At 68.5% G+C, this 56,479-nt stretch carries 40 protein-coding genes (1 of these 40 only partly in view); 22 read left to right on the top strand and 18 right to left on the bottom strand.

Annotated features, from left to right (window positions below; translation table 11 throughout):
* Window positions 1-127: 127 nt before the first annotated feature.
* The 10 genes from Q0907_RS14190 to Q0907_RS14145 all read right to left on the bottom strand — a co-directional run bounded on the left by Q0907_RS14190 (window position 128) and on the right by Q0907_RS14145 (window position 19,897).
* A complete protein-coding gene (locus Q0907_RS14190; protein ID WP_299345942.1) occupies window positions 128-1,537 on the bottom strand; it encodes a sugar porter family MFS transporter in 1,410 nt (469 codons plus the stop codon).
* A gap of 46 nt (window positions 1,538-1,583) precedes the next feature.
* Window positions 1,584-2,918 carry a xylose isomerase gene (gene xylA / locus Q0907_RS14185; RefSeq protein ID WP_299345939.1) on the bottom strand — a complete coding sequence of 445 codons (1,335 nt, stop codon included), beginning with the start codon at window positions 2,916-2,918 and terminating at the stop codon, window positions 1,584-1,586.
* A 45-nt stretch (window positions 2,919-2,963) separates the two neighbouring features.
* On the bottom strand, window positions 2,964-4,457 hold the full coding sequence (gene xylB, locus Q0907_RS14180) for a xylulokinase (protein WP_299345936.1): 1,494 nt from the start codon (window positions 4,455-4,457) through the stop codon (window positions 2,964-2,966).
* 13 nt (window positions 4,458-4,470) lie between these two features.
* Window positions 4,471-6,831, bottom strand: coding sequence for a glycoside hydrolase family 95 protein (locus Q0907_RS14175; RefSeq protein ID WP_299345933.1), 2,361 nt, complete (start codon window positions 6,829-6,831; stop codon window positions 4,471-4,473).
* 7 nt (window positions 6,832-6,838) lie between these two features.
* Entirely contained in the window at window positions 6,839-9,673 is a 2,835-nt protein-coding gene (locus Q0907_RS14170) for a TIM-barrel domain-containing protein (RefSeq protein ID WP_299345931.1), read from the bottom strand.
* A gap of 67 nt (window positions 9,674-9,740) precedes the next feature.
* Window positions 9,741-11,432 carry a DUF5597 domain-containing protein gene (locus tag Q0907_RS14165; RefSeq protein WP_299345928.1) on the bottom strand — a complete coding sequence of 564 codons (1,692 nt, stop codon included), beginning with the start codon at window positions 11,430-11,432 and terminating at the stop codon, window positions 9,741-9,743.
* Window positions 11,422-13,329, bottom strand: a complete 1,908-nt coding sequence (locus Q0907_RS14160; protein ID WP_299345925.1) for a sialate O-acetylesterase — start codon at window positions 13,327-13,329, stop codon at window positions 11,422-11,424. Before Q0907_RS14160 ends, Q0907_RS14165 begins: the two co-directional genes overlap by 11 nt.
* Window positions 13,326-15,524, bottom strand: a complete 2,199-nt coding sequence (locus Q0907_RS14155; RefSeq protein WP_299345922.1) for a cellulase — start codon at window positions 15,522-15,524, stop codon at window positions 13,326-13,328. Before Q0907_RS14155 ends, Q0907_RS14160 begins: the two co-directional genes overlap by 4 nt.
* A gap of 121 nt (window positions 15,525-15,645) precedes the next feature.
* Window positions 15,646-18,597 carry a TonB-dependent receptor gene (locus Q0907_RS14150; RefSeq protein WP_299345919.1) on the bottom strand — a complete coding sequence of 984 codons (2,952 nt, stop codon included), beginning with the start codon at window positions 18,595-18,597 and terminating at the stop codon, window positions 15,646-15,648.
* Between the two features lie 319 nt (window positions 18,598-18,916).
* Entirely contained in the window at window positions 18,917-19,897 is a 981-nt protein-coding gene (locus Q0907_RS14145; protein ID WP_296282225.1) for a LysR substrate-binding domain-containing protein, read from the bottom strand.
* A gap of 287 nt (window positions 19,898-20,184) precedes the next feature.
* On the opposite strand from Q0907_RS14145, the gene Q0907_RS14140 reads away from it, so the two are divergent.
* Genes Q0907_RS14140 through Q0907_RS14110 form a run of 7 tightly spaced genes read left to right on the top strand, consistent with a single transcriptional unit; the run spans window position 20,185 to window position 27,828 of the window.
* Window positions 20,185-20,925, top strand: coding sequence for an SDR family oxidoreductase (locus tag Q0907_RS14140; protein WP_299345916.1), 741 nt, complete (start codon window positions 20,185-20,187; stop codon window positions 20,923-20,925).
* A 5-nt stretch (window positions 20,926-20,930) separates the two neighbouring features.
* Complete coding sequence (locus tag Q0907_RS14135) at window positions 20,931-21,554, top strand: 2-dehydro-3-deoxy-6-phosphogalactonate aldolase (RefSeq protein WP_299345913.1); 624 nt, start codon at window positions 20,931-20,933, stop codon at window positions 21,552-21,554.
* On the top strand, window positions 21,551-22,702 hold the full coding sequence (dgoD, locus tag Q0907_RS14130; protein WP_299345910.1) for a galactonate dehydratase: 1,152 nt from the start codon (window positions 21,551-21,553) through the stop codon (window positions 22,700-22,702). Before Q0907_RS14135 ends, dgoD begins: the two co-directional genes overlap by 4 nt.
* Entirely contained in the window at window positions 22,680-23,606 is a 927-nt protein-coding gene (locus Q0907_RS14125; protein WP_299345907.1) for an SMP-30/gluconolactonase/LRE family protein, read from the top strand. The genes dgoD and Q0907_RS14125 overlap by 23 nt, the downstream gene beginning before the upstream one ends.
* A complete protein-coding gene (locus Q0907_RS14120; protein ID WP_299345904.1) occupies window positions 23,603-24,511 on the top strand; it encodes a 2-dehydro-3-deoxygalactonokinase in 909 nt (302 codons plus the stop codon). Before Q0907_RS14125 ends, Q0907_RS14120 begins: the two co-directional genes overlap by 4 nt.
* Before the next feature lie 11 nt (window positions 24,512-24,522).
* Window positions 24,523-26,196 (top strand): glycoside hydrolase family 43 protein, encoded by a 1,674-nt coding sequence (locus tag Q0907_RS14115; RefSeq protein ID WP_299345901.1) that lies wholly within the window; start codon window positions 24,523-24,525, stop codon window positions 26,194-26,196.
* Between the two features lie 21 nt (window positions 26,197-26,217).
* Window positions 26,218-27,828: a family 43 glycosylhydrolase gene (locus Q0907_RS14110; RefSeq protein WP_299345898.1), complete on the top strand. Its 1,611-nt coding sequence runs from the start codon at window positions 26,218-26,220 to the stop codon at window positions 27,826-27,828.
* A 3-nt stretch (window positions 27,829-27,831) separates the two neighbouring features.
* Here the strand turns inward: Q0907_RS14110 and Q0907_RS14105 are convergent, their stop codons facing one another.
* From Q0907_RS14105 to Q0907_RS14090, 4 genes are read right to left on the bottom strand one after another with little or no spacing between them, the layout of a single operon-like run.
* Window positions 27,832-29,898 (bottom strand): FAD-dependent oxidoreductase, encoded by a 2,067-nt coding sequence (locus tag Q0907_RS14105; RefSeq protein ID WP_299345896.1) that lies wholly within the window; start codon window positions 29,896-29,898, stop codon window positions 27,832-27,834.
* A complete protein-coding gene (locus Q0907_RS14100) occupies window positions 29,891-31,204 on the bottom strand; it encodes an amino acid permease (RefSeq protein ID WP_299345893.1) in 1,314 nt (437 codons plus the stop codon). The genes Q0907_RS14105 and Q0907_RS14100 overlap by 8 nt, the downstream gene beginning before the upstream one ends.
* Window positions 31,205-31,210: 6 nt before the next feature.
* Window positions 31,211-32,500 (bottom strand): amidohydrolase family protein, encoded by a 1,290-nt coding sequence (locus Q0907_RS14095; RefSeq protein ID WP_299345890.1) that lies wholly within the window; start codon window positions 32,498-32,500, stop codon window positions 31,211-31,213.
* On the bottom strand, window positions 32,493-33,548 hold the full coding sequence (locus Q0907_RS14090; RefSeq protein WP_299345887.1) for an SRPBCC family protein: 1,056 nt from the start codon (window positions 33,546-33,548) through the stop codon (window positions 32,493-32,495). The genes Q0907_RS14095 and Q0907_RS14090 overlap by 8 nt, the downstream gene beginning before the upstream one ends.
* Before the next feature lie 336 nt (window positions 33,549-33,884).
* Between Q0907_RS14090 and Q0907_RS14085 the strand changes: the two genes are divergently transcribed.
* Together Q0907_RS14085 and Q0907_RS14080 are read left to right on the top strand one after the other, a co-directional pair.
* Window positions 33,885-35,927 carry a tetratricopeptide repeat-containing sulfotransferase family protein gene (locus Q0907_RS14085; protein WP_299345886.1) on the top strand — a complete coding sequence of 681 codons (2,043 nt, stop codon included), beginning with the start codon at window positions 33,885-33,887 and terminating at the stop codon, window positions 35,925-35,927.
* A 28-nt stretch (window positions 35,928-35,955) separates the two neighbouring features.
* On the top strand, window positions 35,956-38,433 hold the full coding sequence (locus Q0907_RS14080) for a TonB-dependent receptor (RefSeq protein ID WP_299345882.1): 2,478 nt from the start codon (window positions 35,956-35,958) through the stop codon (window positions 38,431-38,433).
* A gap of 79 nt (window positions 38,434-38,512) precedes the next feature.
* On the opposite strand, the gene cydX is transcribed toward Q0907_RS14080, so the two are convergent.
* From cydX to Q0907_RS14065, 3 genes are read right to left on the bottom strand one after another with little or no spacing between them, the layout of a single operon-like run.
* Complete coding sequence (cydX, locus tag Q0907_RS14075; protein WP_299345879.1) at window positions 38,513-38,629, bottom strand: cytochrome bd-I oxidase subunit CydX; 117 nt, start codon at window positions 38,627-38,629, stop codon at window positions 38,513-38,515.
* A 12-nt stretch (window positions 38,630-38,641) separates the two neighbouring features.
* Window positions 38,642-39,787: a cytochrome d ubiquinol oxidase subunit II gene (gene cydB, locus Q0907_RS14070; RefSeq protein ID WP_299345876.1), complete on the bottom strand. Its 1,146-nt coding sequence runs from the start codon at window positions 39,785-39,787 to the stop codon at window positions 38,642-38,644.
* Window positions 39,788-39,800: 13 nt separating this feature from the next.
* A complete protein-coding gene (locus Q0907_RS14065; protein ID WP_299345873.1) occupies window positions 39,801-41,369 on the bottom strand; it encodes a cytochrome ubiquinol oxidase subunit I in 1,569 nt (522 codons plus the stop codon).
* Between the two features lie 213 nt (window positions 41,370-41,582).
* Here Q0907_RS14065 and ccoN point away from each other — a divergent pair, with 213 nt between their 5' ends.
* The 12 genes from ccoN (at window position 41,583) to cydC (ending at window position 53,889) form a co-directional block, all read left to right on the top strand.
* Window positions 41,583-43,022 carry a cytochrome-c oxidase, cbb3-type subunit I gene (ccoN, locus tag Q0907_RS14060; RefSeq protein ID WP_299345870.1) on the top strand — a complete coding sequence of 480 codons (1,440 nt, stop codon included), beginning with the start codon at window positions 41,583-41,585 and terminating at the stop codon, window positions 43,020-43,022.
* A 12-nt stretch (window positions 43,023-43,034) separates the two neighbouring features.
* Complete coding sequence (ccoO, locus tag Q0907_RS14055; protein WP_093489889.1) at window positions 43,035-43,655, top strand: cytochrome-c oxidase, cbb3-type subunit II; 621 nt, start codon at window positions 43,035-43,037, stop codon at window positions 43,653-43,655.
* A gap of 3 nt (window positions 43,656-43,658) precedes the next feature.
* Complete coding sequence (locus Q0907_RS14050) at window positions 43,659-43,799, top strand: cbb3-type cytochrome c oxidase subunit 3 (RefSeq protein ID WP_093489888.1); 141 nt, start codon at window positions 43,659-43,661, stop codon at window positions 43,797-43,799.
* A complete protein-coding gene (gene ccoP / locus Q0907_RS14045; RefSeq protein ID WP_299345864.1) occupies window positions 43,796-44,731 on the top strand; it encodes a cytochrome-c oxidase, cbb3-type subunit III in 936 nt (311 codons plus the stop codon). Before Q0907_RS14050 ends, ccoP begins: the two co-directional genes overlap by 4 nt.
* Window positions 44,728-45,024: a hypothetical protein gene (locus Q0907_RS14040; protein WP_056880835.1), complete on the top strand. Its 297-nt coding sequence runs from the start codon at window positions 44,728-44,730 to the stop codon at window positions 45,022-45,024. The genes ccoP and Q0907_RS14040 overlap by 4 nt, the downstream gene beginning before the upstream one ends.
* An 82-nt stretch (window positions 45,025-45,106) precedes the next feature.
* A complete protein-coding gene (locus tag Q0907_RS14035) occupies window positions 45,107-46,699 on the top strand; it encodes a 4Fe-4S dicluster domain-containing protein (protein ID WP_299345859.1) in 1,593 nt (530 codons plus the stop codon).
* Complete coding sequence (locus Q0907_RS14030; RefSeq protein WP_299345856.1) at window positions 46,696-47,211, top strand: FixH family protein; 516 nt, start codon at window positions 46,696-46,698, stop codon at window positions 47,209-47,211. Before Q0907_RS14035 ends, Q0907_RS14030 begins: the two co-directional genes overlap by 4 nt.
* A gap of 8 nt (window positions 47,212-47,219) precedes the next feature.
* Window positions 47,220-49,592 carry a heavy metal translocating P-type ATPase gene (locus Q0907_RS14025; RefSeq protein WP_299345854.1) on the top strand — a complete coding sequence of 791 codons (2,373 nt, stop codon included), beginning with the start codon at window positions 47,220-47,222 and terminating at the stop codon, window positions 49,590-49,592.
* Complete coding sequence (ccoS, locus tag Q0907_RS14020; protein ID WP_299345851.1) at window positions 49,589-49,783, top strand: cbb3-type cytochrome oxidase assembly protein CcoS; 195 nt, start codon at window positions 49,589-49,591, stop codon at window positions 49,781-49,783. The genes Q0907_RS14025 and ccoS overlap by 4 nt, the downstream gene beginning before the upstream one ends.
* The gene (locus tag Q0907_RS14015) at window positions 49,773-50,498 is read left to right on the top strand and encodes a sulfite exporter TauE/SafE family protein (RefSeq protein WP_299345849.1); all 726 of its coding nucleotides are present in this window, start codon (window positions 49,773-49,775) and stop codon (window positions 50,496-50,498) included. The genes ccoS and Q0907_RS14015 overlap by 11 nt, the downstream gene beginning before the upstream one ends.
* A gap of 8 nt (window positions 50,499-50,506) precedes the next feature.
* Entirely contained in the window at window positions 50,507-52,186 is a 1,680-nt protein-coding gene (cydD, locus tag Q0907_RS14010) for a thiol reductant ABC exporter subunit CydD (protein ID WP_299345817.1), read from the top strand.
* Window positions 52,183-53,889 carry a thiol reductant ABC exporter subunit CydC gene (gene cydC / locus Q0907_RS14005; protein ID WP_299345814.1) on the top strand — a complete coding sequence of 569 codons (1,707 nt, stop codon included), beginning with the start codon at window positions 52,183-52,185 and terminating at the stop codon, window positions 53,887-53,889. Before cydD ends, cydC begins: the two co-directional genes overlap by 4 nt.
* 78 nt (window positions 53,890-53,967) lie before the next feature.
* Here the strand turns inward: cydC and Q0907_RS14000 are convergent, their stop codons facing one another.
* Window positions 53,968-54,732, bottom strand: coding sequence for a helix-turn-helix domain-containing protein (locus Q0907_RS14000; protein ID WP_296282179.1), 765 nt, complete (start codon window positions 54,730-54,732; stop codon window positions 53,968-53,970).
* 400 nt (window positions 54,733-55,132) lie between these two features.
* Here Q0907_RS14000 and Q0907_RS13995 point away from each other — a divergent pair, with 400 nt between their 5' ends.
* A protein-coding gene (locus tag Q0907_RS13995; protein WP_296282178.1) for a DEAD/DEAH box helicase crosses the window boundary here: on the top strand, window positions 55,133-56,479 show its 5' portion. The gene runs 18 nt beyond the window's last position; the window shows 1,347 of its 1,365 coding nt (coding positions 1-1,347); the start codon lies at window positions 55,133-55,135; its stop codon lies beyond the right edge, outside the window.

Below are 56,479 nucleotides of genomic sequence, written 5' to 3'. Positions count from 1 at the left end.
GGAGTGGCATCGGCGGCGGTCGCGGGCGCGGCCGCCTTGTCGTCGCCCTTGCAGGCGACCAGCGCCAGCATCAGGGCAGCCACCAACGCGCCGGTGCGCGCGAGGGAAGTGCGGGGGGTCATCGTCTTCATCCTTCCATCTGCTCCAGTTCCTTGCCCTTGGTCTCGTGCACGTACTTCAGCACGAAGAAGACCGAGATGATCGCCGATACCAAGTAGATGCTGTAGGTCGCGGCCAGGCCGATGGCGGCCAGCAGGATCGGGAAGGTCACCGTGACGGCGAAATTCGAGGTCCACTGCGCCGCCCCGGCCACGGCCAAAGCCGATCCGCGGATCTGGTTGGGGAACATCTCGCCCAGCATCACCCACATCACCGGGCCCCAGGAGATGTTGAAGAACACCACGTAGGCATTGGCCGCCACCAGCGCCAGCGTGCCCATGCCTTCGGGCAGCTGCAGGTGGCCATCGACCAGCGAGCCGCTGGCGAACGCCCAGACCACCAGCGCCAGCGACACCGCCATGCCGGCCGAGCCGATCCACAGCAGCGGCTTGCGGCCGATGCGGTCGATCAGCAGCACGGTGACGATGCAGGCGCCGATGCTGAGCGCGCCGGACAACACATTGATGGCCAGCGCATCGTTCTCGGAGAAGCCCACGGCCTGCCACAGCACCGCGCCGTAATAGAAAACCACATTGATGCCGACCAGCTGCTGGAACGTCGCCAGGCCGATGCCGACCCAGACGATGGGGCGGATCTTGCCGGTCGTCTTGTTCTTCAGATCGGACAGCTGCGGGCGGTGATGGTCCTGCGACAACGAGGCATCGATTTCCGCGAGCTTGACCTGTGCCTCGACACCGCCAAACAGGCGCGTCAGCACGCGCAGCGCTTCGTCCTTGCGGCGCTTCACCACCAGGTAGCGCGGGCTTTCCGGAATGGTGAGCAGCAGCACCAGGAAGATCACCGACGGCACCGCCTGCATCCAGAACATCCAGCGCCACGCGGCATGGCCGCCCCACAGCGCTTCGGTCGAGGCACCCGCCTTGGCGGCGAGCAGGTAGTTGGACAGGAACGCCGCGGTCAGGCCGCTGATGATCGCGATCTGCTGCACCGTGGCGAGCCGGCCGCGATAGCGCGCCGGTGCGACCTCGGCGATGTAGGCCGGCGAGATCACGCTGGCGGCGCCCACGGCGAAACCGCCGATCACGCGCGCGATGACGAACACGACCGACGAGGTCGCCACACCTGCGCCGATCGCCGAAAGCAGGAACAGCACCGCCGAAATGATCAACACGTTGCGCCGGCCGAGGCTGGCCGCCAACCGCCCCGCGCTGAACGCGCCGACCGCGCAACCGAGCAGCATCGAGGCCACCTCGAAACCGAGGCCCGCCTTGGTGGAACCGAATGCCTGCTGCAGGCCGTCCACGGTGCCGTTGATGACGCCGCTGTCGAACCCGAACAGGAATCCGCCGATCGTCGCCACCACGCTGATCAGCACGATCAGCTTGGTGTTCTCGCCCCCGGTCATCGCCTGGTTCATTGCTGTCCTCTTCCTCGAATCGTGTTGTCGTTGCGACCTGCCGCGCTCAGCGCAGCAGGTACTGGTTGAGCAGGTTATCGTAACGCTCCTGCTTGCCGCTGGTCTGCTTCGGTTCGCCCTGCGTCGCGGCCAGCGCTGCCAGATCGGCCAGACCGAGCTGGCCGGTCTCGAAGTCCTTGCCCTTGCCGCTGTCGAAGCTGGCGTAGCGCTCCTTGCGCCACTGCTCCCACGGCGACTCGGTCAGCAGCGCGTGCGCCACTTCCAGGCCGCGCGCGAACGCATCCATGCCGCCGATGTGGGCGATGAACAGGTCTTCCAGATCGGTCGATTCGCGACGCACCTTGGCGTCGAAGTTCAAGCCGCCTTCCAGCCCACCCTGGCGCAGCACCACCAGCATCGCGCCGACGGTGTCGTACAGATCGGTGGGGAACTGGTCGGTGTCCCAGCCGTTCTGCGCATTGCCGCGGTTGGCATCGATGCTGCCCAGCAGCCCGTGGTCGGAGGCCACCTGCAGGTCGTGCTCGAAGGTGTGGCCCGACAGCGTGGCGTGATTGGCCTCGATGTTGAGCTTGAAGTCCTTCTCCAGCCCATGCTCCTTCAGGAAGCCGGCCACGGTGGCGCTGTCGAAGTCGTACTGGTGCTTCATCGGCTCCATCGGCTTGGGCTCGATCAGGAAGTTGCCCTTCAATCCGATGCTGCGGCCGTAGTCGCGCGCCACCGTCAGGAAGCGGGCGAAGTGCGCCACTTCGCGCTTCATGTCGGTGTTGACCAGCGAGGCGTAGCCCTCGCGGCCGCCCCAGAACACGTAGTGTTCGCCACCCAGTTCGACCGTGGCCTCCAGCGCCGCCTTCACCTGCACGGCGGCACGCGCCACGACGGCGAAGTCCGGATTGGTCGAGGCGCCATTCATGTAGCGCGGGTGCGAGAACAGGTTGGCCGTGCCCCACAGCAGCTTGATGCCGGTCGCGTCCTGGCGCGCTTTCGCCAGGCCCACCATGTGCTTGAGGTTCTTCTCGTACTGGCCGATGTCCTCGGCATCCGGGGCCAGGTCGATGTCGTGGAAGCACCAGTACGGCACGCCCAGCTTGGTGAAGAACTCGAACGCGGCATCGACCTTGGCTTCGGCCGTGGCCATCGGCGAGCCGGCTTCCCACGGGAAGTGGCGCGTGCCCGGGCCGAACGGATCATGGCCGGCGTTGCAGAACGTGTGCCAGTAGCAGACCGCGAAGCGCAGGTGCTCCTGCATGGTCTTGCCGCCGATCTTCTTCTGCGCGTCGTAGACCTTGAACGCCAGCGGGTTGTCCGAGCCGCGCCCTTCGAAGGGGATGCGGCCGATGCCGGGGAAGTATTCCTGGGCGCCGATGAAGGGCTGCGTGCTCATGAGGCGGTGTTCCTGTGGTTGTGCGAGGTGTCGCGTGGGGGGACGTCAGCCGCGTTGCAGCGGCGTGACGGCATCGAGATGTCGGAGGAAGCGGGTGTAGGCCGTCGCATACGCGTGCGCGCGGTCGGGATCGGGGCGCGTGGACAGCGCGGGATCGGTCGCCACGTGCGCGCGTGCGAGGTCCGCGATGGAGGCCGCATCGCCATCGGCACGGCCGACCGCCCACAGCGCCTGCAATGCCGCACCGAACGCGGCACCCTCCGATTGCACCGGCACATCGACCGGCAGGCCGAACACGTCGGCGACCAACTGGCGCCACGCCGCACTGTTGCTGCCGCCGCCGGTCAGCACGATGCGCTCGAAGGCCATGCCGGCGCGCACGAAGGCATCGAAGCCGTACTTCAGGCTGTAGGTCGCCCCTTCCATCGCCGCACGGTAGAGGTGCGCCGGGGTCATGTTGGTCGGGTCCATCCCGGCCAGCACGCCCTTGCCGAGCGGCAGGTCCGGGGTGCGCTCACCGTTGAGGAAGGGCAGCATCACCAGCCCGTCCGCGCCGGGCGGGGTGGCCTGCAGGTGGGCATCACCGTCGCGCGTGCTGAAGCCGAAGGCCTTGGCCACCTGTTCGGTCGCCACGGTGCAGTTCATCGTGCAGATCAGCGGCAGCCAGCCGCCGGTGGAGGAACAGAACGCGGCCCAGGCACCGTCGGGGTCGACGACCGGCACGTCCGAGTAGGCGAACAGCGTGCCCGAGGTGCCCAGGCTCATCGCCAGGCGGCCCTCCTCCACGCAACCGGTACCGATGGCCGCCATCATGTTGTCGCCGCCACCGACGGCGACCTTCGTCGTGGCCGGCACCCCCAGTCGCGCCGCCATGGCGGGATCGATGTCGAACAGCGCGTCGGGCGGCGCGATCGGCGGCAGGCACGCAGCCAGGTCGCGGTCCGCATCGGTCGCGTGCAGGAGTTCCTTCGACCACGTGCGCGTGCGCACATCGAGCCAACCCGTGCCGGAGGCATCGCCCCACTCGCAGAAGCGCTCGCCGGTGAGGACAAAATTGAGGTAGTCGTGCGGCAGCAGGATCGTCGCCAACCGGGCGTAGGCCTCGGGGCGATGCGTCTTCGTCCACGGCAGCTTCGAGGCGGTGTAGCCGGCGAGGATCGGATTGCCTGCCAGCGCGATGGTTTGGGCCGCACCGCCGACCGCCTCCATGATCTGCGCACACTCGGCCGTGGTGCTGGTGTCGCACCATAGCTTCGCCGGGGCGAGTACTTCACCTTGCGCATCCACCGGCACGAAGCCGTGCTGCTGGCCCGACACCGACAGCGCGGAGATGCGCGCACGCACAGCAGGATCGATGCCCTCGAAGCAGGCCTGCATCGCCGCGACCCAATCGGCGGGATGCTGCTCGCGGCTGCCGTCGTCCCTACTGATCAGGCCAAGCGGCGCGCTGGCGCTGGCCACGATCGCCCGAGCCGCGGCGTCGTACACCACCACCTTCACGCTCTGCGTGCCTGCATCGATGCCCGCAACCAGACTCATCGGATGCCCTTCTTCATGCTTCCACCAGCGCGCCGTCGCGCAGTCGTACCGTGGCAGAGGTGCCCGCGGCGAGTTCAAGATCGAGCGTGCGGCCTGCATGGACCAGCTGGTAGCGGCCGCCCTTGTCCGAATGCAGCGTGGCGCGTGCGAGTCGCCCTGCTTTCCATGAAAGATCCAGGCGCGCCGCATTGCGCACGCGCACGCCTTCGAGTTCGCCGTCGCGCCATGACGACGGCAGCGCGGGCAGCAGGAAGATCGATCCGCCCCAGCTCTGCACCAGCATCTCGACGATGCCGGCGGCGCCACCGAAGTTGCCGTCGATCTGGAACGGCGGGTGCGCGTCGAACAGGTTCGGGTAGCTGCGCTGCGGCGACAGCAGCATGCGCAGGATCTTCAGGCTGTGCTCGCCATCCCACAGGCGTGCCCAGAAGTTCAGCCGCCACGCGATGCCCCAGCCGGTGGCCTCGTCGCCGCGGATTTCCAGCGTGCGTTGCGCGGCGCGTGCCAGCTCGGGCGTGTCGCGCAGGTTGATCTGCGCGCTCGGGTGCAGGCCGTAGAGATGCGAGATGTGGCGGTGGTGGATCTCGGGCGCCTGCATGTCCCAGTCCTGTTGCCACTCCTGCAGCTGCCCAGCCTTGCCGATCCGGTTGGGCGGGAGCTGCGCGCTCAGCGCGGCCAGGCGTGCGGCGAAATCGGCGTCCACGCCGAGCACGCGCGCCGCTTCGATGCACTGGCCGAACAGGTCGCGCAGGATCTGCGCATCCATCGTCGGGCCGGCGCAGATCGCCGCGCCGAACGGATGTTCGTTCTCCGGCGACAGCGACGGCACGGTGACCTTGTGGCCGGTCTGCGGATCGTCCTGCAGCGTGTCGACGAAGAACTGCGCGGCGCCCTTGAACAGCGGCCAGACCTGCTTCAGGTAATCCGCATCGCGCCCGTAGTCCCAACGATCCCACAGCGCCTGCAGCAGCCATGCACCACCCGTCGGCCACAACGCCCAGCGCGCGCCATCCGGCGGCGTGGCGGCGCGCCACAGGTCGGTGTTGTTGTGGAGCATCCAGCCGCCGGCGCCGTACATGTCGCGGGCGACGCCGGCACCGGTCTGCGCCAGTTCCTCCAGCATGCGCTGCAGGGGTTCGACGCACTCGCCCAGGCCGTTCTGCTCGGCCGGCCAGTAGTTCATCTCGGTATTGATGTTGACCGTGTACTTGCTCTCCCACGGCGGATCCATCAGGTCGTTCCAGATTCCCTGCAGGTTGGCGGGCTGGCTGCCCGGCCGCGAACTGCAGATCAACAGATAGCGTCCGTATGCGTGGTACAGCGACACCAGTGCGGGATCATTGCCTTGCGCGAACGCGGCGATGCGCTCGTCGGTCGGCAGGTCCGCTGCGGCGGTGCGGCCCAGGTCCAGCCGCACGCGATGCAACAACCGGCGGTGCTCGGCGAGATGCTCGGCGAGCACGCGATCGAAAGCCTTTCCCTTCACCCGTGCCAGCTGCGTGGCGGTGATCGCGTCGGGATCGCCGCTGACATCGTCGTGCGCGACGTGGCTGGTGGCTGCGACGATGCGCAGCTCCAGCTCGCGCACGCCATCGAAGGCGATCTGATCCTGCTCCACCCGCAGCTGGCCCTCACGGTGCGCAACCTGCACGCGGAAGGCGAAGCGCAAGCGGCCTTCGATGCCGTGCTTTCCGACGTTGCGACCGCTGACGTGCCAGCCGCCGTCGACGATCCGCGTGGTCGTCGCATGCTCGTTGCCGGTGCGGATCCGGCCGATCATCGCGTCGCCGCCTTCGACGGTGTAGCGCACGACGAGACACTGGTCGACCGACGACACGAAGACCTCGCGCCTGTGCAGGCCCGCCCCCACGCGGAACAACGTGCGTGCGACGGCGGCATCGAGATCCAGCTCGCGCCGGTAGTCGGCCACGCCGTCCAGGCGGTCGAACTGCAGCCACAGGTTGCCCAGCGGCTGGTAGGCCATCTGTTTCACCGGCCGCGAGATCAGCGTGTCGTCGGCCAGCGCGGCGGCTTCCGCGTAACGACCCGCGAAGATCAGCGCGCGCACCTGCGGCAGTCCCTCGCGCGCTTTCGGATTCACTGCCGAATACGGCCCGCCCGCGTACAGCGTGTCCTCGTTGAGCTGCAGGCGCTCATGTGCCACCCCGCCGAAGACCATCGCACCGAGCCGGCCGTTGCCGACGGGCAGCGCCTCCACCCAGACCCGCGCCGGCTGGCGATACCAGAGCGTCATGCCGGCGCCCGACAGCGCGTCGCCGGCCCCGGCAGGTTCGGCACCGTGGGTGCTCGGGATCGCGACGGTGGCCAGTCCGGCCGCCGTCGCTTTCAGCAGGTCGCGTCGGTTGAACTCCATCGACCCGTCAGCGCTTCTTCACCACCAGCGCCTTGCCGTCGTAGCTGACGGTGACGTCGCCCCGCGGTTCCAGGGTGCCGGCATCGGCGCGCGGACCGTCGATGAAGCGCACGCGCACCTCGCGCGACGCGACCATGCCGGGATAGCGGCCTTCGCGCGCACCGATGCGCAACTCGCCGCTCTTCTCGTTCCACGCCAGCGGAATGCGGCTGGATTCGCCGCGTTCGTAGCCGTAGCTGCGGCCGTTGTCCTCGTACAGCGAGAACGTACCGTCGGCGCCGGTATAGACCTCGATCGTCAGCGGCGCATCGGGCTTCTCGTCCACGTACTGCTGCACTACCGTGCGCGGCACGATGGCGCCGGCACGGACGAACAGCGGCATGCGCTGCAGCGGTGCGGCCGCCTCGATCGTCTGGCCGCCGTCGTAGCGCTTGCCGGTCTCGAAGTCGATCCAGCTCGTGCCCGCGGGCAGGTAGACCGGGCGCGTGGTCGCCTTGAACGTCGTTACCGGCGCGACCAGGAACGCGGGGCCGAACAGGTACTGGTCGGCGATGTCGCGCACCTTGGGATCGGACGGGAAATCCATCGCCAGCGTGCGCAGCAGGGTGCCGTCCTGGTGCCAGGTGTCGCCGGCCAGCGTGTAGATGTACGGCAACAGCGTGTAACGCAGCTTCAGGTAGTGGACGAAGCTGTCGTAGTGCGGCGTGCCTTCCGGCGCGATTTCCCAGATCTCGCGGTACGGTAACTGGCCGTGCAGGCGGAAGATCGGTACGAACGCGCCGTGCTGGAACCAGCGCAGGCTCAGTTCGCGCCATTCGGCCAGGTGCGCAGGATCCTTCGTCTCGTAGCGCTTCTCCGGCGAGAAGCCGCCGATGTCGAAACTGACGTTGGGCGCGCCCGCCATCGAGGCATTGACCAGGCCGGAGATCTGCTCGCGCAGGTCGTCCCAGCGCGGCACGATGTCGCCGCTCCAGAACGCCGCACCGGCGCGCTGCTGGCCCGCGAAGAACGCACGCGACAGGATGAAGACGCGCTTGTCGGGATCCTGTTCCCGCGAACCGCGGTAGACGCCTTCGGAGTGCACCAGCGGATACGAGTTGAAGAACTCCGTCGACGGGCCCAGCGCGGTCGGCGTGGTGCGCGCCTTGCGCTCGCCGATGTCGATGTTGCTGTGCAGGTCGGGCTCGCTCGCGTCCAGCCACCAGGCGTCAAAGCCTTTCGCGTTGAGCTTGCCGTTGATCTGGCGCCAGAAGATATCCTGCGCTTCCTTCGAATACGGGTCGTAGAAGGAGTTGAGATAACCCTTGCCGATCCAGTCCAGCTCGCCCACCTCGACATTGCGGTGGTACATGTGGCCGGCGGCGTCCAGCTCCTTGTAGTTGGCCGTAGTCGGATAGAACTTCGGCCACACCGAAATCATGATCTGCGCGTGCTGGTCGTGGACGTGGTCGACCATGCCGTCCGGATCCGGGAAGTTCTTCGCATCGAAATCGTGCGAACCCCAGGCGTCTTCCGGCCAGTACGACCAGTCGAGCACGATGGCGTCGATCGGCAGCTTGCGCTTGCGGTACTCGTCCAGCGCGCCGGTCAGTTCGGCCTGGGTCTTGTAGCGCTCGCGGCTCTGCCAGAAGCCGTACGACCACTTCGGCAGCAGCACGGCCTTGCCGGTCAGCGTGCGGTAGCCGGCCAGCACCTGGTCGGCATCGTCGCCAGCGACCACGTAGTAGTCGATGGCCTGCGCGGCCTCGGACCAGATCGACAGGTCCTTCGCCTCATCGGCCGGCAGCGGATCTCGATGCAGCAACGCGATGTACGCCGGCTCGATGCGGTCCCACACCAGCTTCACCTTGTGCCGCTGGCCGGCCTTCATGTCCATGGCGAACTCGTGGTGCCAAGGGTTCCAGTTCTGGCGCCAGCGGTCGAGCACGAGCTTGCCGTCGACGTAGAGCTTGGCGTACTCGCTGTTGTACAGCGAGAACGTATGCCGGCCATCGCTGCGCGCGGCGATCTCGCCTTCCCACACCACGTCGCTGCGACCGCCCTCGGCCAGGTTCTTGCCCGCGGCCGGGAAGTTCGCCAGGTCCTTGATGTACTGGTAATTCACTTCGCTCTCGCGACGCTCGACCACCTGCTTGCCGTTGACGGTGTAGCGCGCCGTCAGCGCGCCCGGCTTGCCCTGGGCGTCGAACAGGTCCAGCGATGCGCCCAGCGGCTGCAGGCCGCGCGGATCGCCGTAGCGGGTGATCGCGTTGCTGTCCCAGAGGATGCCGTAGTGGCGCGTGGAGACGAGATAGGGAATCGCCTTGTCAATGTTGTGCTGGAGCAGTTCGACATCGCGGCCCTTGAGGTTCATCCAGCCCTGCTGGTGCAGGCCGGTGCCGTAGAAGGCCTCATCGTCGGGGGATTCGAAGCGCTGGCGGATGGCGTAGTAATCCTTGCCCTCGACCTTGGCCGGCGTGAACGTGCGCGTACGCTCGGCCAACAGCGGCTTGCCATCGGCGTCGAAGAAGCTGACCTGGCCCGTGCGCGCATCGACCTTCGCCGAGATGCCCTGGGTGCTGACCGTCACCTGCCCGCCGGATTCGCCCACGTTCACCGCCGGCGGTGCGCCTGTCTTCGCGCGCATCAGGCTGGGCGTGCGCGCGAAATCCCCATCGGGGTCGGCCATCACGCGCAGGATGCCCGGCGCGACGGCTTCGACCTTCACGTCGGCGGCGGTCGCATCGGCCGGCCGCACGATCACGCCATGGTCGATTTTCTCGACCGCGTCCTGCCCTGCGGCGTTGGCGCCCGCTGCGGCCAGGGCCAGCAGCGGCACCGTCAACGTCTTCAAGTAACCCATCGCTTGCTCCTCGTTCGGGCGCGTGGGCACCCGGGTTCTGGGACCGGCGGGCCGGTCCACGGATCGATCAGTAGGTCGCCAGCTTCACGCGCAGCAACTGCGGGACGCTGGAGAAATTCAGGCCGTAATCGGTCTGGTCGCCATTCCAGCGGCGACGGAAGACCCACTTGCCGTCGACGTAGGTGCCTTCGTCGACGTACTCGTAGATCTGCCGCGCGGCGACGGCCGGGTCTGCCGCATCGATGTTGATGCGCGCATGCGCGCCGGTGACGAGGAACTCGTCCGGCCCAAGCTGCACTATCAGCGCGCGGCCGATCGGTTCGGGATTGCCCGGCGGCTCGCCCTGGAACCAGAACTGCGGCACGCCGTAGGTCACCGTCATGTTCCAGCGGTCATCGATCTTCACCGTCTGCACGGCCTGGCCGGGCTGCTCGGCGGTGGCGCGCACCTTGCCGTCGAAGCTGGCCTGTGCGATCACGCGCGCCGCCGGCTTCACCATCGCGTAGTTCATCGCGAAGGTGGCCAGCGTCTTCTCGTCCATGTGCTTGGCGCCGAGCGGCCAGTTCGAGTAGCGCGAGTAGTCGATGCCGAACGGCGACCAGCCGATGGCCTGTTCGCCCAGGGCGGAGAAGAAGTAGCGTGCGTATTCCTCGCGGTTGCCGGTTTCGGCGACGAACAGCGGATTGTCGGGGCGCGAGTAGCGGTCCAGCACCGTGGTGTAGTGCGTGTATTCGGGCATGTAGATGTCCGGCGCAAGCAGGTCGATATGCGGCGCGGCGGCCTTGTACACGTCCAGCACGTTGTCGGTGGGCCCGCCGCTGGCGTACTGCCCGGGCTGGCCCGGATTGAACGGCCCGCGCAGCGCGGCGTTGATGTACATCGGCAGCGGATAGACCGCCTTGCCGGCCTCGGCGACCTGGTCGATGTAGTGCGCGATGTGCCAGGCGTGGAAGTACTCGTCCGCGTCGGCGCCGAACACTTCGCGCCATGTGCCGGGCGTCTTGCCGAGCTTCTTCAGCAACGCGTCGGGCACCGGGCCTTCGAACACCTTCTGCGCCAGCGGCGAGAAATCGCGCACGCTGCCGTAGGTGCCGGGTTCGTTCTGCGGCTGCACCATGATGACGGTGCGCTGCGGGTCGGCGGCCTTCAGGTGCGTCATCAGGGCGACGAAGGCCTTGCGGTCGGCGTCCAGCGTGGCCTGCGCATGCGGCGACAGGGAATTGAGCGTGCGACCATCGGCGGTGATGACGCGCGGGAAGCGCGTGTTGTCGAGCTTGACCCAGGCCGGTGCGTAGTTCGGGCCGTTGTTCTTCCAGGTCGCGAACCACAGCAGCACCAGCCGCACGTTCTTCTCGCGCGCCTGCTTGAGCAGCACGTCGACGAAGGAGAAGTCGAAGGTACCCTCCTTCGCTTCGACCTGTTCCCAGGCCACCGGCACCATCACCGTGTTCGGCTTGACCACGTCGATGGCGGGCCAGACGTCGTCCAGCGCCTGCGGCCAGTTGCTGGAGTTGTTGACCTGCGCGCCGAGGATCAGGAACGGCGCGCCGTCGACCATCAGTGCGTGGCGTCCGTCCCTGCTGACGATCTGCGGGATCGGCGTGGCACCGGACGCATCGGCCGCGCCGTCGCCCTTCGCCGTGGCTGGCGCATCGCCTTTCCCGGCGGGCTGGCAGGCGGCCAGACCAAGCAGCGCGACGAGCGACAGCAGCAACAGGCGGCGGGGCATCATCGAAGGCATTCGGGAGTCACCATGCATCGGTACGGAAAGGCGAAGCAGGCAAGCCCGCCGCGTTGATCAGGTCGGCGTCGGCCGGGTTGTCGGACCAGCCGTAGCGCACGGCTACCGGCGCCTTCACTAAGTCGCTGCGCACGACGACACGACCGTCGATGAGCGAGGCCTCGGCGGGATGGAAGACGCTATCGGCACCGGCCAGTGCGAAGCCGTGCACGCGCGTGCCGCCTCCGCGCACGGCAAGGGCGCTGCCGCCATCGTCGAAGGCAAGGGTCGCGACGCCGTCCGAGAACTGCGCCTGCGTATGGACCGGCCCGTGGTAGACCAGTGATTCGCCATACGCGACGTGCCGCGCCGCCAACGCAAGCCGCTTGCCGACATCCTGCTTGTTGAGCGGATGGATGTCGGTCGGATTGCCGATGTCGATGGTCACCACCTGCGCGGTGGCCAGCAACGCCAGCGTGGCCGACTGCGATTCGCGCAGCATCGCCCACGGGCTCTGGTCGCCCTGGTCGACGCCGGAAGAGAAGTTCGCCAGCTGCACCCACAGGAACGGCATGTCGGGGGCCTGCCACTGGCGGCGCCACTGCTGGATCAGGGCCGGGAACTGCGTGCGGTACTTGAGCGCCTCCGGCACCGTGTTCGCATTGGATTCGCCCTGGTACCAGATCACGCCGCGGATGGCATACGGCTGCAGCGGATGGATCATCCGGTTGTAGAGCAGCGTGGGGTGCTGGTTCTTGTCGTCGACCAGCGCCACGGTCACGCGCGACGGGCGGAACGACCAGTCCGCCAACGGACGCGCACTGCCGCTTGCTGGCTGCACGAAGACCTCCGCCGGCTCGCCGTGGATGCCACCGCCGCCGCCGAAGTCCGACACGCGTACCGCCACCTGGTTCACGCCCGCGCGCAGCGCCGTGGCAGGCACGCGGTAGCGGCGCGGCTGGTTGTACTGCATGCGCGTTTCGCCGACCTGCACGCCGTTGACCCAGGTGATGTCGGAATCGTCGATGCGCCCTACGCCCAGCGTCACGCCGGCGGCGGCTTCCTCCGCGCTCAGCGTGAAGGTGGTGCGGTACCACGCCACGCCATCCAGCCCATTCCAGCCCGTTTTCTCCCACAGCGAAGGCACCGTGATCGGCACCCAATCGCGGGTATCAAGGTCGCGCTTCTCCCAACCGGTGTCGTCCGCCGGCCAGGAGGCCCAGCGTGCCAGGTGGGCGTGCGTCTGCTGCAGCGCGCGCGTGTCGGCGTCGCGCAGTCGTTCTGCCTGCGCCCGCAACGCAGAGGCATCGACACCCTGCGAGGGTGCATCCATCCAGGCCTCGATCCGGCTGCCACCCCAGGTACTGTCGATGATGCCGATCGGCACGCCGGTGACCTTGCGCAATTCGCGGGCGAAGAAATGGGCGACGGCGGAGAACTTCGGCGCGGCCTGCGGCGAGGACGCCACCCATTCGCCGCCTTCGAGCTGTGCCTGCGGTTCGCCGGACCACGACTTCGGAATCTTGAAATGGCGGATCTGCGGATCGGTCGCGCGTGCGGCTTCGGCCTCGGGGTTCGCCGACTGCGCGATGGGCCACTCCATGTTCGACTGCCCGCTGGCCAGCCACACGTCACCGACCAGCACGTCGCGCAGCACGCGCGGTTGCTTGCCATCGTCGATGCGCATCACGTGCGGACCGCCCGCCGTCTGCGCGGGCAGCGCCAGCGACCAGCGTCCATCGGCTGCAGCCTGCGCCGTGGCCTCGCGGCCGGCGAAGGTCACGTGCACGCGCGCGCCTGGCGCGGCCTCGCCCCAGACGCGCACCGGCTGGTCGCGCTGCACGACCATGCCGTCGGCGAAGATGCGCGGCATCTCGACCGCCTGCGCCGCAGGGATGGCCAACAGGCCCAACAAAAGCGGGACAGCTCGAATCATTCCGGATCTCCGTACCAGATGCCGCGCCCTTCGGTGCCGAAGTAGACGCGGCCATGCAGGCGGGGATCGCCTGTCACATGGCGGATGATGCCGCCGAATCGCAGTGCGTCACCATCGATGCGACGCCAGCGGCGTCCGCCATCGTCCGAACGGAACAGGCCACGCTGCCCACGCACTTCGCCGAACACGAACAGGACGGGCGCGTCGCCCTCCTTCGCCGGCTTGCCCAGCCCCACGGACATGACGTTGTCCACGCCGGGCACGCGCTCCAGCTTGCCGGGCGCGAGGTGCAGCAGGCCGCGCCACGATGCGGCGATCCAGGCTTCGCCCATCTTCTCCGGGTGTGGCCGGATCTCGGCGCGATACCAGTCGCCGATCTCGCCGACCGGCGCGCGCACTTCGTCGAAGGCGACGCCTCCGTTGCCGCTGACGTAGAGCTTGCCGCTGATCGCATCGAAGCCGTAGTAGATCCCTTCATCGACGCGATCGGCTTCCACCACCGCGGTCTTCGGCAGGCCTTTCACCGGTTGCCAGCGTGCGCCCATGTCGGCGGTGATCCAATGGTGTTCGCCATTGCGCGGATGCCAGATCGCGCGCTTGCCGTCGGCGGCGAGCGTGATCTGCCCGGCACCTTCGCCATCGGCCGGATCGGTCGCGAAGGCGGTCCAGGTACGCCCGCCATCATTCGACCACCCGCCACGCACCGCGCCTTCCGGCCGGTTGTGGAAGTAGCCCGTGCGCACCATCACCTGCGGGGCGCGGCCGGCGAAGGCCAGGCTCTCCGTGTTGGAGAAGCGCACGCCGGCGAAGCGCTGCTGCGAGACATCGAGATCGTCGTGGACGAAGCCGTCGACGTCGCCGAGGCCGCTTACCAGGTGCGCGCCCTGCGGCGGACTGGCCAGCGCCAGCGGGACGGTTTCCTCGAAGCCGGCCTGCTCGAAGCGCCATTGCATCGTGGCACCGGCATCGAACGCTCGCGCGTTGGTGGAAGCCCATACGCCATACCCGGTCACGAACAGCAGGCGGTCCGGATCGGACGGATCGATCTCGAGATCCGCCATCCAGTGCGGCTTGGCGTCCTGCGTCCACGGTGCGGAGGCATGGTCGAACCCGGACCGCGGGAACAGCGCCGTCCACGTGCGGCCGCCATCGAGGCTGCGATAGATGTCGTCGTGCGGTTGGTACCGGCGGAACGTACTGGCGATGATGACGTCGGGATTGGTCGCATCCGCCGCCACGGCGCCCCAGCCGAAGCCGGCATCGGCCTTCGAACGACGCACCGGCGTGATGTCTTCCCAGCGATCGCCGGCGGGGTCGAAGCGCCAGACGGCACCGTCGGCCATGTTGTTCGGACCGGGCTCGTCGCCGTAGCTCAGCAGCCAGCGGCCACGCGCATCGCGCACCATGTGGCTGGGGCGCAATCCGACCGGCTGGCCGGGCACGGCCTGCCACGTCGCGCCACCATCCCGCGAACGATACAGGCTGGTTTCGTTCGTCGAGACACCGGCGTAGATCGTCTTCGACGGCACGCCGTTCGTGCCATCGACCGGATCGAATACGACGAACGCGATGCCCACCGGGCGCAGCTCGCGCCACCCCATTGCCCAGGCCGACCGGGCCTTGGCGATCGCGGGAAAGCCGGCGCTCTCGCGCCACGTCGCGCCGGCATCGTCGCTCCGCCACAGACCGTTGGCGCGCGTGCCGAACAGCAGTACGCGGCCGTCGTTCGGATCCACAGCGAGGCGTTCCCCGTTGCCGCGCCCCTGTTCGTTGCCACCGAGCTTGAACGGCAGCGCAGCGCGCTGGAACGTGGCGCCGCGATCGTTCGAACGCAGGATCACGCCGTCCTGTCCACGCTCGTGCAGATAGGTGCCGACGGCAAGATAGAGGCGATCGGGATCGGACGGATCCAGCGCGAGGCTTTCCACGCCGAAGCGACCGCTGTCGTCGTGGCCCATCCAGTCCATCAGGGGTTGCCAGCGCTGCTCGCGCGGCTGCCAGCGGTACGCGCCACCGATGTCGGTACGGGCGTACAGCAAGCCTTTCTCGTGCGGATGGAAGACCAGGCCGCTGACGAAACCGCCGCCGCCGATGGCGACATTGCGCCAGCGGTAGCCGGTGACGTCGTCCTTCGCCGCCGCGCCGGGCACCAGCAGGAAAACGAACAGCGCGAGGGTCAGGCGAAGCGTGAGCACGGAATCTCCTGTCGGGGAACAGCGGTGCGCCGGCAGGAAGCACACCTCGGGCGCCGCATCGGGCGTGCGCCGGTCCATCGAAGGAACGGCCGGCGATACCGGCCGTTCCCGGGGTGCTGCATCAGAACGTGAAGCGGAGCGTCGCGGCGTAACGGCGGTCGTTGACGTACCACGACGTGATGCGCTTGCCTGCGCCGTTCTGGTCCATCAGCGTGCGCTGCTCGGCATTGTTGAGGTTGTTCATCTCGAGACCGAACTGCACGTTGTCGGAGAAGCGATAGAAGATCGATCCGTCGAGCTGGCCGAAGCTGTCGCTGTACACCGGCAGCTTCCACGGGATGCCGCCGTCGCCGCCGTTGTAGCCGTTCGGGCCGATCGACAGCAGGTACTCGCTGCGCCAGTTGTAGGCCAGGCGAACCTGCCACGGACCCTTTTCGTAGAACGCCGCGACGTTGTACGAATTCTTCGACAGGCCATCGGCCGGCAGATCGCCGAACAGCGAACCGTCGGTGTCGACGGGCACCGCGTTGGAGGCGGCCGGAATGCTCGTGGAGCTGTCGATGTAGGTGTAGTTGGCGGACATGCCGAATCCGTCGAATGGCGCGGGCAGGAAATCGAAGAACTGGTTCCAGCCGATCTCCGCGCCCTGGATCTTCGCCTTGCCGACGTTCACCAGGCGGGAAACGCGATAGTCGTACTCGTTGCCATCGACGCCCGGATAGGCGAGCAGCTCGGTCTGCTGGCGGAAGTAGTCCTTGATGTCCTTGTAGAAGAAGTTCACCCAGGCCATGCCGCCGCTGTCCGGCGCGAAGTACCACTCCAGCGAAAGGTCGAACTGGTTGGCCTTCATCGGCGTCAGGTACGGGTTGTCGGTGGAACTGCCGGTCAGTTCCAGATCCTCCGGGCCAAGCTCGTCGCCCGGCTGCGGACTGACGCCGTCCCGGACCGCCACGCTGAGCACCTGGTAGGCCTGCATGTCGCTGAAGGCCGGTCGTGCGATGGCCTTCGATGCGGCGAAGCGGACGACCCAGTTCTCGGCCGGCTCCCACTTCACGTTCGCGCTGGGCAGCACGTCCGTGTACGAATTCTCTGCGGAGATCGGTTCCGACTGGCCCGTGCCCAGGTACGGCGCGAACGCGTTGTTCGGGTACACCAGATAACCCTTGGCGCTGTTCTCCGTGCGCACCACGCGCACGCCGACGTTGCCGTCGATGCGCGCCTGGTCCATCGCGAAGTTCAGCATCGCGTAGGCGGCGTAGGTGCGCTCGTTCTGCACGTTGCCCCACTGCGGATCGGCGAGGTTGCGCGGGGTGATCTGGCCGTAGCAGCAGGTGTAGTACGGGACTGCGGCGCCGTGGATGTCGAGGTAACTGTTCGGGAAATCGAGCGCGGTGGACAGCACGGGCGAGTAGAACGAGCCCGGCGTCGACGCACCGCCACGGTAGAAGTTGTCGAAGGTGATCAGGTTGGTCAGGCTGGAGTTGACCGTGCCGTTGAGGTCCAGGCCCGGCAGCGGCACGCCGCCCGGCAGCGCCCACCACTGCATCCACGGCTGGAACACCGGCTGCCAGTCGTAACCGGTGTCGATGCTGTGCGCATCGCGGTCGGTGACGCGCACGCCGAACTTCACCGAATCGAAGACGTTGCTGTCGAAGCTGTGCTTCAGGTCCGCGCGCCAGGCGATTTCGTCGGCGGTGTTGTCGTCCTGGTGGTCCATCGTGAACCCCCAGTAGTAGTTCGCGGGGTTGGCGGTGAACTGGTTGTCGACGCCGATGCGCGGCACACCATGGCCCAGGTCGATGTCGATGTAAGGCACGTTGAGGCCGAGCGACACCGTGGAATCCAGCGCTTCGGTGTTCGCCTTGATGTACTGCACGTCGGTTGAGAACTCGGTGCGGTCGCTGAACAGCCACTTCAGGCCGAACGAGTAGTCGGTGGTGTCGGACTTGCGGTGCGAGGCGCGGATGTCCGTGCCCATCGGGATGTCGCCGTTCGACCGCAGGCGGCCCGAAACGAACACGTCGCCATCGAGTTCGTACGGCTCGCTGGCATCCACGCGCACCTGCAGCGGATCGTTGGAGACGAAGATCGCGTCTTCGTACCACAGCTCGTCGTATCGGCTCTGGAAGGCGGTGGCGAACAGCTCCAGGTTGTCGTTCGGCCGCCATTGCAGCGCGACGTAGGCGCCCTGGCGTTCGCGTTCGTATTCCAGCGTGCGCCAGTCGGCGCCGCGCGGCAGCCACAGGCTTTCGTTGGTGCCGTCGTTGTTGAGGTCGGAGTTGGCGGTATTGAAGAACGGCCGCACGAACATGCCGTCGGTACGCGTCGCCAGTTCGGAATGGGCCAGGTTGACCAGGATGCCGAACTCGCCTGCATCGGTGTCCCAGCGGTTGCTGAAGAGCACCGAGCCCGAGGGCTTCAGCTGGTCGGCGAAGTCGCCCTTGTTGGCGCTGAACGACATGCCGAACCGGCTGCCTTCGATGTCGAACGGCATGAAGGTGCGCAGGTCGACGGTGCCGCCGAGGCCACCTTCGATCATGTCGGCCTTCTGGTTCTTGTAGACGTCCACGCCGGCCATCAGTTCGGCTGGCACGTCCTGGAAGCTGAGGCTGCGGCCGCCGGACGCGGAGAAGCTGTCGCGACCGTTCAATTCGGAACGGACCTGGGTCAGGCCGCGCACCTGCACGCCGCCACCTTCTGCGGAGAAGTGCTCCGGATCGCCGACCGTCAGGAAGCGATCGATGGTCACGCCGGGGATGCGCGACAGCGTTTCGGTGACGCTGCGGTCGGGCAAGGCGCCGATGTCGAGCGCGGTGACCGAATCGACGAACGTGTCGGCGTCGCGCTTGATGTCCTGCGCCCGGTACACGGAACCGCGGATGCCGGTGACGACGACCGCATCGAGTTCGGTGGGCGTATCGCCCTCTTTCGCCTCGGTCGTGGCCTCCTGCGCGAACGCAGGCGCCGACAGCAGCAACGCGATGCCGAGAGCGAGGACGGTGGGTTGCAGGTGGCGGCCGGCGGAACGGCCCGCACGGGGTCCAGCCGCGATGCGGCGCTGACGCGTTGACATGGATGTTCCCTCCCAGGACACATGGCAAACGATGGAGTTGTGGTCCTGCCCGGACGTCTTCGCGCCCCGTGGCCGGATGAAGCGATGGCGGCTGCGGCCCCCGGCCGCGGTCGTCGATGGTTCGGTCTTTCCCGTGGGGCGCCGCGGCAACGTCGGCCTTGCGACCGGTGCCTGGCGCTCACCTGGCGGCCGTGGGACCGCCTTCCTGTGACTGCGCCGGGAGCATAGGCGGCGCTGACATGCCGTACCAATGAAATATTGATCGCCAGCTATATCGAACCCGAATAGGTCTTCAGGTTCAATCGCCGCCGCCCTCGCCTCAAGGCGGCGCCGTGCCCGTCGGGGAGGGTTCCAGGTCGGTATAGAGGCGACGCGCCGTACTCCGGAGGGCGTCCAGCACGCGCTCGGCGCCGGGGGACAGCAGCTGATCACGCCGGCGGATGATGCCGAAGAACTCCATGCGCACGCCCAGCTCGATCGGCAGCACGCACATCTGCCCGGTCTGCAGGTACGGGCCCACCGACTCGGCCGGCAGCGCCGTCAACAGGTCGCTGTGCCGGAGCAGATGGATGATCACCGGCAGCGAAGCGGTTTCCACGATGTTCTGCGGCGGTGGCTGGCCGTGTTCGAGGAAGACCGCATCCAGGCGCGACCGCAGCACGCTGGCGGCCGGCGGCATGATCCAGCCGTAGTCGGCCAAGTCGGCGTGGGTGATGCGCGGACGCCGGGTCAGCGGATGGCCCGCACGCACGATGACGGCGTGCGGCTCGTCGGCCAGCGGCTCGAAATCCAGCTCGCCCGCGCCTTCGGGGCCCATGATGCGACCGACCACGATGTCGAGCTGGCCATCCAGCAGCTTGGCCACGAGCGGCCGGCTGTAGTCCATCTCGACCCGGATGAGGATGTCGGGGAAATCGCGCTTCACCGCCGCGATGGCCTGCGGCACCAGGGTGGTACCGGGATTCACCACGGTGCCGATCGCGGCCTGGCCCATGCGTCCGCTGCGCAAGGCGGCGATCTCGTCGTGGGCACGGCCGATCTCGGACAGGGCCGAGCGTGCCCGGCGGATCAGCACCTGGCCGTACCAGGTCGGCTCCACGCCACGGGCATGGCGCTCGAACAGGGGCACGCCGAGCAGGCTCTCCATCTCCGCCAGCAGCTTGGAGGCGGCGGGCTGGGTCATGTTGGCGGCCTCGGCCGCGCGCAGGACCGAGCGCTGTTCGTACAGGTGCAGCAGCAGGGAAAGATGGCGGGTCTTCAGGCGCGTGGCGCCGAACCAGCCGGTGGTGGGGTGGACCATGGTCGCCTCCGGGGCACGAGCTATTCGTGTGCGGAATAGCCTATGACAAAAATTTCATTTGTCGTACATAGATGCCCACGCGAGGCTATGCCACGCTTCAAGCGCGGGTCGGCGGCCATGCCTGACCGCCCGCGAGGGGCCCCGGGGATGGCCGGCACAGGTCCGCCACGGGACAGCCCCGCATCCGATCACCGCCGGGAGGAGGGCCCCATGGCGACATCGCAATCCGACGGCACGTCGCGTGCCGGCGCCATCGTCGCGTCCACGCCGGACGGAATCCGTCTCCCATGAGCGGCCGCCTGTCCGGCAAGGTCGCGCTGGTCACCGGTGCCGCCAGCGGCATCGGCGCGGCCACGGCGCAGCTGTTCGCACGCGAGGGCGCCACCGTGGTCGGCCTCGACAAGCAGGCCGTGCCCATCGCCGATGACGGCGTGCAGCACCGCATCGCCGACATCACCGATGCCGGCGCGATGGACGCGGCCGTGCAGGCGGTGCTCGCGGCGCATGGCCGCATCGATGTGCTGGTCAACAATGCCGGTGCGGATGTGTTCTCCGATCCGCTCACCCTGTCCGACGAGAATTGGGAGCGCTGCCTGTCGCTCAACCTCAAGGGCGCCTGGCATCTTTGCCGTGCCGTGCTGCCCGCGATGCAGGTGCAGGGCGCGGGCAGCATCGTCAACATCGCCTCGGTGCATGGCCACAAGATCATCGCGGGCTGCTTCCCGTATCCGGTCGCGAAGCACGGGCTGATCGGCCTGACCCGCGCGCTCGGCATCGAGTACGCCGCGCGCGGGATCCGGGTGAACTCGATTTCGCCCGGCCTTATCCTCGTGCCGCGCATCGAAGCGTGGTTCGAGCGCGAGCCCGGAACGCGCGAGAAGCAGGCGGCACTGCTGCCGCCCGGGCGCATCGGCACGCCCGAGGAAGTGGCGTTCACCGCGCTGTTCCTCGCCAGCGACGAAGCGCGCTTCATCAACGCCACCGACATCACCATCGATGGCGGCCGTTCGCAGGTCTACCACGACTGATCCGCATGGACGCGCCCACCCTTCCCTTCGCCCTGCCGCTGATCGCGATCCTGCGCGGCATCACGCCGGCCGACGTGCCCGCACACGTGGGCGCGCTGGTGGAAGAAGGCTACGACGCGATCGAGATCCCGACCAATTCGCCGGACTGGGCGCGCAGCGTGCGCATCGCCGTCGATGCGTTCGGCGATCACGCATGGATCGGTGCGGGCACCGTGCTGACGACGGTGGATGCGGATGCATTGCTCGCTGCCGGTGGACGCCTGATGGTCACGCCGAACACGCGCCCGCCGGTGATCCGCCACGCAGTCGAGCGCGGCCTGCAGGTCGCCGCCGGTGTCGCCACGGCGAGCGAAGCCTTCGACGCGCTCGATGCCGGCGCGCAGATGCTCAAGCTGTTCCCCGCATCCATCTACGGACCGGCGATGGTGCGCGCCCTGCGCAGCGTGCTGCCGCCGGTTCCCCTATTCGCCGTCGGTGGCGTCACGCCCGACACCCTCTCCGGCTACCTCTCAGCCGGCTGTCAGGGCGCCGGCATCGGCGGCGAACTTTACAAGCCCGGCCAGCCGGTCGAGCGCACGTGCGAGTACGCGCGTCGCTTCCGCCAGGCCTACCTGGACCACGCCGCATGAAGATCGTCCGCGTCAGCACCTTCCACGCCGCACCACGCTGGCTCTTCCTCAAGGTGGAGACCGACGAGGGCGTGACCGGCTGGGGCGAGCCGGTCATCGAAGGGCGCGCCAGCACCGTGGAAGCGGCGGTGCACGAACTGGCGGACTATCTCGTCGGCCAGGATCCTGCGCGCATCAATGATCTGTGGCAGGTGCTGTATCGCGGCGGCTTCTATCGCGGCGGCGCCATCCTGATGAGCGCGATCGCCGGCATCGACCAGGCCCTATGGGACATCAAGGGCAAGGCGCTCGGCGTGCCCGTCTACCAGCTGCTCGGCGGACGCGTGCGCGACCGCATGAAGACCTATCGCTGGGTGGGCGGCGACCGCCCTGCCGACATCGTCGCGCAGATGCAGCGCTACCAGGCGCAGGGCTTCGACACGTTCAAGTTCAACGGCACCGAGGAACTGAAGCTCATCGACAGCCCTCGCGCGATCGACGCGGCGGTGGCCAAGGTCGCGGCGATCCGCGACGCGATGGGCGACCGCGTCGATTTCGGCATCGACTTCCATGGCCGTGTCAGCGCGCCGATGGCGCGCGTGCTGCTGCGCGAACTGGCGCCGTTCAAGCCGCTGTTCGTCGAAGAGCCGGTGTTGCCCGAACAGTGGGAGTACTACCGCCCGTTGTCCGATGCGACCTCGATCCCGCTCGCCGCCGGCGAACGCATGTATTCGCGCGCCGAGTTCAAGCCGGTCCTCGCGGCCGGCGGCCTGGCGATCCTGCAGCCCGACCTGTCGCACGCCGGCGGCATCACCGAGTGCGTGAAGATCGCGGCGATGGCCGAGGCGCACGACGTGGCGCTGGCGCCGCACTGCCCGCTGGGCCCGGTCGCGCTGGCCGCGTGCCTGCAGGTGGACTTCGTGTCGCACAACGCGATGCTGCAGGAGCAGAGCATCGGCATCCACTACAACACCGGCGCGGACCTGCTGGACTACGTGCTCAACAAAGAGGATTTCCGCTGCGACGACACCGGCAGCATCGCCGCACTGCCCAGGCCCGGCCTGGGCGTGGAGATCGACGAGGACCGTCTGGTGGAAGCGCACCGGCAGCCGCCGCGCTGGCGCAACCCGTTGTGGCGGCATGCCGATGGCAGCGTGGCCGAGTGGTGATGCCGTGACGACGGCGCTGGCGACCCTGGCCGTCGACAGCCGCTGCGCGCTGGGCGAAGGCATCCTGTGGTGCGACCGCCGTCGCGTGCTGTACTGGACCGACATCCTCGCCGCCGAACTGTGGCGGCACGATCCCGACAGTGGCCACACGCATACGTGGTCGCTCCCCTCGCCGCTCGGTTGCCTCGCACTCGGCGAGGATGGGCGCCTGCTGCTGGGCCTGGCGAAGGGGCTCTACGCGAGCGATGTGGAAGCGCAGCTGTCCTCGCGCGACCTCGCCCTGGAGAAACTGGCCGATGTCGAGGCCGGCGACCCGATGACCCGCATCAACGACGGCCGCGTGGATCGTGAAAGCGGCTTCGTGTTCGGGACCAAGAGCGAACACGCCGATCTGCGTCCGGCGGGCCGCTTCTACCAGTACACCGCGACGCACGGATTGCGTGAACTGGCCTTGCCGCACGCCGCCATCCCGAATTCGATCTGCTTCGACGCCACCGGCACGCGGATGTACTTCTGCGATTCGGTGACGCCGCGGATCCTGCAGTGCCGTTACGACGCCGCGACCGCAACCGTGTCCGACATCGCGGTGTTCGTCGACCTCGACCTGCCCGGCGCGGAACCCGACGGTTCCATCATCGACGCCGAAGGCGCGTTGTGGAACGCACAGTGGGGCGCAGGACGCGTGGTGCGCTACCTCCCGGATGGCCGCATCGACCGGATCGTGCGCGTGCCGGCGCCGCAGCCTTCGTGTTGCGTGTTGCACGAGGACACGCTGTACGTGACCAGCGCACGCGTCGGACTCGACGCCGCCGCGCTCGCCGCTTCGCCGTTGTCGGGCGGCGTGTTCGCGCATCGCACCGGGCGCGCGCTGGCGCGCGGCGTGGACCGGGTGCGCCTGCCATGATCGCCGTCGACTGGGGTACCAGCAGCCTGCGCCTGTACCGGATGGCCGACGACGGCCAGGTCCGCGAACGCCGCCGCAGCGACCAGGGCGTGCTGGCGTGCGCGGGCCGTTTCGGCGACGTGCTCGCGCAGGAAATCGCCGGCTGGGACGACACCGACATCCTGCTGTGCGGCATGGTGGGCGGACGCGGCGGCTGGCACGAGATGCCGTACCTGTCCTGCCCGGCCGGCAACCATGCGCTGGCGCTCGGCATGCAGCGTTTCCATCCGCCGGGCTTCGATGGCCGCGCGCTATGGCTGGTGCCTGGCCTGCGCGACAGCGACTCGGACAGCGTGCCAGACGTCATGCGTGGCGAAGAGACGCAACTCGCCGCATTGCTCGATGCCCTGCCCGGCGGAACGCACGTCGTCTGCCTGCCCGGCACCCACAGCAAGTGGGTCACGGTGCGCGACGGCCAGGTGCACCGCATCGCCACCGCGATGACCGGCGAACTCTTCGCGCTGTTGCGCCAGCACAGCATCCTCGGCCGGTTGATGCCCGCCGGCGACGTGCGCTTCGATGGTTACGCATTCGATGCCGGGCTGAAGCGCAGCGCCGACGCCGGTGGCCTGCTGCACCACCTGTTCGGCGTGCGCACGACGGGCCTGTTCCAGCAATTCGCCGAACCGGCGCTGCCTTCGTATCTCTCCGGCCTACTGATCGGCCACGAGTTGCGCGCATCGGGCTTGCTCTCGCATGCGCCGCGCCCGGCGCAGGTGCACCTGATCGGCAACGACCGCCTGCTGGCCTCCTACGCGCACGCACTGACGACGCTGGGCGTCGGCGTGCAGCGCCATCCCGAAGACCTGTCCGCGCGCGGCCTGCATGCGCTGTGGGCACGGCGGACCGCGACCGCCCCCTACTAGAGGAAGACCGGATGCTGAAGCACTGCGCATGGATCCTGGCGGCATCGTTGATGATCGGTCCCGCATGGGCGGGCGATGCGGTCTTCAGCGACGTGCGCTACCACGGCGACGATGGGGGTCCAACGGTGGGCGCGGACGAGTACCGCAATCCGGTCGTCGCGGGCTTCTACCCCGACCCGTCCGCTATCCGCGTCGGCGACGATTTCTACCTGGTGAATTCCACGTTCGGTTACTTCCCCGGCCTGCCAGTCTTCCACAGCACCGACCTGGTGTCGTGGACCCAGGTGGGCAACGCGATCCATCGCCCCGGACAGATCAACTACGGCGAGAAGGAAGAACTGACCCGCGGCCTGTTCGCCGCCACCCTCGCCCACCACGACGGCATGTTCTACATCGCCAACACCTGCTTCTACTGCGATCGCGGCAACTTCGTGGTGACGGCCAGGAGTCCTGCGGGCCCGTGGTCGGACCCGATCTGGCTCGGCGTCACCGGCATCGATCCGTCGCTGTTCTTCGACGACGACGGCAGCGCGTGGGTGGTCCACAACGATGTCCCCGATGGAAAGCTCCGCTACGACGGCCATCGCGCCATCTGGCTGCAGCGTTTCGACTTCGGCAGGCGCGAACGGGTCGGCAAGCGCCTCCTGCTGGTGGACGGCGGCGCCGATCCCGCGGCGAATCCCGAGCACATCGAAGGCCCCCACGTCTTCAAGCACAACGGCTGGTACTACCTGACCGCGGCCGAGGGCGGCACCGGTGAGCAGCACGCGCAGATGGTATGGCGCAGCCGCGCGCTCACCGGCCCGTATCAACCCTCGCCGTCGAATCCCGCGTTGACCCAGCGCGACCTCGACCCGAAGCGCGCCGATCCGGTGACGTCCACCGGCCACGCGCAGTTCGTGAAGCTCAAGGACGGCACGTGGTGGGCGGTGTTCCTCGCCACCCGTCCGTACCGCGGCAACCAGTACAACCTCGGCCGCGAAACCTTCCTGCTGCCGGTGACGTGGAAGGACGGCTGGCCGGTGGTCCTGCCCCGCGGCGAACGCGTGCCGATGGTCGCGAAGCGCCCGGACCTGCCACGCAATGCGCAACCGTTACCCACGAGCGGGCCGATGACGTGGACCGAGCGCTTCGACGCGCCCGCGCTGCCGCTGTCGTGGATGACCCTGCATCCGCCGCAGAGCCGCTGGTACACCACCGGCGCGCACGGCCTGACGATCACGCCGGGCACGATGCCGCTGGGCGCCTTCGGCACGGTGCCGGGCCAGCCGTCGTACATCGCCCACCGCGTGCAGCATCACGCGGCCACGCTGGACACCACGCTCGCCTCGTTCGAGCCCGCCGTCGGTGAACTGGCAGGACTCGTGCTGCTGCAGAATGAGTACGGTCACTACGTGCTCGGCGTCGAACGCGATGCGCGCGGACTGGCGGTGTCGCTGTACCGGCGCAGCGGCCACGAGGACGGGAAGGAAGGCGACCGCCTGGCGCGCATTCCGCTGGACGAAGGACACGGCCCCGTGTCGCTGCGCTTCCGCGTCGATGGCCCGCGCCTGGACGCGTCGTACTCGCTGACCGCTGGCGACTGGAAGAGCGTCGCCACTGGCCTGGACGCCAGCCTGCTGAGCGTGGAGACGGCGGGTGGCTTCATCGGCAATACGTTCGGCCTCTACGCCGTGCGTCGCTGACCGCGAGATCACGGAGTCCGCATGCCTGGCACCTCGCGTCGCGCACTGTTCAAGGCCGGACTCGCCGGCCTGGCCACCTGGCCGTTGTCGTCGCGCGTGGCGGCGGCCACACCGTGCGCGCCGGCGCCGCCGGCGCACGTCACCGGCGTCGAAGGCCAGCGCAAGGCCGACCTCGGCAACGGCACCTATCTCAATCCCATCGTCGCCGGCGATCGTCCCGACCCCACGATCCTCAAGGACGGCGACGACTACTACATGACGTTCTCGTCGTTCGACGCCTATCCCGGCCTGGTGATCTGGCACTCGACCGACCTCGTCACCTGGACGCCGCTCGGCCCTGCGCTGCGCACGCACGTGGGGACGGTGTGGGCCGTCGATCTCTGCAAGCATGGCGACCGCTACTTCATCTACCTGCCGGCACTGGCGAAAGACGAGGCGTGGAAGATCCACGCGATCTGGGCCGACGACATCCGCGGACCGTGGAGCGAACCGGTGGACCTGCACATCGATGGCTGCATCGATCCGGGCCACGCGGTCGGCGAAGACGGACGCCGTTACCTGTTCGTCAACGGCATCCGCAAGGTGCGCCTCACCGACAACGGCCTGGCGACCGACGGCGCGCTCGAAACCGCCTACCAGCCCTGGCGTTATCCGGAAGACTGGATCACCGAAAACTTCGCGCCCGAAGGCCCCAAGCTGACGCGACGTGGCGACTGGTTCTACCTGGTCACCGCCGTCGGCGGCACCGCCGGCCCGATCACCGGCCACATGGTGATCGCCGCGCGTTCGCGTTCGATCCACGGACCGTGGGAACACTGCCCGCACAATCCGCTGGTGCGCACGCTGGGCGATGCGGAGCCCTGGTGGTCGCGCGGCCACGCGACGCTGGTCGATGGACCGGCCGGCGACAGCTGGATGGTCTACCACGGCTACGAGAACGGCTATCGCACGCTCGGCCGGCAGACGCTGCTCGAGCCGATCGAGTGGACGGACGATGGCTGGTTCCGTGCGCGCGGCGGCGATCTTTCGGCGCCGTTGCCGGTGCCGCGCGGCGGCAAGGCGGGGATCGCCGGCGTCGCGCTGTCGGACGATTTCTCGAGCGATCGCCTCGGTACGCAGTGGGCCTTCCACGCGCCGCGACCGGACGAGATGCGGCGCGTGCGTTACGGCAGGAAATCCCTCCGCCTCGCCGGCGCAGGCCGGTCGCCTGCGGACGGCAGTCCCCTGGCGTGCATTGTCGGCGACCGTGCCTACCAGGCCGAGGTCACGCTGACCCTGGTCGATGGCGGCGAAGGCGGCCTGCTGCTGTTCTACAACCCGAAGGCCTTCGTCGGCCTGGGCTTCGCGGCTGACGGGCTGCGCGTGTTCCAGTATGCGGAGGAGCAGACGTGGGCGCGGCAAGCGATGCCGACGCGGCGCGTGCGCCTCCGCCTGACCTACGACCACCACGTGGTGACCTGGCACCACTCGCACGACGACGGCCGCACCTGGACGCGGCTGGACACGCGGATGGAAGTGTCCGGCCTGCACCACAATGTGTTCGGCGGCTTCCTCAGCCTGCGCGTCGCGTTGTACAGCGCCGGCCCGGGCGCGGTGGAGTTCAGCGACTTCCGCTACCGCGCGCTCGCCTGAGCATCACGCCATCGGCGTGTCGTGATGGAAGTGCCGCTTGAACGGCACCTCGCCGTCGCGCGGCGCGTCCAGTTCCTGCGCATATCGATGGCCGGCGTACACCGCGTGCGCGATCAGCCCCGGCGCCAGCGCATCGCCGATGCAGGCCACGCTGCGGATGCCAGCATCCGCCCATTCCGGCTCGCGTCCCTTCAACGCCTGATAGAGCGCATCGTCGGGCAGGCGGGCCGTGACCACCACGACCGCGTCGCAGTCGAGCGAAGAGGCCGCGCCGCTCCATGCGTGCTCCAGCGCAAGCGTGGTTCCCGTATAGCCGGTGACCAGGTGCGATACGCACTGCACGACGCCCAGCTCGGCCATGCGCCACTGGATGTGGCGGTAGTCCAGCGTGTTCGCGCTCCACGAGGCGATGGTGTCGTCCGGGGTGAGGTACGTGACTTCGCAACCGCGCAGGCGCAGCGCCTCGGCGACGACGCTGGCGGTGTAGAAGTAGTCGTCGTCGTACACCACCACGCGGCCCTCGGGCCAGCGTCCGTCCATCAGGTCGTCCGGCGTGAAGACACGCGCGTTGTCGGCGAAGTCGGCGATGCCCAGCCCGTGGCTGCGCCCGAATCCGTCACGCCGCCAGTGGCACCCCGTGGCGATGACGACGTGGTCTGCACCGAAGTCGAGCACATCCTGGTCCGTCAGCGCGGAGTCGAGGTAGGTGCTGACGTTCGCCAGCTTGCCGATCTGCCCGAGCCGCCAGTCGCGCACGCGCGCCCATTCGGCCAGCCCCGGCAGGCGCGCCTCGCGCGTGACCCGCCCGCCCAGTTCGCGCCGCGCGTCGGCCAGGTGCACCTCGTAGCCGCGCTGGCCCAGCGCACGGGCGGCTTCCAGGCCGGCAGGCCCGCCGCCGACCACCAGCACGCGCGCTTCGCTCGCCTTCGGCGCGATCCGTTCCGGATGCCAGCCCTTGCGCCATTCCTCGCCCATGCTGGGGTTCTGCGTGCAGCGGATCGGCGAGATCGTCATGTCGCCGGAGACGCAGATGTTGCAGCCGATGCATTCGCGGATGTCGTCGACGCGGCCTTCTTCGATCTTGCGCGGCAGGTACGGGTCGGCGATCGAGGGCCGCGCGGCGCCGATCAGGTCGATCACGCCCCGCCGTATCTGCGAGACCATCGTGTCGGGCGACGTGAAACGGCCCACGCCGACCACCGGCTTGGTCGTTGCCTTGCGGACGAAATCGATGAAGGGTTCCTGCGCGCCTTCGCGGGCGAAGCGCGAGGGCACCGAATCGTTGTACCAGGCCGCTACATTGACGTCCCACAGGTCGGGAAGCTCGGCCAGCATTCCGACGATGTCCTGCGCCTCGGCCAGTTCCACACCGCCCGGCCCCAGCAGCTCCTCGCTAGCAAAGCGCAGCGCGACGGCGCAGCGATGTCCGACCGCCTCGCGCGTGTCCTGCAAAACTTCGCGCAGCAGGCGGATGCGGTTCTCCAGCGAGCCGCCATAGGCATCGGTGCGCTGGTTGCGGCGACGCTGCAGGAAATGCATCGGCAGCGACAGGTCGTGCGCGGCGTAGACATAGATGATGTCCATGCCCGCCTTCATGCCGCGCACCGCCGCCTCGCGGTGCCAGCGACGGTACTCGGCGATGTCGTGCAGGTCCATCGCGCGGGCCTGCGAGGGATAGCCGTACTTGGAGGGCTGGTGCGACGGCGCCAGCAGCACTTCGCGCGAGTACAGGTTGGAGGCGGTCGGTCCGTTGTGCGACAGCTCCAGCGCGGCCAGCGCGCCGTGCGCATGCACCTTGTCGCACATCAGCGCGAGCGCGGGAATGTCGCGGTCGTCCCACAGACGTGCTTCGACGTAAGGCGTGAGATCGCTGCTGGGATGGATCTCGCACTCTTCCGTCGAGATCACGCTCCAGCCGCCCTCGGCCTTCACTTCGCGCATGGCCGCGTGCGCCAGCGGCATGGCATGGCCCATGCCGTTGCAGTGCGGCACCTGGAAGAAGCGGTTCCTGGTCGTCACCGGGCCGATGCGCACCGGCTCGAACAGGATGTCGTAGCGCGGATCACGCATGCGGCACCGCGTTGCCTGGGCGACGGCGCAGGAAGAAGTACAGCGGCAGGCCGGCGATCATCAACGCCAGCGCCAGCCAGAAGGGCTGCGCGCCCATGCCGATGAAGGCAAACACGGTGTACGCCGCGCCGATGATGGCAGCGACCAGCAGGTCGCGTCCCGCATCGCGCTGGCCACGCCACCAGAGCACGCCCAATGCAAGCGAGCACCCCAGGTACAGCGGCAGGTTGGCCGCCGTCACCACGGTGCTGAGGAAGGTGAAGCCCGCCACCGCGGATTCGCTGTAGTTCATCAGCACCATCGCGCTCGCGAGCAGGGCTGTCAGCACCAGGGCGCCGATGGGCGCGCCGAAGCGATTGGTCCGCGCGAATACCTTCGGCATCGTGCCGTTGTCGGCCATCGTGCGCATCATCTCGCCGCTCAACAGCGTCCAGCCGTTCAAGGCGCCCAGGCCGCTGACGACGACGAACAACGCGATCCACCGCCCGGTTCCCTCGCCGGCGAAACGCTCCATCACCAGCGCGAACGGTGCGCTCGACTGCGCGAGTTCGGCATGCGGCAGCAGCAGCAACGGCACGGCGGACACCACGAGATAGATCGCCGCGGTGATGCCGGTGCCGGTCATCGTTGCGCGCGGGATGGTGCGCCCGGGGTCCTCTACCTTCGCGGCGGGAATCGTCGCCGATTCGATGCCCAGCATCGCGAACAATGCCAGCGTCGACGCCGCCATCGCATCGCCGAGGCTGATCGGTTTGGCCGGCGGATGCGCGCCGAACGACGCGGGGGATTCGAGCAGGGTCCATGCGCCGAGCACCGCGACGGCCAGCATCGGCACCAGCTTCATCACCGTGGTCACCACCTGCACGCGGCCGCCACTGCGCACGCCCAACAGGTTGATGCCCACGAACAGCCACAGCACGCCCAGGCACACCACGGCCGGCTGCACCCGCGCCAGCGGCGGGAAGATCGCGGCGGCATAGCCCGCCACGCCCGTGACCAGGGCCGCGAGGGTGATCCAGTTCGATACCCAGTACGACCACAGCACCGCATACGCCGGCAGATCGCCCAGCGTGTGCCGCACGTAACCGTAAGGTCCGTCCGCGCCCGGCAGCAGGCGCGCCAGCCTTGCGAACACGCGCGCCAGCGCGAGGCAACCCAGCACCGTGATGCCCCAGCCCAGCAGCGCGTTGTAGCCGAACGGTGCCAGCGAGGCGGGCAGCACGAAGATGCCCATGCCGATGGTGTTGCCCACCACCAGCGCGGTGCACGTCCAGAAGCCGATCTTCCTGCGGTCGTGTGACGGCATGGGCGGTTAGTCCCGCGCCACCGGCACGCCACCCTTCACCACGCCGCGCACCTGCTGCAGGCAGGCGATGTCGGCCAGCGGATCGCAGGCCAGGGCGACGAGATCGGCAAGCTTGCCCGGCGTGATCGAGCCCAGTTCCTTTTCCTTGCGCAGCAGCCGCGCCGACTCCAGCGTCGCCGCGCGGATGGCCTGCAGCGGGGTCATGCCGTAGCGGACCATGTAGGCGAACTGGTGCGCATTGTCGCCATGCGGATACACGCCGCTGTCCGTGCCGTAGGCGATGTTGACGCCCGCGGCGACAGCCTTGCGGAAGCCCTCGCGCTGCGCCTCGGTCGTGTCCAGGTTCTTGCGCAGGATTTCCGCGGACCAGCCGTCGCGCCGGCCCACCGTATCGATGTAGTCGCCGTTGTAGATGTCGGCGACCAGGAAGGTGCCGTCCTGCTTCATCAGTGCGATGGCCTCGTCGTCCATCAGCGAGCCATGCTCGATCGACCGCACGCCGGCACGTACGGCGCGCTTGATGCCTTCCGCACCGTGTGCGTGGGCCGCGACGAAACTGCCGCGACGCCCGGCCTCTTCCACCGCTGCGCGGATCTCGGCCTCGGTGTACTCGGATTGTCCCGGCTCGGTGCCGTCGGCAAGCACGGCGCCCGTGGCGATCAACTTGATGAAGTCGGCGCCCGCGTCGAGGATCTCGTTCACCCGTTGGCGCACCTCCGCTTCGCTGTCCGCGACGCCACGGCGGAAGATCGCCGGCAGCTCCGTCCCCGCAGGCAATCCGGTGATCTCGCCGCCGCCCCCGGTGACCGTGACGTAGGTGCCGGCAACGAACATGCGCGGCCCGGGCACGAGGCCGGCGTTGATCGCATCGCGCAATTGCACGTCGGCGAAACCGCGATAGACCCCGACATCCCGCACCGTGGTGAAGCCGGCCTGCAGGGTCGCCCGCGCATTGCGCGCGCCGATGAAGGCATCGCGCGCGGCATTGCTCCTCAGCGGTGTCGCGGGATCGCCATAGGGCCCTTCGTCGGCCAGGTGCGTGTGCATGTCCATCAGGCCGGGCACGACGGTCAGCGCGGACCAGTCGAGGACCCGAACGCGGGGATCCACGCCTTTCGTGGGCGGCGCGATCGACACGATGCGTCCGTCGCGCACCAGTATGTCGTGCCCCTCGAGCATCCGGCCCGTTTCAACGTCGAGCACGCGGCCGGCCTGGATCAGCAGGTCCTGCGCGCCAGCGGGCGAGGCGATGAAGGCAAGCGAGAACAGGAGTGCGGGCAGTAACCGGTCACGCATCGCCATACGCCGCCCTCAACAGATTGTGGAAATGCCACACGCCGCTCTCGCGCTTGGGGCACAACCGGCCCGCCTCGTAGAAGCCCGACGCCAGGCCCTGCTGTACCGCTTCGCAGATGCGGATGTCCTCGTCCTGAACTTCGTCGCTGAAGGCCTGGTCGTTGGCGATGCGCGCCAGCGCGGCATCGTCCTGCGCGTAGTAGTAATCGAACTCCACGCGGCAGCGGTCCGGCCCGAGTGGCAGGATGCGATTGGTCTGCAGTCGCCCCGGCATGATGTTGAGCATCACGTTCGGGTAGACGAAGTAGTAGAACGCGTCGCCATCGCCATAGATGTCGCCGCTGTTGCGCAGCGGAGAATGCTGCAGCGAATGCCAGGGGAACAGTTCGGTGTCGTAGGCGCGGTAGTCGAGCACCTTCGACAGCCCAGGATGCACGTGCGGCAGGTGGTAGCCCTCGAGGAAGTTGTCCACGTAGACCTTCCAGTTGCACGCGATGTCGTAGCTGTCGCGGCGGTGGAACTGCATCGCAGCCAGGTCGATCGGTGTGATGCGCCCGGCGATGCCGGCGTAGACCTCTTCGAACGGCGGCACGTCCTCGTGCAGCGCGACGAACACCAGCCCCTGCCAGGCGTGCACGCGCAGCGGCGGCAGGTGGATGTCCTTGACGTCGAAATCCGCGGCGCCCTGCATTTCGGGCGCGCTGCGCAGCTGGCCTTCCAGCGTGTACGTCCAGCCGTGGTACTTGCAGTGCAGCGCGCGTGCGCCCTTGCCGTTGCACAGCGCCAGCGGGCCGGCGCGATGCCGGCACACATTGGGGAAAGCGCGCAGCACGCCATCCTGCCCGCGCACCACCAGCACCGGTACATCGCCGATCCGCTCCACCACGTGGTCGCCCGGCTCGGCGAGCTGCCCCTGGTGGGCGACCAGTTGCCAGCTGCGTTGGAACACGGCGGCCTGCTCCATCGCCAGCATCGCCTCTCCGGCGTAGTAGCGGGCGGGCAGCGCCCGGGCACGGTCGAGCGACAAGGGAGGGGCGGTATCCGGCATGGCGTTCCCGTCGGGAGGTGGCGCCCGACCATGCAGCCGCCGGGCATGCGCCAAGCCTAAGCGGTGTACGGGGGTCCGGCACAGCCCCTTGCCGCACCATCATGTACCTCCCTCCGCAACGCTCGCACCCTCACGGTGCGGACGGGAAGGGTGAAAGTCGGATTACTTTTTGCGAAGCAAAAAAGCGTGCGTCACGGCGGCTTCCCGCTCTATCCAGCGCCCCCAGTTCGCCTATAGATTGGAGGCGAGGGATACGCCACCACACCGGGATACCCGATTGGCTCGACCGATGGCCGACTGCGCACGCTTCACCGTCCTGCTGCACGGAGACGGTGCATGAACGCGGTCGCCAGCCCGAGCGGCACGCTGCAGACCGCGCTGGACCACGCGCGCCGCCTGCTGGCCACCGACCCCGCGATGGCCGCCCAGCAGGCCGACGAGATCATCCGCGTGGTCGGGCGCCACCCGATGGCGCTGCTGGTGCTCGCCGCCTCGCACCGGGTGCGCGGCCAGTGGAGCCACGCGTTCGACGTGCTGGAACCGCTGGTCCGCGAACACCCGCAGTGGCCGCTGGCCCATCTAGAACACGGCCTGGCGCTGGGCCGTGCCGGACGCGGTGGCGAAGCCGTTCCCGCACTGCGACGCGCGCTGGCGTTGAAGCCCGACTTGCCGCAGGCCTGGCGCGAGCTTGGCGACCACCTTGCCGCGATGGGCGACACCGAGGGTGCGGCCGGGGCCTACCTGCAGCACACGCGCCACTCCACGCGCGACCCCGACCTGATGCAGGCCGCCGCCGCGCTCGCCGACAACCGCATTCCCGAGGCCGAGGCGCTGTTGCGCGCGCGCCTGAAGCGCACGCCCACCGACGTCGCCGCGATCCGCATGCTGGCCGAAGTCGCCGCGCGCGTCGGGCGTATCGAAGATGCCGAAGCTTTGCTCGCGCGATGCCTGGAGCTCGCGCCCGACTTCCATGCCGCGCGGCAGAACCATGCGCTGGTGCTGCATCGTGCCAACCGTACGCAGGAGGCGCTGCAGGCCATCGATGCGCTGCTGGCGCACGACCCCGACAACCCCGCGCACCTCAACCTCAAGGCGGTGGTCCTGTGCCGCGTGGGCGACTACGAACCCGCGCTTGCGCTGTACGAGCGCGTGCTGGCGTCCTACCCGGACCAGGCCAGGATCTGGATGAGCTACGGCCACGCGCTGAAGACGGCCGGCCACACGGCACGCGCGATCGAGGCGTATCGACAGGCGTTGGCGCTGGAACCGGGTGCCGGCGAGGTGTGGTGGAGCCTGGCCAACCTGAAGACCTTCCGCTTCAGCGGCGAAGACCTGGCCGCGATGCGTGCGCAGCACGCGCGCACCGACCTGGGCGACGACGACCGGCTGCACCTGGACTTCGCATTGGGCAAGGCCCTGGAGGATGCCGGCGAGCATGCCGCATCGTTCGTGCACTACCGCGACGGCAACGCGCTTCGCCGCACGCAGCTGGACTACGACGCCGACGACACGCAGGCACGGGTCGCGCGGCTGAAAGCGTCGCACACGACCGCCTTTTTCGCCGCGCGGGCAGGCCAGGGCTGCACCGCGCCCGACCCGGTCTTCATCGTCGGCATGCCGCGTGCGGGCTCGACGCTGCTCGAACAGATCCTGTCCAGCCATTCGGCCGTGGAAGGCACGATGGAACTGCCCGACATCACCTCCATCACCCGCGACCTGCGCGAGCAGGCGCGGGCAGGCGGTGCGGACACGTACCACGACCTGCTGGCGACGCTCGACGGCGACGCATTGCGGGCGCTGGGCCAGCGCTACCTCGACGCGACCCGCATCCACCGGAAATCGAGCCGTCCGTTCTTCATCGACAAGATGCCGAACAACTTCGCCCATACCGGCCTGATCCACCTGATGCTGCCGAACGCGAAGATCATCGACGCACGCCGGCATCCGCTGGCCTGCTGCTTCTCCGGCTACAAGCAGCATTTCGCGCGCGGCCAGGGCTTCAGCTATGCGCTGGAGGACATCGGTCGCTACTACCGCGACTACGTGGCCCTGATGGCGCACTACGACACCGTCCTGCCCGGCCGCGTGCACCGGGTGATCTACGAACAGCTGGTGGACGACACCGAGGCCGAGGTGCGCCGCCTGCTGGACTACTGCGGGCTGCCGTTCGAGGACGGCTGCCTGCGCTTTTTCGAGAACGCGCGGCCCGTCAGGACCGCCAGTTCCGAACAGGTCCGCCAGCCGATCTACCGCGAAGGCGTGGATCACTGGCGGCATTACGAACCGTGGCTGGAGCCGTTGAAGAACGCCTTGGGGCCTGTGTTGGGCGCCTATCCGGCGGTTCCGGATTCCACGGAGGGCAGTTCCATCCCCGATTGACCGTCATCACTGGAGAGAGGTGAGCTGGATGAGTACCCGCAGCAGAAGAAAACCGGGGCGGCGCGATCCGTCGACCCTGGCGAGGTTCCCGTTGACCGCCGCGATCTACCTCGCGTTCGGTGCCACGGCGATGGCCCAGGACGCACCCGCCACGCCGCCCGCCGAGGGCGAGCGCGCCGCGGCCACGCTGGACACCATCACGGTGACCGCGCAGAAGCGCGTGGAGAACCTGCAGGAAGTGCCGATCAGCATCCAGGTGCTGGGCACGGAGCAGCTGAAGAACCTCAACGTCACCGATTTCGATGACTACGTGAAGTACCTGCCCAGCGTGTCGTACCAGTCGGCCGGTCCGGGCTTCGCGCAGATCTACATGCGCGGCGTCGCCAGCGGCGGCGACGGCAACCACTCCGGTTCGCTGCCCAGCGTGGGCGTGTACCTGGACGAACAGCCGGTCACCACCATCCAGGGCCCGCTGGACATCCACATCTACGACATCGACCGCGTCGAGTCGCTGGCCGGTCCGCAGGGCACGCTGTACGGCGCCAGTTCGCAGGCGGGCACGCTGCGCATCATCACCAACAAGCCCGACCCCACCGGTTTCGCCGCCGGTTACGGGCTGGAAGTGAACAGCGTCAGCAACGGCGGCATCGGCCACGTCGCCGAGGGCTTCCTCAACCTGCCGATGAGCGATCGCGCGGCGATCCGCCTGGTCGCGTGGAACAAGCACGACGCCGGCTACATCGACAACGTGTATGGCACGCGTACCTTCCCCTCGTGGGACGCCGACTCCGGCGGCAACGGCACCATCGACAACGCCGACCGCGCGAAGAAGGACTACAACGAGGTCGACACCACCGGCGCGCGCCTCGCGTTGAAGGTGGACCTCAACGACACGTGGTCGATCACCCCGACGATCATGGGCCAGCAGCAGAAGTCCAAGGGCGGCTTCGCGGTCGACCCGCAGGTGGGCGACCTGGCGCTGACCCACTTCTATCCGGAGAGTTCCGACGACCGCTGGTGGCAGGCCGCACTGACGGTGGAAGGCAAGATCGGCAACTTCGACCTGACCTACGCGTTCGCACGCCTGGATCGCGACGTCGACGTGGAGCAGGACTACAACGACTACGCGTTCTGGTACGACACGCTGGCAGCGTACGGTGCGTACACCTGTTCCGATTTCGATCCCGATACGTTCACCTGCGCGCCCGGCTCGCTGGTCAATCCGTCGCAGTACATCCAGGGCGTGGACGGCTACAAGAAGACCAGCCACGAGTTGCGCATCGCCTCGCCGACCGAGAACCGCTTCCGCTTCGTCGCCGGCGTGTTCATGCAGGACCAGGAACACGACATCGAGCAGCGCTACAAGATCGATGGCCTGTCGCCGGTGCAGTCGGTCACGGGCTGGCCGGACACCATCTGGCTGACCAAGCAGCTGCGCCAGGACAAGGACAAGGCGGTGTTCGGCGAGCTGAGCTTCGACATCACCGAAGACCTGACCGCCACCGCCGGCGCACGCTGGTTCGAGGTCGACAACAGCCTGAAGGGCTTCTTCGGCTTCGCCGACTGGGGCTGGGTGTCGAGCTACGGCGAGGCGGCTTGCCCGGACGGCGCGCCGACCTTCAACGGTGCGCCCTGCAGCTTCTTCGACAAGCGGGTGAAGGAGAACGGCCACATCGGCCGCTTCAACCTGACCTGGCGGATCGACCCGAACAAGATGATCTACGGCACATGGTCGGAAGGCTTCCGCCCCGGCGGCATCAACCGCCGCGGCACGCTGCCGCCCTACCTGTCGGATTACCTGACCAACTACGAGTTCGGCTGGAAGACCACCTGGCTGGAAAACCGCCTCTCGTTCAACGGTTCGGTGTTCCGCCAGGACTGGGAGGACTTCCAGTTCTCCATCCTCGGCGCCAACGGCCTGACCGAGATCAAGAACGCCAACCAGGCGCGCATCAACGGCGCCGAGTTCTCGCTGGCGTTCGCGGCGACCTACAACCTGCAGCTGACGGCCGGCGCCGCGTTCTACGACGCGGAGCTGACCGAGAACTACTGCGGCTTCACCGACGACGACGGCAACCCGGTCACGGAGTGCGCGGACCCCGAGGCACCGGAGGGCACGCAGCTGCCGGTCACGCCGAAGGTCAAGGGCAACCTGACCGCGCGCTACACGTTCGACATGGCGGGTGGCGAGGCCTTCCTGCAGGGTGCGGTGGTGCACGTGGGTGATCGCAAGTCCGACCTGCGCCTGGCCGAACGCGAGATCCTCGGCGACCTGGATGCGTACACCACGGTCGACGTGTCGGCCGGCTTCCGCCGCAACAACTGGAAGGTGGACGTGTACGTCAACAACCTGTTCGACGAGCGTGGCGAGCTGAGCCGCTTCACCCAGTGCGCCGAAGCCGTTTGCGGTGCCGCGGGCGTGGTGCCGGAGTATCCGAACGGCCAGGTCTACACGGTCGTCTCGCAGCCCCGCACGATCGGCCTGCGCTTCTCGCAGGAGTTCTGACGCAGCACGCGCCGGAATGCGGCAACGAAAAGCCCCGGTGCGAGCCGGGGCTTTTTTTGTGTCGAAGATAACGGGGCGATCAGGAATCGCGTGCGCTCGCCTCGCGGTCGTTCTCGCGCATCTCGTACCACATGCCATTGAGGATGGCGAAGCTCGCCGCCAGGCCGGCGCCCAGGATCCAGCTGAAATACCACATGCGGAAGCCTCCTCAGTATGCGTTGGGGTTGCGCCCCATCCCGTCCTGGTCGACCTTGCCGCGCAGCACGCGGAAGACCCAGGCGGTATAGAGCAGGATGATGGGCAGGAAGAACGCCGTCGCCAGCAGCATGATGAACAGCGTCATGTGGCTGGACGACGCATCCCACAGGGTCAGGCTGGAGCCGGCCTGCGTGGACGACGGCAGCAGGAACGGGAACGTCGCCACGCCTTCGGTCAGGATGATGCCGACGATGCTGATCGACGATGCCAGGAACGCCAGCCCCGCACGCCCGATGCGCAACAACACGGCGCTCAGCAGCGCGCCCGCCACACCCAGCAGCGGCAACAGCCAGGTGATCGGCCAGCGCGCGTAGTTGTCCATCCATGCACCGGGCTGCGCCACGGCGATCTTGGCGAGCGGGTTCGACGGGCCGGCGGTATCCATCGCGGCCTGCAGCGTGTACCCATCGATGCGCGCAACCCAGAGGCCGCCGATCACGAACAGCACCGCCGTCGCCACCCCGGCGATGCTGCCGTAGCGCCGCGCGCGCTCGGCGATGGCGCCGGAGGTCTTCATCGCCAGCATGCCGGCGCCATGCATCACCAGCATCGCCACGCTGACCAGGCCGCACAACAGCGCGAACGGCGTCAGCAGCCCGAACAGTCCGCCTTCGTAGTACACCCGCAAGGTATCATCGAAATGGAAGGGCACGCCGAGCAGCACGTTGCCCATCGCCACGCCGAACACCAGCGCCGGCACCAGCCCGCTGACGAACAGCGCCCAGTCCCACGCGGCGCGCCAGCGCGGATCAGGCACCTTGCTGCGGAACTTGAACCCGACCGGCCGCAGGATCAGCGCGAACAGGATCAGGAACATCGCGATGTAGAAACCGGAGAAACTCACGGCATACAGCGGCGGGAACGCCGCGAAGATCGCACCGCCGCCGAGGATCAACCAGACCTGGTTGCCCTCCCATACCGGGCCGATGACGTTGAGCACGATGCGGCGCTCCTCGTCGGTGCGCGCCACCGCGGGCAGCAGCGTGGCCACGCCGAGGTCGAAGCCGTCCATCACCGCGAAGCCGATCAGAAGGATGCCCAGCAGCAGCCACCAGATCAGGCGCAGCGTCGCGTAGTCGAGGGGAATGGTGTCCATGCGTCGTCTCCCGTCAGCCCGCGAGGGCCGGTTGTGGCGCGGGGGCGTCCGATGCTGGCGCGGACAGGTGCTCGGGTCCCTTCAGGATCAGCTTGCGCATCAGCCAGACCTCGATGACGGCCAGCACCGTGTAGATCAGCACGAAGCCGCTGAGCGTGATGATGATCTGGTGCAGCTTCAGCCCCGACGCGGCCAGGAAGGTCGGCAGCACGCCATCGATGATCCAGGGCTGGCGGCCGTATTCGGCGATCAGCCACCCGGCCTCGATCGCCAGCCACGGCAGCGGCAGGCTCCAGAACGCCACCTTGAGGAACCAGCGGTACCGATCCAGTCGTTGCCTGCTGGCCAGGTAGAACGCAACCGCGAAGAACGCGATGAAGTAGAAGCCCAGCCCGGCCATCAGGCGGAAACTCCAGAACAGCGGCGCGACGTGCGGGATGGTGTCGTGCGCGGCCTGCGCGATCTCCTCTTCGGTCGCGTTGCCGATGTCCTCGCGGTAGCGCTTGAGCAGCAGCGCGTGGCCGATGTCGCGCCAGTGCGCCTCGAAGATGTAACGCGCGGTGCCGTCGTTGCGGTTGGCGCGCAGCTTCTGCAGCGCCTCGTAGCCCATCAATCCATTGCGGATGCGGCCCTCGGCGCGCTCCACCAGTTCGAGGATGCCCGGCATCTCGGTATTGAACGAACGCGTGCCGATCAGCCCCATGACGTAGGGGATATGCAAGGCGTAGTGGTTGGTCTGGTTCTTCTGGTCGGGGATCGCGAAGGCATTGAAGCCGGCCGGCGCGGGTTCGGTCTCCCACATCGCCTCGATGGCGGCGAGCTTCATCTTCTGGTGCTCGCTGGTGGCGTAACCGCTCTCATCGCCCAGCACGACGACCGACAGCGCCGCCGCCAGGCCGAAGCTGGCGGCGACCGCCATCGAGCGCTTGGCGAAGTCGGCGTTGCGGCCGCGCAGCAGGTAGAACGCGCTGATCGCCATCACGAACATGGCGCCGGTGACATAACCGGCCGACACGGTATGGACGAACTTGGCCTGCGCCACCGGGTTGAAGATCACCGCCATGAAGTCGGTGATCTCCATGCGCATGGTCTCGGGGTTGAAGACCGCACCGACCGGATTCTGCATCCAGCCGTTGGCCACCAGGATCCACAACGCCGAGAAGTTCGACCCAAGTGCGACCAGCCAAGTGACCACCAGGTGTTGCACCTTGCTCAGCTTGTCCCAGCCGAAGAAGAACAGGCCGATGAAGGTCGCTTCCAGGAAGAATGCCATCAAGCCTTCGATGGCCAGCGGCGCGCCGAAGATGTCGCCTACGTAATGGCTGTAGTACGACCAGTTCATGCCGAACTGGAACTCCATCACGATGCCGGTGGCCACGCCCATCGCGAAATTGACGCCGAACAGCGTGCCCCAGAACAGGGTCATGCGCCGCCAGATGTCGCGCCCCGTCATGACGTAGACGCTCTCCATGATTGCGATCATGAAGGACAGCCCCAGGGTCAGCGGCACGAACAGGAAGTGATACATTGCCGTCAGCGCGAATTGCAGACGGGACAGTTCGACGACGGTCATGTCCGGCATGGGGATGCGGCTCCCGGTTGTCTGGCGGGGATTCTAGCCCTCCCACTGTCATGGACGGGGGCGACCATCTGTCGCACCCCCCTTCGCCCTGCCCTGCGGCATCCTGCGCGCCCCGCGGCCACCGGCCGGCGGGGGGGGGGGGGGTTGATCCTGATCAATGCGGCCCGGCTGGCCGGACCCGAAAATCCACCGTACCAGAATAGGAGAGGCCGCATGCAAGGCGTCCAGGGGACTTATAACGACAAGGTGGTGCGCCAGTTCACGGTGATGACCGTGGTCTGGGGCATCGTGGGGATGCTGGTGGGGGTGCTGATCGCCGCGCAGCTGTATTGGCCGGCGCTGAATTTCGACCTGCCGTGGCTGAGCTACGGCCGGCTGCGTCCGCTGCATACCAACGCGGTGATCTTCGCGTTCGGCGGCTGCGCCCTGTTCGCCACCAGCCTGCACGTGGTGCAGCGGACCAGCCACGTGCGGCTGATCTCGGACAAGCTGGCGGCGTTCGTGTTCTGGGGCTGGCAGCTGGTCATCGTGGCCGCGGCGGTGTCGCTGCCGCTGGGCCTGACCCAGGGCAAGGAATACGCCGAGCTGATCTGGCCGATCGACGTGCTGATCGCGGTGGTCTGGGTGTCCTATGCCGTGCTGTTCTTCGGCACCATCGCCAAGCGCGCGGTGAAGCACATCTACGTGGCGAACTGGTTCTTCGGCGCCTACATCATCGCCGTGGCGCTGCTGCATATCGTCAACAGCCTGGCCCTGCCCAGCGGCCTGCTGCACTCCTACCCGATCTACAGCGGCGCCGTCGACGCGATGGTGCAGTGGTGGTACGGCCACAACGCGGTGGGCTTCTTCCTGACCGCCGGCTTCCTCGGGATGATGTACTACTTCGTGCCGAAGCAGGCCGGACGCCCGGTCTACTCCTACCGCTTGTCGATCGTGCACTTCTGGGCGCTGATCGCCATCTACATGTGGGCCGGCCCGCACCACCTGCATTACACGGCGCTGCCGGACTGGGCGCAGAGCCTGGGCATGGTGTTCTCGCTGATCCTGCTGGCCCCCAGCTGGGGCGGCGCCATCAATGGCGTGCTGACGCTCTCCGGCGTGTGGCACAAGCTGCGCACGGATCCGATCCTGAAGTTCCTGATCGTCTCGCTGTCGTTCTACATGATGTCGACCTTCGAAGGTCCGATGATGTCGATCAAGACGGTCAACTCGCTGAGCCACTACACCGACTGGACGATCGGTCACGTGCACGCCGGCGCCCTGGGCTGGGTGGCGATGATCACCATCGGCTCGGTCTATGCGATGCTGCCCAAGCTGCTGGGCCGCGAGCAGATGCATTCGGTCAAGGCCATCGACACGCACTTCTGGCTGCACACGCTGGGCGTGGTGTTCTACATCGCGTCGATGTGGATCGCCGGCGTCATGCAGGGCCTGATGTGGCGCGCCACCAACGCCGACGGCACGCTGACCTACAGCTTCGTCGAAGCGTTGAACGCCACCTACCCCTACTACCTGGTCCGCCTGGGCGGCGGCCTGCTGGTGTTCACCGGCATGTTGCTGATGGCCTGGAATACCTGGAAGACCTTCCAGGCAGCCAAGTCCGTCGCGCCGCAGCCGATCCTGCAGCCCGATGCCAGCCAAGCGCGCGCCTGAGGAGCCGACGACATGAGTAACGGAAATTCGCACGAGAAAGTCGAGAAGAACGTCGGCCTGATGGCGGTGCTGATCGCGGTGGCGGTGTCCTTCGGCGGCCTGGCCGAAATCGTCCCGCTGATGTTCCAGGCCGAGGCGATCAAACCGCTGGAAGGCGTGAAGCCCTACCCGGCGCTGCAACTGGCGGGCCGCGACATCTACATCCGCGAGGGCTGCTACAACTGCCACTCGCAGATGGTCCGCACGCTGCGTTTCGAATCCGAGCGCTACGGCCACTATTCGCTGGCCGGCGAATCGGTCTACGACCGCCCGTTCCAATGGGGCAGCAAGCGCACCGGACCGGACCTGGCCCGCGTCGGCGGTCGCTACTCCGACGACTGGCACCGCGTGCACCTGCTGAACCCGCGCGACGTGGTGCCGGAATCGAACATGCCGTCCTTCCCCTGGCTGGAAAACGCCAAGGTCGACGGCGCCGAGGTGGCCCAGCGCATGAAGACGCTGCAGCGCATCGGCGACCCGTACACGGACGAAGAGATCAACAACGCCGCCTCCGATGTCGAAGGCCGCACAGAACTGGACGCCGTGGTCGCCTACCTGCAAGGGCTGGGCAAGGCCGCGCCGAGGGGAGGCTGAGCCATGGTTTCGGGGATCGTGACAGGGGCACTGATCGTGCTGTTCATCGCCGGCTGGGCGTGGGCGTGGAGCCCGCGCCGCAAGGCGGATTTCGAGAATGCGGCACGCATGCCGCTGGGTGAGGAAGGGGAGAACAACCCATGAGCGCAGGCTGGATCTGGTTCATCGTCGCGCTGGTCGTCCTGAACATCCTGGGCTGCGTGTGGCTGCTGTGGTGGACCGGACGCCGTCGTCCCGGCGACCCCGCACCCGAAGACACCTCGCACGTGTGGGACGGCGACCTCACCGAGTACAACAAGCCGCTGCCGAAGTGGTGGATCAACCTCTTCTACATCACCATCGTCTTCAGCATCGGCTACATCGCCTGGTACGGCGGCCTGGGCGTGGTGCCCGGCTACGCGAAGTGGTCGTCCACCGGCGAGCACGACGAAGTGAAGGCGGTGCAGGACAAGAAGCTGGAAGCGACCTTCGCGCCTTTCGCCGGACAGTCGATCGACCAGCTCGCCCAGGATCCGAAGGCGCTGGCACTGGGCCGCTCGATCTTCAACAACACCTGCGCCACCTGCCATGGCTCGTCGGGCCAGGGCGCCATCGGCTATCCCAACCTCACCGACAACATCTGGCATTGGGGCGGCACGCCGGACCTCGTGCTGCAGACGGTGCTGGACGGTCGCGAAGGCGTGATGCCGGAATGGGGCACCGCGCTGACCAACATGGGCGGCGAGAACGCGGTCGATTACGTCGTCGCCTACGTCAACGTGTTGAACAACCCGCAGGAAGGCATGAGCAACAACTTCATGGCCGCCCAGGGCAAGCCGCTGTACGATGGCCTCTGCGTGGCCTGCCACGGCGTGGACGGCAAGGGCAACCAGGAACTGGGCGCGCCCGACCTGACCGACGACTACTGGCTGTACGGGAACAGCAAGGAAAGCATGCGCACCACCATCACCAAGGGTCGCCATGGCGTGATGCCCGCCCACCGTGAGCTGCTGGGCGAAACCCGCGCGCGTCTCGTGGCCTCGTACGTCTGGTCGCTCTCGCACAAGGAGGGTCAGGCGGCAGCCGGCGCGAAATGACCGATTTCACCGAGCCCCGCCTCGACCACCCGCCCCGGCCGCTCGCGCAGCGCGTCGGGGCGGTGCTCTGGCCCAGCTTCTTCGCCGCCGGCGTGGCGACGATGGTGTTCTTCGCCTTCGTCGACCCGCTGACGCTGCGCGACATGACCTTCCCCGACCTGGCGATCAGCCGCGAACTCGGCTACACGCTGGGTTTCTTCATGTTCTGGCTCGCCACGGCCGCCAGCAGTCTGTTCACCTGGATCCTGCTGCGCCCTGCGAGTCGCTTCAACCGCGCGCTGCCGCCGGACTGAGCAAGCGCTGCCTGCGACAAACCGTCGCTCCCTCGCGCGCCCGCGCGGCGCGAGCATGATGCCAGCCAAGACAGACACTGCCATGTCCACGCCAGCCTCGCCTCCCTCCCCCGCCTCCGACAGCAAGCGCCGCATCCCGCTGGATGTGGTCGATGCGCAGGGCAACTCGTTCTACGTCAGCGAACGCAAGGTGTATCCGCGCGACGTGGCGGGCACGCTCAACCGCCTGCGCGTGGCGGCCGTCTGGTGGCTGCTGGGCATGTACTACGTGTTCCCGTGGCTGAAGTGGGACGATCGCCAGGCGGTGCTGTTCGACCTGCCCGCGCGCAAGTTCTACGTCTTCGGGCTGGTGTTCTGGCCGCAGGATTTCCTGCTGCTGGCGGTCCTGCTGATCATCGCGGCCATGGCGCTGTTCTTCTTCACCGCGCTCGCCGGCCGCCTGTGGTGCGGCTACGCGTGCCCGCAGACGGTGTGGACGGAAGTGTTCCTGTGGATGGAACGCTGGACCGAAGGCGACCGCAGCGCGCGCATGAAGCTGGATGCGGCGCCCTGGAGCGCGAACAAGCTGTTGCGCAAGGGCGGCAAGCACGTGTTGTGGGCCGTGTTCGCGCTGTGGACGGGATTCACCTTCGTCGGATTCTTCACGCCCATCACCGACCTGGGCGCGCGCCTGTGGCCGTTCGCCTGGGGCGGCTGGGAAACCTTCTGGGTGTTCTTCTACGCGCTGGCCACGTGGGGTTTCGCCGGCTTCCTGCGCGAGCAGGTCTGCAAGTACATGTGCCCCTACGCGCGCTTCCAGGCCGCGATGTTCGATCGCAACACCCTGATCATCGCCTACGACCCGATGCGCGGCGAACCGCGCGGCCCGCGCAAGCGCGGCCTGGGCAGCGTGCTGGAACGCGCGCGCGGCCTGCTGCAGAACACCACCGCCTACGACTACGTGATGCGCGCCGCCGCGCATCCCAGCCTCGCCGACCAGCGCCTCGGTGCGCACGGCACCATCACCTTCGCCGGTGCCGGCGCGGTGATCGAGCCGCTGCCGAAGTTCGTCCCCGAACAACTGGGCGACTGCATCGACTGCACGATCTGCGTGCAGGTGTGTCCGACCGGCATCGATATCCGCAACGGCCTGCAGTACGAGTGCATCGCCTGCGGTGCGTGCATCGACGCCTGCGACGACGTGATGGACAAGATGGGCTACCCGAAAGGGTTGATCCGCTATACCACCCAGAATGCCATCGACGGCAAGCCGTCGAAGGTGCTGCGGCCGCGCATCTTCGTCTATGGCGCCATCCTGCTGGCACTGGTGATGGCGTGGGGCTGGGGCGTGTTCAACCGCGACGTGCTGATCGCGGAAGTCCTGCGCGACCGCAACGCGCTGTATCGCGAAGTCGCCGGTGGCCAGGTCGAGAACAGCTACACCCTCAAACTGGTCAACAAGGACCAGCAATCGCATCGCTATGTCGTCATGCTGTCGTCGGCCTCGCCCGGCATCCGCCTGCGCGGCGGCGAGCTGGCGGTGCGTGCCGAGCCCGAGGAGGTCCTGTCGCTGCCCGTCGCCGCCACCGCTCCCGCCAGCCTGCGCGGCCGCCATGCCGTGACGTTCACCGTCCGCGACGTCGATGCCGGCACCGAGAAGACCGTGGACAGCAGCTACTTCGGACCGATCCAATGACCACGAAACCCGACGCCCCCGCTTCGCGCCCGTTCTGGAAAGAACCGATGGTGTGGCTGGTGTGGGGCCTGCCGCTCGCCTCCGTCGTCGCCGGCATCTGGCTGGTGATCACCGCCGTGCGCGCGGGCGGGGCCGATCCCGTCATCGACGACGTGCAGCGCGTGTCGCAAATCCAGACCACAGACCTGGGGCCCGACGAACGCGCGCGGCAGCGCAAGCTGAGCGCTCTGGTGCAGATCCGCCCGGACCACGTGGCGCTGACCGCCGTGACCGGCGACTTCGCACGCGAGGCCTCGCTCGTGCTGGTGCTGACGCATCCCACCGACGCTGCGCAGGACCTGCGCCTGCCGCTGGCGCGCACGACCCGCGGATGGACGGCGCCGGCGCGGATAGACACGCGGCACGACTGGAACCTGCAGCTCGCGCCCGAGAACTCCCACTGGCGCATCCGCGGCCGCCTGCAGAAGGACACGCAGGCCGCGAGGCTCGCACCGTCGCTCGGAGGCGGCTGAGCCCTGTCATGGACGCGCCCGTGGTGTCCTGCCATCACTGCGGCGAACCGGTCGCCAGCGGGCATCCGGTCACGGCGGGCGACCACGCCTTCTGCTGCGGCGGATGCGCCGCCGCAGCGGCCTGGATCCAGGACGCGGATCTCGGCAGTTACTATCGCCTGCGCAGCGCGAACGCCAACCGCGTGCAGGCCGACCGGCTGGACCTGGAGAGCTGGGACCGCAGCGAGTTGCTGGACGAACACAGCCGCGCCGTCGACGGTGGCCGCGAGATCGTGCTGCTCACCGACGGCATGCGCTGCGCCGCCTGCGCCTGGCTGATCGATCGCGCACTCGCCCGCGAGGCCGGCGTGCTGGACACCACCGCCAACGCAGTCACCGGCCGGATCCGCATCACCTGGGATCCGGCGCGCACCAGGCTCTCCGCGCTGCTGCACCGGTTGGCGATGCTCGGCTACCGGCCCTACCTGGCCACCGGCGACGCGCGCGAACAGGCGCGCCTGTCCGAACGCCGGCGCTGGCTGCTGCGGCTCGGCGTGGCCGGCCTCGGTTCGCTGCAGGCGATGATGCTGGCCGAAGCGTTGTACCTGGACGTCAACGCGACCATGCCGCTGCCCACGCGCGACCTGTTCCGCTGGCTGACGTTTCTGGTCAGCACGCCGGTGGTGTTCTACAGCGGCTGGCCGTTCCTCGCCGGGATGGCGCGCGAATGGCGCGCGCGCCACGTCGGCATGGATACGCTGATTGCCGGTTCCACCCTGCTGGCCTACTTCGCCAGCCTGGTGGAGACGATCCGTGGCGGCACCCATGTCTGGTACGACGCAGCGGTGATGTTCGTGTTCCTGCTGCTGGCCGCACGCATGCTGGAACAACGCGCGCGCAACGTGGCCACCGCGCAGGTCGATGCGCTGGCGCGGGCGCAACCGGTGTTCGCGATCCGCGAGCGTGGGGACGGCACGCGGGAATCGGTTCCGCCATCGGCGCTGCGGGTGGCCGACGTGGTCTGCGTGTCGGCCGGCGAAGGCGTGCCTGCCGACGGCACGCTGCTCGACGGCGCAGCCGATTTCGAGGAAGCGCTGTTGACCGGCGAATCCCGCCCCGTGCGCCGTCAGGCCGGCGAGACCGTCTACGCCGGCACCACCTGCCGCGAGCGACCCGCGCGCCTGCGTGTCACCGCCACGGGCACTGCGACGCGCCTGTCGCAACTGGCGGCGCTGGTGGATCGCGCGCAGGGACATCGGCCGCCGCTGGCCCGGCTCGCGGATCGCATCGGCCGCCACTTCGTCGTCGGCCTGCTGGCGCTGGCGGTCCTGGTCTACTTCGGCTGGCGCCTGTATCAGCCCGAACGCGCCTTCGAAGTGACGCTGGCGCTGCTGGTGATCAGCTGCCCGTGCGCGTTGTCGCTGTCGGTGCCGGCGGTGCTCGCGGCCGCGCATGGCGCACTGGCGCGCTGCGGCGTGCTGGCGACGCGGCCCGACGCGCTGGATACGCTGGCGCGCGCCACCGACATGGTGTTCGACAAGACCGGCACGCTCAGCGACGGGCGCCCGGCGCGCGTCGACGTGCAGGCCTACACCGACCTGGACGCTGCGTCGGCCATGCGCGTCGTTGCGGCGCTGGAGAAGGACAGCGGACATCCGATCGCCAGCGCCTTCGCCGACATCGACGTGCGCCACCTGGCCGCGTCCGTCGTGACGTACGCCGGCCTGGGCGTGGAGGGCGATGTCGAGGGACGCCGGTGGCGCGTCGGGCGCGCCGACTGGGCCGCGGCGCGCAACGACGACGGTGCGCTGTGGCTGGGCGACGGCCAGCACGGCGTGGCCCGTTTCACCCTCCAGGAGACGCCCCGCGACGATGCGGCCGCCGCCATCGCGGTCCTGCGTGCGCAGGGTATGCGCATCCACCTCGCCAGCGGCGACGGCGACGATGCGGTCCAGCGACTGGCGCGCACGCTCGGCATCGATTCGGTGCAGTCGCGCCAGTCGCCGGAAGACAAGCTGGCACGCGTGCGGCAGCTGCAGGCGGAGGGCCGCATCGTCGCGATGGTCGGCGACGGCCTGAACGATGCGCCCGTGCTCGCCGGGGCCGACGTGTCGATCGCGATGGGCGAAGGCGCACCGCTGGCGCAGCAGGCCGCGGACCTGGTCGCCACCGGTCCGTCGCTGCTGCGCATTGCCGACGCCGTGCGCATCGCGCGCCTGTCGCGGCGCCTGGTGAAGCAGAACCTGGCCTGGTCCGCCGGATACAACCTGCTCGCCGTGCCGTTGGCGGCGGCCGGCATGGTGACGCCCTGGATCGCCGCGCTCGGCATGGCGGTATCCTCGCTGGCGGTGACCCTCAATGCGCTGCGACTGGCGCGCACCTCCACGGAGACGGCGGCATGAACATCCTGCTGATGCTGTTGCCGATCAGCCTGGTCCTGCTGGGCCTGGCGATCGCCGCATTCGCCTGGGCGGTGCGCAAGGGACAGTTCGACGATCTCGACACGCCCGCGCTCGACATCCTCGACGACGGACCGGCGCAGCCGCGCCCGCCTGTCGCCCCACCGCGCCGCGAAGGCGACGATGGCCCCTGACATTCCCGTCCTGCTCGCCGCGCTGCTGGCGGGCCTGGTGGGCAGCACGCACTGCGCGGTCATGTGCGGCGGCATCGCCACCGGCTTTTCGGCGGCGTCGTCCCGCGCCGGCTGGCGCAGCGCATTGCAGCTCAACCTCGGACGCGTCGGCGGCTACACGCTGGCCGGTGCGCTGGTCGGCGCTTTCGGCAGCGGCCTGCTGTCGCTGGCGCGCCACGACACCGCCGTGCTCGCCATGCGCGTCGGCGTGGGACTGGCGCTGGTGGTGCTGGCGCTGCGCCTGCTCGACCGGCGCGGTCGCCTGGATGTCCTCGCGCGCCCGGGTGCGAGGGTGTGGCAGGCGCTCCGTCCGCTGCATGCGCGCGTACTGCCGGCGGACACGCTGCCGCGCCGTCTCGCCGCGGGTGCGCTGTGGGGCTGGCTGCCGTGCGGACTGAGCCTCAGCCTGCTGACAGTGGCCTGGCTGCAGGCGAACGCGCGCGACGCCGCGCTGACGATGGCGCTGTTCGGGCTGGGTACGCTGCCGATGATGGTCGCACTGACGTGGTCCGGCGCGCGCCTCGGTCGCCACTGGCAGCGCACGTCGGTGCGGCGCGCGGCGGCCGCGTTCGTGCTTTTCGCCGGCCTGCTGACGATCGCCTCGCCGTGGCTGATGCGGCATCCCGCGCTGCACGGCGTGCTCGCCGCGCTTGGCTGCCAGCCACTACCGGCGTGAGCGCACGGATGAAGGACGCGCCCGCGGGCGCGACGGCAAAAGCACGCCTGGCGTCGCTCGGCGGGATCGCCCGTACCCCGTTGCGCGCCGCTTCTGCCTGCGGCGTCACCGGCGGCGTACTCGTGCTGCCGCAGGCCGCCCTGATCGCGCTTTGCCTGCAGCGCGCGCTCGTGGACGGCGCCGCTCCGGTCACGCTGCTGGCCCCGCTGGCCGCGCTGTTGGCGACACTCCTGCTGCGCGCAGGTCTGGGGTGGACCAGCCGGCGGCTGGCCGACCACGCCGTCGAGCGCATCCGCGTGGACCTGCGCGCCCGCGTCGCGCGCGGACTGGTCGCCCGCGGACCGGTGTGGGTGCGCTCGCAGCAGAGCGGCGCGCTGGCCGAACGCATGGGCACGCACGTCGATGCGCTGGAGGGGTACTTCGGCGGTTTCGTGCCGCTGCGCGCCGAGGTTGTGGCCGTGCCACTTGCGATCCTGCTGGCGGTGTTCGTGGTCGACCGCGCCGTTGGCCTGGTGTTGCTGCTGACGATGCCGTTGGTGCCCGTCTTCATGATGCTGGTCGGCTGGGGCGCGCAGGCGGCGAGCCAGCGCCAGCTGCAGGCGCTCACTCGGATGGGCGGGCATTTCGCAGATCGGCTGCGCGGGCTGGGACTGATCCGCCTGTACGGGCGCGGAGAAACCGAGCTCACGGGCATCCGCGCCGCGGCCGAGGAACTGCGCGTGCGCAGCCTGCGCGTACTCCGCATCGCCTTCCTCTCGTCGGCGGTGCTGGAGTTCTTCGCCTCGCTCAGCGTGGCGATGATCGCGCTGTACCTGGGCCTGACCTACCTCGGCATGCTCGACCTGCGCGATACGTCCCTGAGCCTGGGCGTGGGGGTGTTCTGCCTGCTGCTGGCACCGGAGTTCTACGCGCCGCTGCGGCGGCTGGCCACGCACTACCACGACCGTGCGGCCGCCCTGGCGGCGATGGATGAGCTCGCGCTGCTGCTGGACGACCCTGCACGCCCAACGTTGCACGCTACTTGCGGAGCGGTGCCAGCACGTCCCGGATTGCTGGTCAGCGCGCACGGCGCCGCACTGCGCCATCCCGCCGCCACGCACGATGCGCTGCACGACATCACGCTGCACCTGCAGCGCGACCAGCACATCGCGCTGACAGGCGCCAGCGGTGACGGCAAGAGCACGCTGCTGGAAGCCTTGGCTGGCTGGCTTCCCGCGCACGCGGGCACCCTGCAGCGTGCGTCCGGCCTGCGCATCGGCTATGCACCGCAACGTCCGTTCCTGTTCGCCGGCACGCTGCGCGACAACCTGCGCATGGCGCGACCGGACGCCAGCGATGCCGACCTGGAGCGGGCGGCCGGCGCGGCGCAGGTCATGCGCTTCGCGGCACGACTGCCGGACGGGCTGGACACGGTGATCGGCGAACGCGGCTTCGGGCTGTCCGGCGGCGAGGCAAGGCGCGTCGCCCTGGCGCGCGTGTTCCTGCACGATCCCGACCTGCTGCTGCTCGACGAACCCACCGCCTTCCTTGATCCCGATACCGAAGCCCGCGTGCTGCGCGCGATCACGCAGTTCGCACGCGGACGCGCGGTGGTGATGGCCACCCACAGCGCGGCGGCCCAGGCCGCGATGACCGGGAGATGGCATGTCCGCGGCAGGCGCTTGCAGGTGGAGGAGGGAACACCATGACCGCACGCCCGGAGAAGGACGCGGACACGCTGCGCAGCGTGCTGGTGGCGCACCGACCGCGCATCGCCCTGTCCATCGGCTTGCTGCTGCTGACACTGCTGGCAGGCACCGCACTGCTCGGGCTGTCCGGGCATTTCCTCACGGCAGCCGCGCTGGCCGGAAGCGCCGCGATCGGCTTCAACTTCTTCGGGCCGTCGGCCGGCATCCGAGCGCTGACCTTCGTGCGCATCCTGTCGCGCTATGGCGAAAAACTGCTGGGCCACGATGTGACGCTGCGGATCGCGCGCGACCTGCGCGGCTGGTTCTTCGCCCGCGCCTTGCCGCTGGCGCCGCTGGGCCTCGGACGCTATCGGATCGGCGAACTGATGGCGCGGCTCATGGCAGATATCGATGCGGTCGACGGCCTGCTCGTCCGGGCGGTCGGCCCGTTGCTCGCGGTGCTCTCGCTGTGCCTGATCGCAACCGGGGTGGCCACCGCCGCCCTGCCGGCTGCAGGGCTGGTGCTGGCGACGGCGCTGGCATCGATCGCCGCGCTGGCGCCCTGGCTGTCCGTGCGCAGCGCGGCCGCACTCGAAGACCAACGCGCGGCTGCGCGCATGCGCCTGCGCGCAGCCGTGCAGGAAGGCACCGAGGGCCAGCAGGACCTGGCGGCGATGGACGCCACCATGGCATGGCTTGCAGCACTGGATACGCGCAGCCGTGACGTCGCCCGCTGGGAACTCCGGCGCAAGCAGCGGCTGGCGCTGGCGACGCTGGCACATGGCGTGGCGACCGCATTGACGCTGCCGACGATGCTCTGGGTGCTGTTGTCGGCCGTGCACGCGGGACGCATCGGTGCCGCGGCAGCCGGTGGCCTGTTCTTCATGACGGTCGCCGTACTGGAAGCCTGCACGGCGATCGCACCGGCGTGGCAGGCCTGGCGTGCGGCCGCGGTCGCCGCGCAGCGGCTTCAGCACGTGGTGGACGATCCGACCGCGACGGGCCGCGTGACCACCGGCGCGCGAACCCCGGCCGCATGCGGTGCGCTGCAGTTGGACGACGTGTCATTCGCCTGGCCGGGCTCGACGCGACGCTTGCTCGACGGCGCGCAACTGCATGTCGCGCCCGGCGAACGCGTGCTGGTGACGGGCGACAGCGGAGAAGGCAAATCCTCGCTGCTGGCGCTCGTACTCGGATTGCAGGCACCGCAGGCGGGGAGCGTGTTGTTCGCCGGCGACGAGGTGGCGTCGCTGGACGCGGCGCACTGGCACGCGCGCATCGCCTGGCTGCCGCAGGATGCCCCGGTGTTCTCCGGCAGCGTGCGCGAGAACCTGCGCCTTGGCGATCCCGATGCCGATGATGAGCGGCTATGGCAGGTGCTTGGACAGGTGAAGCTGGACACCCGCTTCCGCGAGTCCGGCCTGGCCACCTGGGTGGGCGAGAACGGCGCCACGCTCTCGGCTGGCCAATCGCGCCGACTGGCCCTGGCGCGTGCCCTGCTGCGCGACGCCCCCCTGCTGCTGCTCGACGAACCCACCGAGGGCCTCGACCAGGACACGGCCGATGCGCTGATGCGCGACGTCGCCGCAGCCTGCGCAGGCCGCAGCGTACTGATCATCAGCCATGCGACGCTGCCGGACGGCGTGGTGGATACGCGCTACCGGTTGCGGAATGGGAGACTGGTACGGGAACAGCCCATGCCGTCGGATGTGGCAGCGACGTAAGTCGCGATAGGGCTTTCCCGGTGCGCCTTCGCGACTTACGTCGCTCCCACAACCAGCGCCCCTCACATCCCGAACCCCTCAGGCCCGCGCTTCGGCCAACGCGTCCAGGCGCTCACGCTTGAGCAGCCGCACGTGGTGCGGATCGTCGGTGGCGATGCTGCCTTCCTGGCGCAGGCGGGTGAAGCTGCGGCTGACGGTCTCCACGGTCAGGCCCAGGTAGTCGGCGATGTCCGTGCGCGTCATCGGCAGGATCACTTCGCTGTCGTCCTGGCCCTGCCGCCGGCGGCGCTGCGCCATGTCGACGAGGAAGCCCGCCAGCCGCTCCATCGGATTGAGCCGGGCGAGGGCCATCAGGTTGCCGCGCGTGGCATCGAGTTCCAGGCAGGCGCGCTCCAGCAGTTCGCGCTCGAGCTCCGGATGGTCGTGGCACAGGCTGCGCATGTCGGCCATCGAGAACTCGCACAACGTGCTGTCGGTGATGGCCTCGATCGTGTGCTTGTAGTGCGAGGTACCGGAGAAGCCGATGAAATCGCCCGGCATCAGGAAGCCGGCCACCAGCCGGCGACCATCCGGCAGCAGCCGGATGCGGCGCAGCGCGCCCTTGGTCACGGTGAACACGCCGCGCCGCGGTTCGCCTTCGCGCACCAGCGCTTCGCCCGCCTTCAGCCGCGCATCATCGGCCAGCGCCTCCATCGCATGCGCCTTGGACACCGGCAGGGCCGCGCAGACGGCCAGGTGCCGCACCAGGCACCCGCTGCAGCCCCGGGCTGCCTGGCACACGACGCCTTCGGCGGGCGGACTGGCCACCGGGGTGTCGTTCTGGCGCAGGATGCGAAGGCTCATGGCGGCGGCTTCTCGGTCTTCCCGGGGGATGATACGCCTGACAAATCAAGGTTTCCGGCCGTGCGACAATCGGTCGCAGACGCGGGTTTCAGCCTCCGTTCCCCCATTCAGCCCCGGATTCGGGTACAGTGCGCGCCGCTTGCCTGCGGCCGTTCGTTTCCCCGATGGTCCGCCGGCGCAGGGAATTCCCCGCGAGTTCCCGCGCCCGCCCCGCTCCGACTTCTTTCGTTGCGCAAGCTCGGATCCGCCGTTTTTGGCGCCTCCGCACCCCTTCTCGCAGCGCGGTTTCAGGGAACGCTTCGAGTCACGGTCTTGCCGCATTCCGCGCGTCTTTCGCTGCCGCACATCGCTGTGCCGGCGTGGCGTGCGTGTCCGGCCGGCCGGCTTTGGAGCTTCGACAATGACGTTTGAACACCTGGGCCTTGCGCCCGCCCTGCTGCGCGCCCTCGACGAACAGGGCTACACCCAGCCCACGCCTATCCAGGAACAGGCCATCCCGCTGGCCCTGGCTGGCCATGACCTGCTGGCCGGCGCCCAGACCGGCACCGGCAAGACCGCTGCGTTCGGCCTGCCGCTGATCCAGTACCTCGCCACCACCCCGCAGGAAGTCGCCGCCCGCGGCCCGCGCAAGCCGCGCGCCCTCGTGCTGACCCCCACCCGCGAGCTCGCCGTGCAGGTGCACGACAGCCTGCGTGGCTACGGCAAGTACCTGCGCATTCCCAGCACCACGATCTACGGTGGCGTCGGCATGGGCAACCAGCTCGACGCGCTGCGCCGTGGCGTGGATCTCGTGATCGCCTGCCCGGGCCGCCTGATCGACCACCTCGAGCGCCGCAGCGTGGATCTGTCGGGCATCGAGGTGCTGGTACTGGATGAAGCCGACCGCATGCTCGACATGGGCTTCCTGCCGTCGATCAAGCGCATCCTGGCCAAGCTGCCCAAGCAGAACCGCCAGACCATGCTGTTCTCCGCCACCTTCGCCGAGCCGATCCGCGAACTGGCGCTGGAGTTCATGCACGACCCGAAGCAGATCCAGGTCACGCCGAAGAACACGGTGGCCGAGACCATCACCCACCGCGTGCATCCCGTCGATGGCAGCCGCAAGCGCGACCTGCTGCTGCACCTGCTGGCCAAGGATAGCCGGCTGCAGACGCTGGTGTTCGCCCGCACCAAGCACGGCAGCGACAAGCTGGCGATGTTCCTGGACAAGAGCGGCATCAAGACGGCGGCGATCCACGGCAACAAGTCGCAGGGCGCCCGCCAGCGCGCGCTCAGCGACTTCAAGGCCGGCCGCATCAACGTGCTGGTCGCCACCGATATCGCGGCGCGCGGCATCGACATCGACCAGCTGCCGCAGGTGATCAACTTCGACCTGCCGATGGTGGCCGAGGACTACGTGCACCGCATCGGCCGCACCGGCCGCAACGGATCGACGGGCGAGGCGATTTCGCTCGTCGCCCAGGACGAAGCCAAGTACCTGCGCGCCATCGTGCGCATGCTGGGCCGCGATGTGGACCTGCGCGACGTGCCGGGCTTCGAGCCGCAGACCCCGATCCGCTGGGGCAACAGCGCACCGGGCAAGGCCGAACAGCCGGCCGGCGAGCGTACGCCGCGTCGCAACGGCCCGCAGAAGCATGCGCGTCGCCCGCACAGCGAAGCACCGCGCCACGCCCACGCAGGACCGAAGAAGCACAGCAGCGGCCCCCGCCGCGACGGTGGCCGCAACGGCGGTGCCCGCCAGGGTCAG

The sequence above is a fragment of the uncultured Pseudoxanthomonas sp. genome, assembly GCF_947498795.1.
GTDB lineage: Bacteria > Pseudomonadota > Gammaproteobacteria > Xanthomonadales > Xanthomonadaceae > Pseudoxanthomonas_A.
Note: the sequence above shows the minus strand (reverse complement) of the source record. Positions and strands in the feature narration are given on the sequence as shown.

Coding starts and splice junctions, on each gene's coding strand:
- Q0907_RS14135 (WP_299345913.1), top strand. CDS start 20,931: ATGGACGCGCCCACCCTTCCCTTCGCCCTGCCGCTGATCGCGATCCTG.
- Q0907_RS14110 (WP_299345898.1), top strand. CDS start 26,218: ATGCCTGGCACCTCGCGTCGCGCACTGTTCAAGGCCGGACTCGCCGGC.
- cydD (WP_299345817.1), top strand. CDS start 50,507: ATGAAGGACGCGCCCGCGGGCGCGACGGCAAAAGCACGCCTGGCGTCG.
- Q0907_RS14170 (WP_299345931.1), bottom strand. CDS start 9,673: ATGGGTTACTTGAAGACGTTGACGGTGCCGCTGCTGGCCCTGGCCGCA.
- Q0907_RS14065 (WP_299345873.1), bottom strand. CDS start 41,369: ATGCCGGACATGACCGTCGTCGAACTGTCCCGTCTGCAATTCGCGCTG.
- Q0907_RS14085 (WP_299345886.1), top strand. CDS start 33,885: ATGAACGCGGTCGCCAGCCCGAGCGGCACGCTGCAGACCGCGCTGGAC.
- Q0907_RS14015 (WP_299345849.1), top strand. CDS start 49,773: ATGGCCCCTGACATTCCCGTCCTGCTCGCCGCGCTGCTGGCGGGCCTG.
- ccoP (WP_299345864.1), top strand. CDS start 43,796: ATGAGCGCAGGCTGGATCTGGTTCATCGTCGCGCTGGTCGTCCTGAAC.
- Q0907_RS14030 (WP_299345856.1), top strand. CDS start 46,696: ATGACCACGAAACCCGACGCCCCCGCTTCGCGCCCGTTCTGGAAAGAA.
- Q0907_RS14080 (WP_299345882.1), top strand. CDS start 35,956: ATGAGTACCCGCAGCAGAAGAAAACCGGGGCGGCGCGATCCGTCGACC.
- Q0907_RS14140 (WP_299345916.1), top strand. CDS start 20,185: ATGAGCGGCCGCCTGTCCGGCAAGGTCGCGCTGGTCACCGGTGCCGCC.
- Q0907_RS14105 (WP_299345896.1), bottom strand. CDS start 29,898: ATGCGTGATCCGCGCTACGACATCCTGTTCGAGCCGGTGCGCATCGGC.
- Q0907_RS14095 (WP_299345890.1), bottom strand. CDS start 32,500: ATGCGTGACCGGTTACTGCCCGCACTCCTGTTCTCGCTTGCCTTCATC.
- ccoN (WP_299345870.1), top strand. CDS start 41,583: ATGCAAGGCGTCCAGGGGACTTATAACGACAAGGTGGTGCGCCAGTTC.
- Q0907_RS14000 (WP_296282179.1), bottom strand. CDS start 54,732: ATGAGCCTTCGCATCCTGCGCCAGAACGACACCCCGGTGGCCAGTCCG.
- Q0907_RS14175 (WP_299345933.1), bottom strand. CDS start 6,831: ATGGAGTTCAACCGACGCGACCTGCTGAAAGCGACGGCGGCCGGACTG.
- xylA (WP_299345939.1), bottom strand. CDS start 2,918: ATGAGCACGCAGCCCTTCATCGGCGCCCAGGAATACTTCCCCGGCATC.
- Q0907_RS14035 (WP_299345859.1), top strand. CDS start 45,107: ATGTCCACGCCAGCCTCGCCTCCCTCCCCCGCCTCCGACAGCAAGCGC.
- cydB (WP_299345876.1), bottom strand. CDS start 39,787: ATGGACACCATTCCCCTCGACTACGCGACGCTGCGCCTGATCTGGTGG.
- Q0907_RS14115 (WP_299345901.1), top strand. CDS start 24,523: ATGCTGAAGCACTGCGCATGGATCCTGGCGGCATCGTTGATGATCGGT.
- Q0907_RS14120 (WP_299345904.1), top strand. CDS start 23,603: ATGATCGCCGTCGACTGGGGTACCAGCAGCCTGCGCCTGTACCGGATG.
- Q0907_RS14050 (WP_093489888.1), top strand. CDS start 43,659: ATGGTTTCGGGGATCGTGACAGGGGCACTGATCGTGCTGTTCATCGCC.
- Q0907_RS14165 (WP_299345928.1), bottom strand. CDS start 11,432: ATGCATGGTGACTCCCGAATGCCTTCGATGATGCCCCGCCGCCTGTTG.
- Q0907_RS14025 (WP_299345854.1), top strand. CDS start 47,220: ATGGACGCGCCCGTGGTGTCCTGCCATCACTGCGGCGAACCGGTCGCC.
- Q0907_RS14145 (WP_296282225.1), bottom strand. CDS start 19,897: ATGGTCCACCCCACCACCGGCTGGTTCGGCGCCACGCGCCTGAAGACC.
- Q0907_RS14160 (WP_299345925.1), bottom strand. CDS start 13,329: ATGATTCGAGCTGTCCCGCTTTTGTTGGGCCTGTTGGCCATCCCTGCG.
- ccoS (WP_299345851.1), top strand. CDS start 49,589: ATGAACATCCTGCTGATGCTGTTGCCGATCAGCCTGGTCCTGCTGGGC.
- Q0907_RS14090 (WP_299345887.1), bottom strand. CDS start 33,548: ATGCCGGATACCGCCCCTCCCTTGTCGCTCGACCGTGCCCGGGCGCTG.
- dgoD (WP_299345910.1), top strand. CDS start 21,551: ATGAAGATCGTCCGCGTCAGCACCTTCCACGCCGCACCACGCTGGCTC.
- Q0907_RS14125 (WP_299345907.1), top strand. CDS start 22,680: ATGGCAGCGTGGCCGAGTGGTGATGCCGTGACGACGGCGCTGGCGACC.
- Q0907_RS14150 (WP_299345919.1), bottom strand. CDS start 18,597: ATGTCAACGCGTCAGCGCCGCATCGCGGCTGGACCCCGTGCGGGCCGT.
- cydX (WP_299345879.1), bottom strand. CDS start 38,629: ATGTGGTATTTCAGCTGGATCCTGGGCGCCGGCCTGGCGGCGAGCTTC.
- cydC (WP_299345814.1), top strand. CDS start 52,183: ATGACCGCACGCCCGGAGAAGGACGCGGACACGCTGCGCAGCGTGCTG.
- xylB (WP_299345936.1), bottom strand. CDS start 4,457: ATGAGTCTGGTTGCGGGCATCGATGCAGGCACGCAGAGCGTGAAGGTG.
- Q0907_RS14100 (WP_299345893.1), bottom strand. CDS start 31,204: ATGCCGTCACACGACCGCAGGAAGATCGGCTTCTGGACGTGCACCGCG.
- ccoO (WP_093489889.1), top strand. CDS start 43,035: ATGAGTAACGGAAATTCGCACGAGAAAGTCGAGAAGAACGTCGGCCTG.
- Q0907_RS14040 (WP_056880835.1), top strand. CDS start 44,728: ATGACCGATTTCACCGAGCCCCGCCTCGACCACCCGCCCCGGCCGCTC.
- Q0907_RS14190 (WP_299345942.1), bottom strand. CDS start 1,537: ATGAACCAGGCGATGACCGGGGGCGAGAACACCAAGCTGATCGTGCTG.